Origin of the sequence: Streptomyces sp. NPDC003023 (assembly GCF_042888225.1) — a bacterium.
GTDB lineage: Bacteria > Actinomycetota > Actinomycetes > Streptomycetales > Streptomycetaceae > Streptomyces.
In genome coordinates, this window is sequence record NZ_JBIAPL010000008.1 from 1 (window position 1) to 57,344 (window position 57,344).

Annotated in this window: 51 protein-coding genes, 1 pseudogene and 1 riboswitch (1 of these 53 running past the window's edge); of the genes and pseudogenes, 36 read left to right on the top strand and 16 right to left on the bottom strand. The window is 71.6% G+C overall.

From position 1 onward, the window contains the following. Positions 1-285: 285 nt before the first annotated feature. A complete protein-coding gene (locus ACFYV1_RS24605) occupies positions 286-855 on the bottom strand; it encodes a GNAT family N-acetyltransferase (RefSeq protein ID WP_047181899.1) in 570 nt (189 codons plus the stop codon). A 142-nt stretch (positions 856-997) separates the two neighbouring features. Continuing rightward, complete coding sequence (locus ACFYV1_RS24610) at positions 998-1,576, bottom strand: GNAT family N-acetyltransferase (RefSeq protein ID WP_389397723.1); 579 nt, start codon at positions 1,574-1,576, stop codon at positions 998-1,000. Positions 1,577-1,801: 225 nt separating this feature from the next. Here ACFYV1_RS24610 and ACFYV1_RS24615 point away from each other — a divergent pair, with 225 nt between their 5' ends. The 4 genes from ACFYV1_RS24615 to ACFYV1_RS24630 all read left to right on the top strand — a co-directional run bounded on the left by ACFYV1_RS24615 (position 1,802) and on the right by ACFYV1_RS24630 (position 5,801). Continuing rightward, positions 1,802-2,500 (top strand): ArsR/SmtB family transcription factor, encoded by a 699-nt coding sequence (locus ACFYV1_RS24615; RefSeq protein WP_389397724.1) that lies wholly within the window; start codon positions 1,802-1,804, stop codon positions 2,498-2,500. Positions 2,501-2,807: 307 nt separating this feature from the next. Continuing rightward, on the top strand, positions 2,808-4,079 hold the full coding sequence (locus tag ACFYV1_RS24620) for an MFS transporter (RefSeq protein WP_389397725.1): 1,272 nt from the start codon (positions 2,808-2,810) through the stop codon (positions 4,077-4,079). Continuing rightward, positions 4,076-4,447 carry a sulfurtransferase TusA family protein gene (locus ACFYV1_RS24625; RefSeq protein WP_389397726.1) on the top strand — a complete coding sequence of 124 codons (372 nt, stop codon included), beginning with the start codon at positions 4,076-4,078 and terminating at the stop codon, positions 4,445-4,447. The genes ACFYV1_RS24620 and ACFYV1_RS24625 overlap by 4 nt, the downstream gene beginning before the upstream one ends. A 232-nt stretch (positions 4,448-4,679) precedes the next feature. Beyond that, positions 4,680-5,801, top strand: a complete 1,122-nt coding sequence (locus ACFYV1_RS24630; protein ID WP_389397727.1) for an amidinotransferase — start codon at positions 4,680-4,682, stop codon at positions 5,799-5,801. 214 nt (positions 5,802-6,015) lie between these two features. Here ACFYV1_RS24630 and ACFYV1_RS24635 read toward each other — a convergent pair whose 3' ends face one another. Further along, positions 6,016-6,783: an NPP1 family protein gene (locus ACFYV1_RS24635; protein ID WP_389397728.1), complete on the bottom strand. Its 768-nt coding sequence runs from the start codon at positions 6,781-6,783 to the stop codon at positions 6,016-6,018. 579 nt (positions 6,784-7,362) lie between these two features. Between ACFYV1_RS24635 and ACFYV1_RS24640 the strand changes: the two are divergent. Together ACFYV1_RS24640 and ACFYV1_RS24645 are read left to right on the top strand one after the other, a co-directional pair. Further along, a pseudogene (locus tag ACFYV1_RS24640) lies at positions 7,363-8,229 on the top strand (RICIN domain-containing protein); the annotation flags it as partial. Positions 8,230-8,505: 276 nt separating this feature from the next. Further along, a complete protein-coding gene (locus tag ACFYV1_RS24645; RefSeq protein WP_389397729.1) occupies positions 8,506-10,005 on the top strand; it encodes an alpha/beta hydrolase family protein in 1,500 nt (499 codons plus the stop codon). A 197-nt stretch (positions 10,006-10,202) separates the two neighbouring features. Here ACFYV1_RS24645 and ACFYV1_RS24650 read toward each other — a convergent pair whose 3' ends face one another. From ACFYV1_RS24650 to ACFYV1_RS24675, 6 genes are all read right to left on the bottom strand, one after another. Continuing rightward, on the bottom strand, positions 10,203-11,165 hold the full coding sequence (locus ACFYV1_RS24650) for a hypothetical protein (protein WP_389397731.1): 963 nt from the start codon (positions 11,163-11,165) through the stop codon (positions 10,203-10,205). A gap of 180 nt (positions 11,166-11,345) precedes the next feature. Continuing rightward, positions 11,346-12,794: an MFS transporter gene (locus tag ACFYV1_RS24655; protein WP_389397732.1), complete on the bottom strand. Its 1,449-nt coding sequence runs from the start codon at positions 12,792-12,794 to the stop codon at positions 11,346-11,348. Between the two features lie 361 nt (positions 12,795-13,155). Then, positions 13,156-13,629, bottom strand: a complete 474-nt coding sequence (locus ACFYV1_RS24660; protein WP_389397734.1) for an NUDIX domain-containing protein — start codon at positions 13,627-13,629, stop codon at positions 13,156-13,158. Positions 13,630-13,700: 71 nt separating this feature from the next. Then, positions 13,701-15,362, bottom strand: a complete 1,662-nt coding sequence (locus ACFYV1_RS24665) for a cellulase family glycosylhydrolase (protein WP_389397735.1) — start codon at positions 15,360-15,362, stop codon at positions 13,701-13,703. A gap of 190 nt (positions 15,363-15,552) precedes the next feature. Further along, positions 15,553-16,065, bottom strand: coding sequence for a hypothetical protein (locus ACFYV1_RS24670; RefSeq protein ID WP_389397736.1), 513 nt, complete (start codon positions 16,063-16,065; stop codon positions 15,553-15,555). Positions 16,066-16,070: 5 nt separating this feature from the next. Further along, the gene (locus ACFYV1_RS24675; RefSeq protein WP_389397737.1) at positions 16,071-16,220 is read right to left on the bottom strand and encodes a hypothetical protein; all 150 of its coding nucleotides are present in this window, start codon (positions 16,218-16,220) and stop codon (positions 16,071-16,073) included. A 134-nt stretch (positions 16,221-16,354) separates the two neighbouring features. Here ACFYV1_RS24675 and ACFYV1_RS24680 point away from each other — a divergent pair, with 134 nt between their 5' ends. Then, on the top strand, positions 16,355-16,930 hold the full coding sequence (locus ACFYV1_RS24680; RefSeq protein WP_389397738.1) for a TetR/AcrR family transcriptional regulator: 576 nt from the start codon (positions 16,355-16,357) through the stop codon (positions 16,928-16,930). Positions 16,931-16,934: 4 nt separating this feature from the next. On the opposite strand, the gene ACFYV1_RS24685 is transcribed toward ACFYV1_RS24680, so the two are convergent. From ACFYV1_RS24685 to ACFYV1_RS24700, 4 genes are all read right to left on the bottom strand, one after another. Then, a complete protein-coding gene (locus tag ACFYV1_RS24685; RefSeq protein ID WP_389397739.1) occupies positions 16,935-17,765 on the bottom strand; it encodes an alpha/beta fold hydrolase in 831 nt (276 codons plus the stop codon). Positions 17,766-18,164: 399 nt separating this feature from the next. Then, the gene (locus ACFYV1_RS24690) at positions 18,165-18,803 is read right to left on the bottom strand and encodes a DUF305 domain-containing protein (RefSeq protein ID WP_389397740.1); all 639 of its coding nucleotides are present in this window, start codon (positions 18,801-18,803) and stop codon (positions 18,165-18,167) included. A gap of 88 nt (positions 18,804-18,891) precedes the next feature. After that, complete coding sequence (locus ACFYV1_RS24695; RefSeq protein ID WP_389397741.1) at positions 18,892-19,323, bottom strand: DUF6153 family protein; 432 nt, start codon at positions 19,321-19,323, stop codon at positions 18,892-18,894. Between the two features lie 205 nt (positions 19,324-19,528). Further along, complete coding sequence (locus tag ACFYV1_RS24700) at positions 19,529-20,191, bottom strand: SCO family protein (protein WP_389397742.1); 663 nt, start codon at positions 20,189-20,191, stop codon at positions 19,529-19,531. Positions 20,192-20,815: 624 nt separating this feature from the next. On the opposite strand from ACFYV1_RS24700, the gene dhaK reads away from it, so the two are divergent. The 7 genes from dhaK to ACFYV1_RS24735 all read left to right on the top strand — a co-directional run bounded on the left by dhaK (position 20,816) and on the right by ACFYV1_RS24735 (position 26,129). Continuing rightward, entirely contained in the window at positions 20,816-21,808 is a 993-nt protein-coding gene (gene dhaK / locus ACFYV1_RS24705) for a dihydroxyacetone kinase subunit DhaK (RefSeq protein ID WP_389397743.1), read from the top strand. An 81-nt stretch (positions 21,809-21,889) separates the two neighbouring features. Next, positions 21,890-22,540, top strand: a complete 651-nt coding sequence (dhaL, locus tag ACFYV1_RS24710; RefSeq protein ID WP_389397744.1) for a dihydroxyacetone kinase subunit DhaL — start codon at positions 21,890-21,892, stop codon at positions 22,538-22,540. Next, positions 22,537-22,947 carry a PTS-dependent dihydroxyacetone kinase phosphotransferase subunit DhaM gene (locus tag ACFYV1_RS24715; RefSeq protein ID WP_389397745.1) on the top strand — a complete coding sequence of 137 codons (411 nt, stop codon included), beginning with the start codon at positions 22,537-22,539 and terminating at the stop codon, positions 22,945-22,947. Before dhaL ends, ACFYV1_RS24715 begins: the two co-directional genes overlap by 4 nt. Positions 22,948-23,044: 97 nt before the next feature. Continuing rightward, positions 23,045-23,243, top strand: a riboswitch (cobalamin riboswitch). 29 nt (positions 23,244-23,272) lie between these two features. Next, positions 23,273-23,962, top strand: a complete 690-nt coding sequence (locus ACFYV1_RS24720) for an energy-coupling factor ABC transporter permease (RefSeq protein ID WP_389398002.1) — start codon at positions 23,273-23,275, stop codon at positions 23,960-23,962. Further along, complete coding sequence (locus ACFYV1_RS24725) at positions 23,959-24,474, top strand: energy-coupling factor ABC transporter substrate-binding protein (RefSeq protein ID WP_389397746.1); 516 nt, start codon at positions 23,959-23,961, stop codon at positions 24,472-24,474. The genes ACFYV1_RS24720 and ACFYV1_RS24725 overlap by 4 nt, the downstream gene beginning before the upstream one ends. Before the next feature lie 6 nt (positions 24,475-24,480). Further along, complete coding sequence (gene cbiQ, locus ACFYV1_RS24730; protein WP_389397747.1) at positions 24,481-25,230, top strand: cobalt ECF transporter T component CbiQ; 750 nt, start codon at positions 24,481-24,483, stop codon at positions 25,228-25,230. 2 nt (positions 25,231-25,232) lie between these two features. After that, the gene (locus ACFYV1_RS24735) at positions 25,233-26,129 is read left to right on the top strand and encodes an energy-coupling factor ABC transporter ATP-binding protein (RefSeq protein WP_389397748.1); all 897 of its coding nucleotides are present in this window, start codon (positions 25,233-25,235) and stop codon (positions 26,127-26,129) included. A gap of 193 nt (positions 26,130-26,322) precedes the next feature. On the opposite strand, the gene ACFYV1_RS24740 is transcribed toward ACFYV1_RS24735, so the two are convergent. The 3 genes from ACFYV1_RS24740 to ACFYV1_RS24750 form a co-directional block, all read right to left on the bottom strand. Further along, a complete protein-coding gene (locus ACFYV1_RS24740) occupies positions 26,323-28,302 on the bottom strand; it encodes a heavy metal translocating P-type ATPase (protein ID WP_389397749.1) in 1,980 nt (659 codons plus the stop codon). Positions 28,303-29,013: 711 nt separating this feature from the next. Beyond that, a complete protein-coding gene (locus tag ACFYV1_RS24745) occupies positions 29,014-30,093 on the bottom strand; it encodes a Gfo/Idh/MocA family protein (protein WP_389397750.1) in 1,080 nt (359 codons plus the stop codon). Position 30,094: 1 nt separating this feature from the next. Next, positions 30,095-31,141, bottom strand: coding sequence for a Gfo/Idh/MocA family protein (locus ACFYV1_RS24750; RefSeq protein WP_389397751.1), 1,047 nt, complete (start codon positions 31,139-31,141; stop codon positions 30,095-30,097). Between the two features lie 428 nt (positions 31,142-31,569). Here ACFYV1_RS24750 and ACFYV1_RS24755 point away from each other — a divergent pair, with 428 nt between their 5' ends. The 22 genes from ACFYV1_RS24755 to ACFYV1_RS24860 all read left to right on the top strand — a co-directional run. Beyond that, the gene (locus ACFYV1_RS24755; protein ID WP_389397752.1) at positions 31,570-31,968 is read left to right on the top strand and encodes an ArsR/SmtB family transcription factor; all 399 of its coding nucleotides are present in this window, start codon (positions 31,570-31,572) and stop codon (positions 31,966-31,968) included. Positions 31,969-32,129: 161 nt separating this feature from the next. After that, the gene (locus ACFYV1_RS24760) at positions 32,130-32,717 is read left to right on the top strand and encodes a hypothetical protein (RefSeq protein ID WP_389397753.1); all 588 of its coding nucleotides are present in this window, start codon (positions 32,130-32,132) and stop codon (positions 32,715-32,717) included. A gap of 14 nt (positions 32,718-32,731) precedes the next feature. Next, positions 32,732-33,370: a class F sortase gene (locus tag ACFYV1_RS24765; protein WP_389397754.1), complete on the top strand. Its 639-nt coding sequence runs from the start codon at positions 32,732-32,734 to the stop codon at positions 33,368-33,370. Positions 33,371-33,693: 323 nt separating this feature from the next. Further along, positions 33,694-33,909, top strand: coding sequence for a hypothetical protein (locus ACFYV1_RS24770; protein ID WP_389397755.1), 216 nt, complete (start codon positions 33,694-33,696; stop codon positions 33,907-33,909). A 136-nt stretch (positions 33,910-34,045) separates the two neighbouring features. After that, the gene (nagB, locus tag ACFYV1_RS24775; protein WP_389397756.1) at positions 34,046-34,831 is read left to right on the top strand and encodes a glucosamine-6-phosphate deaminase; all 786 of its coding nucleotides are present in this window, start codon (positions 34,046-34,048) and stop codon (positions 34,829-34,831) included. A 593-nt stretch (positions 34,832-35,424) separates the two neighbouring features. Then, the gene (locus ACFYV1_RS24780) at positions 35,425-37,278 is read left to right on the top strand and encodes a phage tail sheath family protein (RefSeq protein ID WP_389397757.1); all 1,854 of its coding nucleotides are present in this window, start codon (positions 35,425-35,427) and stop codon (positions 37,276-37,278) included. Positions 37,279-37,315: 37 nt separating this feature from the next. Next, positions 37,316-37,840 (top strand): phage tail protein, encoded by a 525-nt coding sequence (locus ACFYV1_RS24785; protein ID WP_215182818.1) that lies wholly within the window; start codon positions 37,316-37,318, stop codon positions 37,838-37,840. A gap of 28 nt (positions 37,841-37,868) precedes the next feature. Continuing rightward, positions 37,869-38,633 (top strand): hypothetical protein, encoded by a 765-nt coding sequence (locus ACFYV1_RS24790; RefSeq protein ID WP_389397758.1) that lies wholly within the window; start codon positions 37,869-37,871, stop codon positions 38,631-38,633. After that, a complete protein-coding gene (locus ACFYV1_RS24795; protein WP_389397759.1) occupies positions 38,626-39,342 on the top strand; it encodes a hypothetical protein in 717 nt (238 codons plus the stop codon). Before ACFYV1_RS24790 ends, ACFYV1_RS24795 begins: the two co-directional genes overlap by 8 nt. A gap of 4 nt (positions 39,343-39,346) precedes the next feature. Beyond that, complete coding sequence (locus ACFYV1_RS24800) at positions 39,347-40,270, top strand: Pvc16 family protein (RefSeq protein WP_389397760.1); 924 nt, start codon at positions 39,347-39,349, stop codon at positions 40,268-40,270. A gap of 32 nt (positions 40,271-40,302) precedes the next feature. Next, positions 40,303-42,579 (top strand): ATP-binding protein, encoded by a 2,277-nt coding sequence (locus ACFYV1_RS24805; protein WP_389398003.1) that lies wholly within the window; start codon positions 40,303-40,305, stop codon positions 42,577-42,579. Then, positions 42,570-42,875 (top strand): hypothetical protein, encoded by a 306-nt coding sequence (locus ACFYV1_RS24810; RefSeq protein ID WP_389397761.1) that lies wholly within the window; start codon positions 42,570-42,572, stop codon positions 42,873-42,875. Before ACFYV1_RS24805 ends, ACFYV1_RS24810 begins: the two co-directional genes overlap by 10 nt. Then, positions 42,872-49,582: a DUF4157 domain-containing protein gene (locus ACFYV1_RS24815; protein WP_389397762.1), complete on the top strand. Its 6,711-nt coding sequence runs from the start codon at positions 42,872-42,874 to the stop codon at positions 49,580-49,582. Before ACFYV1_RS24810 ends, ACFYV1_RS24815 begins: the two co-directional genes overlap by 4 nt. Positions 49,583-49,588: 6 nt before the next feature. Then, the gene (locus tag ACFYV1_RS24820) at positions 49,589-50,278 is read left to right on the top strand and encodes a hypothetical protein (RefSeq protein ID WP_389397763.1); all 690 of its coding nucleotides are present in this window, start codon (positions 49,589-49,591) and stop codon (positions 50,276-50,278) included. After that, positions 50,275-50,967 carry a hypothetical protein gene (locus ACFYV1_RS24825; protein ID WP_389397764.1) on the top strand — a complete coding sequence of 231 codons (693 nt, stop codon included), beginning with the start codon at positions 50,275-50,277 and terminating at the stop codon, positions 50,965-50,967. Before ACFYV1_RS24820 ends, ACFYV1_RS24825 begins: the two co-directional genes overlap by 4 nt. A 5-nt stretch (positions 50,968-50,972) precedes the next feature. Further along, positions 50,973-51,356 (top strand): hypothetical protein, encoded by a 384-nt coding sequence (locus ACFYV1_RS24830; protein WP_389397765.1) that lies wholly within the window; start codon positions 50,973-50,975, stop codon positions 51,354-51,356. Then, on the top strand, positions 51,349-52,488 hold the full coding sequence (locus ACFYV1_RS24835; protein WP_389397766.1) for a hypothetical protein: 1,140 nt from the start codon (positions 51,349-51,351) through the stop codon (positions 52,486-52,488). Before ACFYV1_RS24830 ends, ACFYV1_RS24835 begins: the two co-directional genes overlap by 8 nt. A 23-nt stretch (positions 52,489-52,511) precedes the next feature. Next, the gene (locus ACFYV1_RS24840; RefSeq protein WP_389397767.1) at positions 52,512-53,039 is read left to right on the top strand and encodes a phage baseplate assembly protein V; all 528 of its coding nucleotides are present in this window, start codon (positions 52,512-52,514) and stop codon (positions 53,037-53,039) included. Between the two features lie 21 nt (positions 53,040-53,060). Then, the gene (locus ACFYV1_RS24845) at positions 53,061-53,411 is read left to right on the top strand and encodes a hypothetical protein (protein ID WP_389397768.1); all 351 of its coding nucleotides are present in this window, start codon (positions 53,061-53,063) and stop codon (positions 53,409-53,411) included. Then, on the top strand, positions 53,408-53,788 hold the full coding sequence (locus ACFYV1_RS24850; protein ID WP_389397769.1) for a GPW/gp25 family protein: 381 nt from the start codon (positions 53,408-53,410) through the stop codon (positions 53,786-53,788). The genes ACFYV1_RS24845 and ACFYV1_RS24850 overlap by 4 nt, the downstream gene beginning before the upstream one ends. Next, positions 53,785-56,967 (top strand): putative baseplate assembly protein, encoded by a 3,183-nt coding sequence (locus tag ACFYV1_RS24855; RefSeq protein ID WP_389397770.1) that lies wholly within the window; start codon positions 53,785-53,787, stop codon positions 56,965-56,967. The genes ACFYV1_RS24850 and ACFYV1_RS24855 overlap by 4 nt, the downstream gene beginning before the upstream one ends. Next, positions 56,964-57,344 carry the 5' end (the start) of a putative baseplate assembly protein gene (locus tag ACFYV1_RS24860; protein WP_389397771.1) on the top strand. Its footprint extends 3,423 nt past the window's final position, so the window shows 381 of its 3,804 coding nt (coding positions 1-381); it begins with the start codon at positions 56,964-56,966; its stop codon lies beyond the right edge, outside the window. Before ACFYV1_RS24855 ends, ACFYV1_RS24860 begins: the two co-directional genes overlap by 4 nt.

The following is a 57,344-nucleotide window of genomic DNA, read 5'->3' on the forward strand; positions in this document are numbered from 1 at the left end:
CCCCACCGCCGGGGCGGTGGGGTGTTGTGGGTGTCGCACGGGCGCCTGGGCCCCCACCACGGGGGCGACCACCCCCCGCCGGGGGGGGGGGCCCCCCCGGGCGGGGGGGGGGCGCGCCCCGCCGCGCCGCTCCTCCAGCGCAGACTCCTGCTGCGCCTCCCATGCCGGGGCGAGCTCAGCGACGAGTTCGGCAAGATGCTGTCGGGATATGCCCGATGGGGCACGATGAGACAAGGCCGCGCGGGCTGATGACATAACATCCACGGGTGTCGCGCCTCGCGCCGCCTACGCCTGCCGCCGCTCCCACTGATCCTTCGTGATCTCGTACCGCACACCCCCGTGCTCGGAACCCTCAACCGCCATCATGTCCTCCGGTGTGGGGATGCTCTCCGCGAGCGTCATCCCGAGCTTCTCCATGACGTTGCGCGAAGGGCGGTTCACGGTCATCGTCTCGGCCCAGACCATGCGGATCCCAAGCTCGGCGAACCCCTTCGCCAGCAGCGCCTGCGAGACCTCCGTGGCGTAGCCCCGGCCCCAGGCCGCCCGGCGCAGGCGGTAGCCGAGTTCGGCCTCCTCACGCGGGCCGCTGCGGAGCGGACGCAGGCAGAACCAGCCGACGAACGCGCCGCCGTCCTTCTCGTTGGCGGCGAACAGGCCGAGGTCGTGATCCCAGCGCTCGTAGCCGGCGAGGATGCTGGGGATGGCGAGGTCGCGGACCTCCTCCGGCGGAGTCGGAGCGCCGCCGGTCAGGTAGCGCATCACCGCCGGGTCGCTGTCCAGCTCGATCAGCAGGTCCGCGTCGGCGGCGGCGAAAGGGCGCAGAGTCAGGCGCTCGGACTCGAGGTAGGTGGTCACGTGAGGAGCATGGCCGAGGCGGGTCTGACGGTCCAGGCGTTTTCGGACCGCGTCTATCACCGGGTGGGGTGCTGGAGGAGCAGCATGGGACGGCCGCCTTCACGTCATGGCCGGGGGCCCGCCTCTATCGCTCCCCAAGTCGTTACCGTTCTCTGACGTCCGACGTGCCCGCCTCGCGCCCGGCGGGCCACTCCTCGGAGAGGACCGCCCAGACCTCGCTGTCCTGCCGCGTCCCGCGGTACGGATAGCGCTGCCGGAGCACGCCCTCGCGGGTCATCCCGAGCCGGCGCGCGGCCTCGATGCTGCGGATGTTGCCCGACCCGACCCACCATTCGACGCGGCTCATACCGCGCTCGGCGAACGCCCAGTCGATCAGCACTCGGCATGCCCGGTTGACCAGCCCGCGGCCTGCCGCGTCCTCCTCCAGCCAGCAGCCGATCTCACAGACTCCCGACGCGGCGTCGAAGTTCGTGAACATGACGCCACCGACCAGGGTTCCCTCGAGCCATATCCCGTAGAGGCGGCGGCTGTCCGCGGCCTGCCCGTCCGCGTAGCGCTGGAGCGTCGCGGCGGCCGAGGCGAGGTCGGTGCTGAGAGTCGCCCAGGGAATCCACGGGTTCACGTAGGGCCGGGCACGGTTCATGTGATCGAGGAACTCCTGCGCCTGCCAGGGCTCCAGGGGGCGGAGCTGGGCGTCGTCGGTGAGCGGCAGCGCGAACACGGATTCCTCATTCCCAGGTACATGACGTGCGTTCGACAAGAAAGGTACCGGTCCGCAGGACCGTGGAACGGCGGTCCTGCGGTGGGCACGGTGAGCACGCCATGACCGCCGCCGGCCTCCTGGAACGCGCCGGCTCCGCGACATGGCCGTGTTCCCGGGAACGGGGGCGTGTGGTCACTCCCTCCGGACTCCACTACAGTAATCCATGGATTTATGGAGGAAGCCATGTCGGAGAACCCGAAGAGTGCGACGAAGGCGCGGCTGTACGACGCGTTCGCGGCCAGCGGCAAGGCGCTGGCCAGCGGAAAACGTCTGGAACTGCTGGATCTGCTCGCCCAGGGCGAGCGTACGGTCGACGCGCTGGCGAAGGCGGCCGGGCTGAACCTGACCACTGCCTCTGCGCACCTGCAGACCCTCAAGCAGGCCGGTTTCGTCGCCACCCGCCGCGAAGGCGTGCGCATCCACTACCGGCTCGCCGGCGACGACGTCGCCCAGCTCCTGGCCCTGCTGCGCAAGGTGGCCGACCGCCACCAGGCCGCCGTACCCGCGGCTCGGGACGCCTACCTCGGCGAGGACAGCGCCGTCGAGCTCAACCGTGAGGAGCTGCGGGGCCGGATCACCGCCGGTGACATCGTCGTGCTGGACGTTCGGCCGGTGGAGGAGTACCGGGCCGGGCACATCCCCGGTGCCCTCTGCATCCCGGTCGACGAGCTCGCCGACCGGATCAACGAGCTGCCCGAGGACCTGGAGATCGTCGTCTACTGCCGCGGCGAGTACTGCGTCATGGCCTACGACGCCGTGCGGCTGCTGACCGACCGCGGACGCCGCGCGATCCGCCTCAACGACGGCATGCTCGAGTGGCGCCTGTCGGAGCTGCCCGTCGACGCCTCGGAGCTGCCCGTCGACGCCTCGGACCTGGCGTGACCGCCCCGGAGGGCGGGCTCCCGCCGCATCCGGGACCGGGCCCGCAGCACGCCTCTTCCCCGTGACGGACGGCGCAGGAACCGCGGCATCGCCGACAGCGCGGTCCGTCCGTCCGTCGGACTCGAAGCCGCCTACGACCTCGTCGCCGACCTCGCCCCGGCCCTCCAAGCCGACTGAACCCATCCCGTCGCACCGACCCGCAGCGCCGTCCATCCGGCGCCGGGCCGATGCCGGCCCCCTCCGGTCGTGACCGGCCAGGCACACCCCGCCGGTCCCCTCACCTCCACCGCCGCTCCGGAAAAGAGACATGACCAGCACCGCGCCCACGAGCACGACGGCTTCCATACCCGACCCCACCCAGGCACAGCCCAGGATCCTGCGCGTCCTGGTCGCCTCGCAGGTCCTCAGCGGCGCCGGGCTTGCCGCAGGCGTCACCGTCGGCGCCCTGCTCGCCCAGGACATGCTCGGCTCGACCAGCCTCGCCGGGCTGCCCAGTGCTCTGTTCACCGCCGGATCCGCTCTCGCCGCCGTCGCCGTCGGCCGCATCTCCCAGGCCCGAGGCCGCCGCCCCGGCCTCGCGACCGGCTACCTCGCCGGCGCCGCCGGCTCGGCCGGCGTCATCGTCGCCGCCGTTTTGGACAACCCGGTCCTGCTGTTCATCGCCCTGTTCGTCTACGGCGCGGGCACCGCCACCAACCTCCAGGCCCGGTACGCCGGAGCCGACCTCGCCGCCCCCGGCCACCGGGCCCGGGCGGTCTCCACCGTCCTGGTCGCCACCACCTTCGGCGGCGTCGCCGGCCCCAATCTCGCCGCGCCCACCGGCGCCTTCGCCGAACATCTCGGCATCCCCGAGCTCGCCGGGCCGTTCATCCTCTCCGGCGCCGCCTACGCGCTCGCCGCACTCGTCCTCGCCCTCTGGCTACGGCCCGACCCGCTGCTCGTGGCCCGCGCCGTCGCCCAGGCCGAGGAAGCCGACGCCGCGGCCGGCCCGGCCGCCTCCGACGTCAGCACCGACACGTACGAGGGTCGCGGAAACGTGGTGACCCTCGGCGCCCTGGTCATGGTCCTCACGCAGCTCGTCATGGTCGCGATCATGACGATGACGCCGGTCCACATGCACGACCACGGCCACGGCACCGCCGCCTCCGGCCTCGTCATCGCCATCCACATCGGCGCGATGTACCTGCCGTCCCCGCTCACCGGCTGGCTCGTCGACCGCTACGGCCGCATGAAGATCGCCGGCGCCGCCGGCATCACCCTCCTGGCCTCCGGCGTACTCGCCGCCGCCGCGCCCGGCGACTCCGTCGCCCTCCTCGCGCTCGCGCTCGCCCTGCTCGGTCTGGGCTGGAACTTCGGCCTCGTGTCCGGCACCGCGATCATCACCGACAGCGTGCCGCTGGCCACCCGCGCCAGGACCCAAGGGCTGGTCGACGTCTCCATCGCCATCGCCGGAGCCACTGGCGGCATGGCCTCCGGCATCATGGTCGCCGCCACCAGCTACCCCGCCCTCGCCCTCACCGGCGGCGTTCTCTCCGTCGCCCTCCTGCCCGTCGTCGCCGCCACCGCCTACCGCCGATGAACCCCACGAGCCCCGACACCCCCGCACCGGACACCCCCGCACCGGACATCACCGCGTCGGACACCCACGCGCCGGACACCCACGCGCCGGACCTCACCGTCGACGGCACCGGACTTCTCTGCGTCACTCTCCTCCTCCGTCTCCGAAAGGAGATCGAAGGCGCACCACCGGGCACCGTCGTGCACATCGTCGCCACCGACCCCGCCGCACCGCTCGATCTGCCGGCCTGGTGCCACATGACGGGTCACCACTACCTCGGCGTCGTGCGGGACACCGTGGACGCGTCGGTACACGCCTTGCGGACCGCCGCCGACGCCCGCGCCACCCGGGCCGGCGCCCCCTGGCACGCGGACGAGCCCGGCGGCTGACCGCACGGCTCACCGCGGCAGCCCGGCCGTTCGTCGACCCCGCTGCCCGGCCCGGTCCGGAGACCTGAACCCGCCCGCGCACGCGAACACGCGGCGTGTCGCCGTCCCCGCCACCGCTGGAAACACGAAACTGGACCGCGATGAGCGAGCGCGATACGTGTGGCGGTACGGCAGAGGTCCTTGTTCCCGGGTCTGGCGGCGGGCAACGGCGCCTTTGCGGAAGGTACGTGTGATGGCCGCGCCGACGGCCGAGGCTCCCGGCGTCAAAGAGCACCCCGCCCCGCCGGTCGGGTCACACAACGAGTGGGACCCGCTGGAAGAGATCATCGTCGGGCGCCTCGACGGCGCGACGATCCCCTCCAGCCATCCGGTGGTCACCTGCAACATCCCACCGTGGGCGGCGCGACTGCAGGGGCTCGCCGCGGGATTCAGGTATCCGCGCCCCTTGGTGGAGCGGGCACAGCACGAACTCGACGAGTTCGTCGCGCTCCTGGAGTCCCTCGGCGTCACGGTCAGACGCCCCGACAAGGCCGACCACAGGAAGCGCTTCAGAACCCCCGGTTGGTCGTCGCGCGGCTTCTGCAACACCTGTCCGCGGGACAGCCTGCTCGTGATCGGCGACGAGATCATCGAGACCCCGATGGCATGGCCGTGCCGCTACTTCGAGACACACTCCTACCGCGGCATCCTCAAGGACTACTTCCGGCGCGGGGCGCGCTGGACGGCGGCGCCGAGGCCGGAGCTCACCGACGAACTGTTCGAACCGGGTTTCCGGCCTCCCCGGCCCGGCGAGCCGATGCGCCACATCCTCACCGAGTTCGAGCCGGTCTTCGACGCCGCGGACTTCGTCCGCGCGGGACGCGATCTGTTCGTGACCCGCAGCAACGTGACCAACCGGATGGGCATCGACTGGCTGCGCCGCCACCTCGGGCCCGGCTACCGCATCCACGAGATCACCAGCCGTTGCCGCACACCGATGCACATCGACACGACGTTCATCCCGCTCGCACCGGGCAAGGCGCTGGTCAATCCGGAGTACGTCGACGTCGACCACCTGCCCGACGTGCTGAGTTCGTGGGACATCCTGGTCGCCCCCGAGCCGGACCCGATCGACGACCGCATGCTCAGGATCACCTCGATGTGCGGCAAGTGGCTCAGCATGAACGTCCTCATGCTGGACGAGAAGCGGGTGATCGCGGAGAGGCACCACACCGGCATGCTGCGGGCGCTCGAACAGTGGGGCTTCGAGCCGATCCCGTGCGACCTGCTGCACTACGCACCGTTCGGCGGCTCCTTCCACTGCGCCACGCTCGACACCCGGCGCCGCGGCACCCTCGAGTCCTATTTCTCGTGATCGGGCACGTCCGCCACGCTCTCCGTCAGCGGCACGCGGGAGCCGCGCGTCCCTGACGGAGAACGACGCGGAGAACGACGCGGCACGAGCGCGGAGAACAGCGCGGCACGGAGAACGGCCCGAGCGCGGAGAACGGGTTCCGGGAGGACTCCCGGTCACGCGCCACTGCGCCCTCGCGCCCGCCGGCCTCCGCGGCCTCCGCGGCGTCCGCTCGTCAGGCGTTGGGGTCGAAGGGAATGCCGGAGGGCTTGGCCTTCTCGAGGTGGTAGTCGAAGTTTCCGTCCTTCAGGCCGAAGACGGCGCTGCCGAAGTCGGCCTGGCTCAGCTTGTCACGGAGGCCGGAGGGGTAGCCGTTCCAGCCGACCAGATCGGGGAACTGCCACCCGTGGTAGTGGTTCTCCGGGGGCTCGTCGTTGGAGTTCGCGGGACGGAAGCAGTGCGTGCCCGGGCCGTCCTTGTGGTAGACGACCTTGGGGTGGGTGCCGTCCCACCGGATCCGGTCACGGCTGTAAATGTCGAAGTTGCCGTGCGCGGAGGTGGAGACGTACTTCGCCTCGTTGTTCTGCACCCAGACCACGACGTGCTCCCAGTCGTGCCGGTGCCCGCCGAGCCCGCTGCCGGCCACCGCCTGGTCCTTCTCGAAGTAGAGCCCGTACATGATGGCGCACCAGCCGTTGTTGCACTTGTAGCGCGCGTATCCGTTGGTGTTGTCGAGGTCCCAGGCGTCCCGGCACTGGCCGTTGACGGCCCCACTCGTGTTGAGGCCGGGGGCTGTTGTCCCGTCGGGCCCGATGGCGGGGGTGGGGTAGCAGCCGTCCGTGTCGTAGTCGAAGGCAGGCTGGAAGGTCTGTTCCAGCCCGTCCGCGTTGGCGGGCAGCGCCTGCGGCGGGGCGGCGAAGGCGCTGCCCGGGAGAGCGACGACCAGCGCGACGGCACTGCCGAGGGCGAGTGAGCCCTGACGGAACCGGTTACGGAGTTTCACGGGGTCCTCCTGAACTGCGGTGTGGGGGCAGGCGGGACGGCATCAGCTTGACATGCCCACACCAGTTTTGCGCCGGAACGTCACCGCACAGTCGCACGCCGCGGGACGGCCGGACAGGCCAGGGGCCGACCGGCACGCCGGGCACCCTGACACAACTCCACAGCCTGAGCGCGAAGTTGCCGACCCCTTCAAGAGGTGGAGGCAGGAGATCACACCCGCACCCCGGTGACATCCACCGCTTCTCGCCGAACTCGGCTGCCAAGTGGCCGATTTCAGGGCCACGCCCCCGCGGCGGGCACGGCGCGACCTCGGGCACCGCGGCACGTGCCTTCAGATCTTGCACGCACATCTTGACGCGCCTGGTTCAGACCTTTAGGTTCACCGGTCAACGAGGCGCACTGCGTTCACATCCATGACTCGGGGGGTTCCATGTCGCTCTCGACCGCCAACGGGCAGCCGCGCCGTACCAGTTGTGCCGGCCGTTGCCGACGGCGAACCTCCGCACCGGCGCACCGACCCTCCGCCGGCGGCCGGATCGGACCGTCTTCGTCCAGCGCCCCACGCTGACCCGCAGCAGGAAAGTTCCTCGGCAGCGGCAACTTCCGGTCGAACACCTGGGGTCCGACCACGGCGGTGCTGCGCACGGAGAACGCCGACCATCCGGCGGCGGCCGGACTGCCGACGACATGGACCTCGTCGGTCAGCGAGTGGTACAGCTGGTCGAAGAACCTGCGGAACAACCCGGCGATCCGGGTCCTCGCCTCGGTCGATCCGGTGAGCTTCCCGCTCGGCACCGATCCGAACCAGTCCTGGTACAGCGGCGACCACCCCATCGTGTGGACCAACACCTCCTACCGCATGCTCTACGCCAACTTCGGCCACAACGCCATGGACTACGCGTCGAACACGCGGCTCTCCTCGACCTTCGCGAGCGCGACCCAGAACCGGCTCCTGCTCGACGGCCTGAAGTGGCTGGGCGGCGTGGAAAGCGGCCCCGCTCCGCAGGACCCGGTCTCCGAGACGGCCTGGTACTCGCTGGCGGACGGTGCGAACGGGCTGTGCGTCGACGCCCGGGCCGCCGGCACGGCCAACGGCACCGCCGTGCAGCAGTACGCCTGCAACGACACGGTGGCGCAGCAGTTCCAGTTCCGGGCCACGGACACCGGCCACTACCGGATCGGGGTGCGCAACAGTGCTCAGCAGGTCATCGACGTGACCGGGGTGTCGACGGCGGTGAACGCCCCGCTGCCACTGTGGAGCTGCGCCGGGGGCCACAACCAGCAGTGGAGGGTGGCACGCGAGGCGTCCGGCCTCTACCGCTTCACCGCCCGGCACAGCGGTCACTGCCTCAGCGCCCTGGCCGGAGCTCCGGGCGGGACACAGCTGGAGCAGCGGGCCTGCGACGGCTCTTCGGCACAGAGCTTCCGCCTCACCCAGCGACCGTAGCGCCGGACCGGCCGGCGATCCGGACCGGCCGTCCGGCTGGTTCGGCCGGACGCTCCGACCGCTTCCGACGGCCCGGCCCATCGGGTCCGGGCCGTCGGCCGTTCCACCCGGGAGTCCACGCCGCCGCCCGGTCCCCCATCGGCGAACACTATGAACGCAATGATCGAAGGCATGGTCTCACCGTCGACCGCTTCCTACTATCCCGACTCTCGGCGCGCGTTCGCACAGAACGCACAGCACACACAGCACAGAGATACAGATACAGGGAGCCCGTCCTTGAACACCTTTGACGCACCCGCGGCCGCCGCCCGGCGGCGGCCGCCCCGTGGACGCCGTTCAGCAGTCCTGGCTGCCGTGCTCGCGGCGATCACCCTCGGCACGCTCGGCAACGCGCCCGCCTCCGGCGCCGGCTCCGCGCCTTCCGCCTCTCCCAACTCTCCCAACTCTCCCACGTCTCCCACGGTCGCCGACTGCCCGCCGGCCCTCGCCGGAAAGGCGACCTGCTACACCGGCCAGGACGCCAACGGGGCCCACTACGCGATCGCGGTCCCCACGCGCTGGAACGGTTCCCTCGTCGTGCACGCCCACGGCGGGCCCGATCTCGGTGCCGCCTCGGATCCGTCCCGCAGCACGGACGACCTGGACCGCTGGGCGGTGATGGTCGAGGAGGGCTACGCCTGGGCCGGTTCCTCCTACCGCCGCGGCGGCTACGGAACCAGGATGGCCGCCGCCGACACCGAGAACGTGCGCCGCCTGTTCGTCTCCCGGTTCGGCAAACCGGAACGCACGTATGCGCACGGTCAGTCCTGGGGCGGCAACGTGGCCGCCAAGGTCGCCGAAACCCATGCCGCCGCCACGGACCGTTACGACGGCGTGCTGCTGACCAACGGTGTCCTCGGGGGCGGGTCGCGCGGCTACGACTACCGCGTCGACCTCAGGGTGGTCTACCAGTACTACTGCCGCAATCACCCACGGCCGACCGAACCGCAGTACCCCCTGTGGCAGGGGCTCCGCGCCGGCTCCACCATGACGAGCACCGGTCTTCGCGCGCGTCTGCAGGAGTGCACGGGTTACGCCTCCGCCCCCGCGGACCGGACCTCGCTGCAGCAGCGCAACCTCGACGACATCCTCGCCGTCACCCGTGTCCCCGAGCGCACGCTCGAGTCGCACCTCCGGTTCGCCACCTTCACGTTCCGCGACATCGTCACGAACCGGCTCGGCGGCCGCAACCCGTTCAGCAACATGGGCGTGCGGTACTCGGGGTCGCACGACGACGAGGCGCTCAACGCCGGCGTCGAACGGTTCTCGGCCGACCCCGCCGCGCGCCGCGATCTCTCGTACGACAGCGACCTCACCGGCACCGTCTCCGTGCCGGTCCTGACGCTGCACGCGATCGACGACCCGACCGCCTTCATCGAGCACGAGGCGGCCTACCGCGCCACGCTCCAGGGCGCCGGCCGGGACGAGTACCTCGTTCAGACGTTCACGAGGGAGACGGAGCACAGCGGGCTGAGCCAGGCCGAGTACGCCAACTCCATTGCCGCGCTGGACACATGGGTGCGCTCCGGCCGCAAGCCGACCCCGCACTCCGTGGCGGCCGCCTGCCCCGCTTTCGAACGGATCAACGACAGCGGCTGCTTCTACGACCCCGCCTTCCGACCCGCGCCGTACGCCTCACGGGTCCGGCCCCGGCCGGGCGGGTTCGACTGGCCCGCCATGACCGCCGCGCAGGAGAAGGCGTGGAGCCACGTCGACGGCGTGGGGATCGCTCCCTGACGGTCCGGCGGCTCCCGTCCACCCGTCACAGGCACCGGGAAGCCGCAGGTCCTCGCGCGCGCGAGCCGGGAATCGCCGAAGGGGCGGACCGCTGCGGTCCGCCCCTTCGGCGTCGACACTCCAAGGCCTCCACAGCCGCCGCCCCCTGCGAGGCGGAAGCCGGCCCGGCCGGGGACTTGGGGCTTCGACCACACTCATCAGTGGTCGTGTCCCGAGGACTCGTGCCCCTCGGTCTGCGGCTCCTGCGCCGCGGACCCACCGGTCGTCACGGTGAACGCCGCGGTGCGGACCTTGCCTTCGTGCTGGAAGTCGAGGAAGAGGCGGTACGAGCCCTTGCTGGGGGCGGTCGCGGTGAAGGAGATCTCCGGGCCGGGCTTCGTCCTCCCGTCGCCGGGCTCGCCGTTCGGGTGGACGTGCAGGTAGGCGAGGTCTCCGGAGCGCAGTGCGACGAGGTGTCCGTACGCGCCAAGATAGGGCTGCAGGTCGGTGACGGGCCTGCCGTCCTTGGCGACGCTCAGCTTCAGCTCACTGCCGGCACCGGGCCGCAGGTCGCCGCCCAGGGTCACCTCGTATCCGTCGACGCTCACCTTCCGCTCGGAACGGGGCAGCGGCTCCGGCTTCGACGTGCCGGACACGGCGAGGTCGGCGCCCAGGGTGAGGCCGCCCGTGTTCTTCGCCTCGGGCGCGAAGTCGGCGAAGACGCGGTATCCACCGGCCTTCGGCAGCTCGACCGGGGTCGACCAGGTGCCGTCGGCGGCACGCACCGGGTGCAGATGGCGGTACGTCGTCAGATCGCGCGACGCGACGATCAGATGGAGCTCCTTGCCGTGCTCGCGGCGGAAGTCGGTGACGTTGCGGCCGGCACCCTCGTCGACGACCGCGAAGCGGAGTTCGGCCGTCCTGCCCGCCTCGACGCGGGGGGTCTTGAGATCGAGGGCGAAGCCCTGGTCCGCGATCTGGAGACCGCCGGGTGGTGGTGTCTCACCGACTCCCGTCCCGTCGTGGCCCGCATCAGTGCCGGCACCGGCCTCGTGCCCACCGTGCCCGGCAGTGTCCTTCTTCGCGACGACCGGGTCCACGGCGCTCCCCACTCCGTACGCCGTACCGAACGTCGCCGCGAGCGCCGCCGCGAATGCCGTGATCCTGAGACCTGTGTTCATGACCTGCCCCTTCATCGAAGACCGCTGGAGGTTCTTCCACTGCCAAACATACCCCCGGGGGGTATAAACCTCAAGCCCTGCCGCCCGAGAGGGTCGTACACCCGGGGGGTATGTGCGAAGTGGCCCCGCCATACCCCCCGCTGGTACACAAATCGTCCGGCCGCAGGGCATCCATTCCCGCTACGCGCCGACCTGCTCGCCGCGCGCGGCCGGAGCGGCCTCGGCCTGCGCGGCAGCCGCCGCGGCGGCCTTCTCGCCGCGCATGACCAGCAGCGTGACGACGCCACCGATCGCGGCGATCACAGCGGCACCCACGAACGCGGAGGAGAAGCCGTCGGTGAGAGCGGGCAGGTTGCCGAGCTCACCGGCTCCCTGGGACATGGCGAGTGCGGTCAGCGCGGCCAGACCGAGGGCCGAACCGGCGTTGTAGGTGGTGTTGACGATGCCGGACGCGAGACCCGCCTGCTCCTGCGGTGCCCCGGACATGGCGGCCATCATGGCCGGGATGTAGGCGAGCGACATGCCGAGCGCGGCGACGAGCGACGCGGGCAGGACGTCGACCAGGAACGTGCCGGTCGGCTCCACGGCCGAGAGCCACAGCAGACCGGCGGCCAGGACCAGCAAACCACCCGCGATCAGCGGCTTGGCCCCGAACCTGCCCATCAGCCTGGCCGTGACGGCCGTCATGAAGATCATGAGGAGCACCGTCATGGGCAGCAGCGCCGCGCCCGAGGCGAAGGCGCCGTAACCGAGGACCTGCTGGAGGTAGAGGTTGAGGAAGTACCACATCGGAATCCACGCGGCGCCCAGCAGGGTCATGGCCAGGTTGGCCGAACCGAGACGCGGCACACGCCAGATGGCGAGCGGCATGAGCGGCTGACGCACCGACCTCTGGATCACGAAGAACAGCATCAGCAGCGCGGCGGCGGCGGCCAGTTGCAGGACGGTGCCGGTCGAGCCCCAGCCCGCCTCCGGCGCCCGGACGACCGCGAAGACCGTGAGCGCCAGACCTGCGGTGACCGCCACAGCGCCCAGGACGTCGACCGAGCCACGACGGCCCGCGACGGACGGCAGCAGCCCGGTGGCGGCAAGGGTGGCCAGGCCGATCGGGACGTAGATGATGAACACCCACGGCCAGCTCAGCCACTCGGTGAAGACGCCGCCGAGGAACACACCCGCCGTACCGCCCGCGGGAGCGGCGGCACCGTACAGGGCCATCGCCTTGCCGAGCTCCTTCGGGTTGTGACCGAAGAGCATCATCAGCAGTGTCATCGCGGCGGGCGCGATGAGCGCCCCGCCGACACCCTGGACCGCGCGGCCGACGACCTCGACCCACGCGGTCTGCGCGGCCGCGGCGACGACCGATCCGGCGATCATGACGACCCAGCCGGCGTTGAACACCTTGCGGGCGCCGAGCAGGTCGGAAAGCCGTCCGCCGAGCAGCAGCAGTCCGCCGAAGGCGATGACGTAGGCGTTGAAGACCCACTGCAGCTCGCCCTGCGAGAAGCCGAGGTCCTTCTGCATCTCGGGGAGCGCGACCCCGATGATCGAGGTGTCCATGATCACCATGAACTGGGCGGCCGCGAGCACGACGAGCGCCCACCACCGCCGGGGGTTGACCGTTGACATGATCGTTTCTCCCTTGGGCTCGATACCCCTAGGGGGTACCCCTGGGGTGTGAGACTCAACATACCCCCAGGGGGTAAGCTAGGCAACATGTGGCCCCGCGGCCGTACGGCTCGTGCGAGGCGGGAAGAGCCGCTCCTCGGGAGAGCGCGAAACCGCTCGGGCCCATCAGGACCGAGATGGCCGGAGACGAAACACGGACCGGCGAACTGCGTGACGACGTCGCGGCCGGCCGAGCCGGCCGGCCGCTGCCTGCACGCGCTCACCGCCGCCAGGACGCCGCGCTCCAAGGCCGCGGTCCGCCGCCTCGTGGCCGTGACCCTGTCGGGGCCGCACCCGGCGCGCGGACGGCTGCGGCCACACCTCAGTGCCGGATCAGGCCGCCCACAGGGACCGCGGCCACATGACCGGTCGCCGGAACGGATCGGGCCAGGGCCAGGCCGATGTCGACCAGCGACGACCGGTGCAGGCGTGCGACCTCGGGGATCGGGGTCCAGAGAGATTCGGCGGTCTCGCCGTTCGGTTCCGGACGCAGGCGGCCTCCGGTGACGCGAACCCGGTAGAAGATGCCGACGTTGTGCAGTTCGGGCCGGCCGGGCACGCGGCGCTCGGCAGCAGGGACCACCCTCGAGTCCACGCCCAGGAGGCGTTCGACCACCGCGTCCAGACCGGTCTCCTCCGCGACTTCCCGGATCACCGCGTCGAACGGATCCTCCGTGTGCTCGACTCCGCCTCCCGGAAGAGTCCAGGTCATCTCACCGCCCGGCTTCACGGCATGTGCGAGCAGCACCCGGTCTCCCTCGATGCACACGGCGTACGCCGCCAGTCGCGAATCCATGCCCGGAGGCTATCTCAGGCAGCCGTGACCGGCGGGTACGCGTCCCCGCCGGTCACCCGGAGCGGGGCCCGTCAACCAGCCGCGCAAGCGATGCCGTTGAGGGTGAACGCCGTCGGAGCGGGGTTGGCCGTGGCCGTGGTTCCGGTGAAGCCGACCGTGACCGAGCCGCCCGCGGGGATCGTCGAGGTGTACGACGCGGCGGCGACCGTCACAGAGGCACCGCTTTGAGTCGGGGTGCCGCCCCACATGTTGCTGATGGTCTGGCCGGCCGGGAACGCGAAGCCCAGGGTCCAGCCGCTGACGGCTGCGCCACCGGTGTTGCGGATGGTGATCTCACCCTGGAAACCGCCCGGCCACTCGTTGGTGCCGCGGTAGGCGACGGAGCAGCCGGCACCTGGAACGCCGGTGCCCTCTTCGGTCGTGACGGTGATCGTGGCGGACCGGGGAGAGCGATTGCCGGCCGCGTCCCTCGCGTACACGGCGAAGGTGTACGTCGTGTCCGCGCTCAGGGAGGGAACGGTGACCGCGGCGGCCGTGGCGGAGGCGGCCACGGTCTCGGTGGCGGCGTCGACGCGGACCACCTCGTAGCCGGTGACGCCGACGGCGTCCGTGGAGGCCGGCCAGGTCAGGGTGACCGAGGTGGAGGAGAGGTCCGAGGCGGTCGGGGTGCCCGGTGCGGTCGGGGCCACGGTGTCGGGCGCGGCGCCGCCGAACACCGTGGCCTCACGGGAGGTCCGGGCGATCCCGTCGTCACCGTGGAAGATGCGCTGCCCCCAGGAGCTGAGCCGCGCCGGGTCGAAGCCGATCGCGAGGTCGAGGACCGGGTCGGTGTTGCCGCTCCAGGACCAGGCCAGATAGCCGAGGTCGAGCCGCTCGGCGGTGGCCATCACGGTGTCCTCGTCCGGGTCGCCCCACTGGTCGGCAGGGCCGCCGAACTCACCGATGAGAACCGGGAGTTTCGCGGCGGCGAAGCCTTCGAGGTAGTCGGTGATCTCCTGGGCCGTGTCGTAGACGCTGTACATGTGGATCGAGAAGATCAGGTTGCCGGTGACGTCGGCCTCGTACACCGTCCGGGCGTTGGCCCGCATGACGCCCTGCCAGTCCTGGCCCCAGTTGGGCGCGTCCACCATGATCGTGTGCTCGAAGCCGGCCCCGCGCAGCTTCTGGACCGCGGCGATCGTGGGTTGTGTCCAGCCGGCCGGGTCGGTGTTGCCCCAGGGCTCGTTGCCGATGTTGACGACGACGTAGTCCTCTTCGCCGGCCAGGACGTCCTTGAGGCTGATCCAGTAGTCGACCGCGTGGTCGAGCGTGCCGGCAGCGGCTTCTTCTCCGTAGCCGGTGGTGTCGTGCACCTCCAGCACGCAGATCAGGCGGTTGGTCCTGCAGTCGTCGATCACTGCCGCCACGTCGTCCGCGCTGTTGCGGGTCCAGCGGTGGCCGTCGGAGAGGACGACACGCACGCTGTTGGCCCCGAGTGCCTTGATGTCGGCCAGCGACCGGGTCTCGCCCGGGTACCAGGCGTGGGCGTGGTTGACGCCGCGCATCACGAAGTCGTTGCCGTTGCCTTCGAGGAGACGGCCGTTGCTGATGTGCAGGCCGGCCGCGGCGGGGGTGGGCCGCGAGTCGGCATGGGCGGTGACCGGGGACAGCGCGAGCAGGCCGAGGACGGTGGCCACGACCGTCAGCAGGACGGCGGTCGGTTTCTTCGGCACCGTGCGGGGTGTTGTTCTCACTGCGACTCCAGAGGCGTTGAGGAGAGGTGCACCGGAAGAGAGCATGGGAGCGCTCCCATGGAGCCAGTCGGGCCAGGTGCACGTCAAGAGGGTGGCGGGAAACGGGGCGCCTCCGTGCACCGCTCCCAGGCCGCCCCCGCTCGGACCGTCCTCCATGAACGCGGCGGCTGAACGTGCTCGGGCACAGGGCTCACGAAGGTGTGCCGTCCCGCAGACGACGCCGTCCGTAGCGGGTCATGCCGCGCGGTTTGAACACCGACAGCGCCACCGCCACCAGAAGCACCACCAGGGCGGCACCCGCGTCTGCGACGAGCTGGACCCGCATGCCGCCGAGCTCGCCGTCCGCGAGCGTCGCCTGCCTCACCGCGTCTGCCATATGGCCGATGGGCCGCATGTGGACAAGCAGCACCAGCGTTGCCAGGGCGGTCATCAGAAGTTTGATCAGGACCCAGTAGTGGCGCGCCAGCCCCCACACCGTGCCGAGCGACTGCACGAGACCGGTGAGGAGGGAAGCGAGACCGAGCGGGACGATCACGAACCAACCTGTCAGTTCCATCGAGAGGTACGCCGCCTGCACCGTCCCGGAGTCCTGGCTGTTCAATCCCGCGAGAGCGAGCGCGAGGAAGGCGGCGACCGCCCCGATCCAGCCGACGGAGAACGTGACATGGGCCGTCAGCGCGACCTTACGTACGCGAGGGGGCATGGTCCTCACGGCGTGTGTCCCACCATGCCGCCACCGGCGAGGTGGATCGCGACGAACAGCACGACCACGGCGAGGACGAACCCGCCGAACACCTTGACCCAGCGGGGCGCACCGCCCTCGTCAGGCGGCTCGGGTGACGGGTGCGGTTCAGTCACGGCGTGGCCTCGTCTCTGTCTGTCCCGCTCTGTCCGTCCCGCGTGCGGCGGCTGCCCCTACTCAAGCATTTTACGAGACACACTGTCCACACCCGAGCCACATCGTCTGCAGCGACAGCACGCATACTGGGGCAGTGCCCAAGCTTTGGAACGAGACGGTCGACGAGCACCGCCGTGCGGTGCGGGACGCGATCCTGGACGCGACGGCGAAGCTGGTGTCAGGACACGGCCTCCGGTCGGTGACGATGTCTCAGATCGCCACCGAGACGGGAATCGGCCGGGCGACCCTCTACAAGTACTTCTCCGACGTGGAAGCCGTTCTCCTGGCATGGCACGAACGCCAGGTGACCGCGCACGCGAACCGGTTGACCGAGGTGCGCGACCGGGCCGGCACGCCAGTGGAACGACTCGAAGCGGTCCTGGAGGCCTACGCGCTGATCGCGTACGAGCGTCACGGCCACGGCGACGACCTGGTCGGCATGCTCCACCGCGGCGAGCACGTGGCCAGGGCGCACCAGCATCTCCGCGGCATCATCCGCGACCTGCTGACGGACGGTGTCGCCGCCGGTGAACTCCGTGCCGACGTCGCGGTCGACGAACTGGCCGACTACTGCCTGCATGCGCTCACCGCCGCCGGAACACTCCGCTCCAAGGCGGCGGTCCGCCGCCTCGTGGGCGTGACCCTGGCCGGCCTGCACCCCGGACGCTGATCGCTCAGGCGCCGCCCGGTGCAGAGTTGCCGCCGTGGATGGTGAGGTGCTTCGTGAGGAAGTCCCGGACCGCCGGTGCCACGGCTCGCCCCAGGTCGTCAGCGGTCCGCATCCGCGAGGTCAGAGCGACCGAGGCCAGGTGGCCGTGCGGCAGGGCCTCGGCCGCCTCCCGGGCCAGGGCGGCCGGATGTCTGGCATCGGCACCGGGAATGATCAAAGTCGGGACAGCGATCGAGCGGAGGTCTTCCACGCCGTGGAAGGCCCGGTCACGTCCGATGGCGCAAGCCGCGGCGATGCTCGCCGGATCCGAACGCGGAATCGCGTCCCTGACGAGCGCTCCGATCAGGGGCACGAGATCAGGCAGGATCGGGGCCCACGCCGCTTCGATACCCTCGTCGATCACTCGAGCGGCGAAGCTCTCCATCATGGCGGCCTCGGCCGCCTTCGCGGAGTCGTCCTCGATGTCCTCGACGCTGATCACGACTGCGGCCCGAATGCGTCCGGGACAGGCGGCAGCCGCACGCAGGGTGACCGTTCCGCCGAGACCGGTCCCGCCGACTGCCGCCCGCCGCAGATCAAGGTGATCGAGGAGCGCCCTCACGTCCTCGACGTACTGCGCCCAGGTGTGGCGGGCGGGGTCGGTGCAAAGGGAGCGCCCGTAACCTCGCACGTCCGGCAGGACGACGGTGTACGCGCCGGCGAGCCGGCCGGCCAGCGGGTGGAGGCTCCGGTGGTCCGGACCTCCTCCGTGCAGGAGGACGAGGACCGGCCCACTGCCCGTGGCCACCGCGTAAAGGGGGCACCCGTCACTGCCGTGATAGACGAACTCGTGCATGCGGACTCCTCGTCAGTGGTTGTGCGCGTTCGAGTTCGGGCGGTACGGCACCGCCCGACTTCGGCCGCTGCCCATTGACTCGTGAACCACATCATCGGTATCCGCGGCAAGGAGACGGTCAGCGCTGACGGCGCTCAGAAGTGCGGCCCCGGCGTCCTTCGGAAGGCGGCCGCTCGTGGTCCAGCTTCGGCCGTCGGCGCTCCGTCGTCGCTGACCCGCAAGCCCTCCGGCGTGCTCGCCGGCGACGGTGTGCGGGCAGCCCGAAGGGCCCTCTGATCGACGTGATCACTCAAGTGGTCCTGATCCTCTGAGAGGTGGTGGTCCAGGCACACATGCGTCCTCGGCCAGGGGTGATGCGGGGGCGGCGCCTGCCGCCCCCGCTCGGGGTGCCGTGGGCCGTCAGTTCTTGCCGAGCAGGTCGTTCATGCGGGTGATCTCGGCGCTCTGCGAGGTGATGATGGCGTCGGCCATGTCCTTGGCGGGCTGGTAGGAGCCATCGGCCTTTTCGGTCTTGGCCATCTCGACGGCGCCCTCGTGGTGCTTGACCATCATTTCGAGGAAGGCCGTGTCGAAGGCCTTGCCGGATGCCTTCTCGAGCTCGGTCATTTCCTCCGCCGTCATCATCCCGGACATGGAGTGACCGGCGTGGTCGCCGCCCTCGCCGTCCTTCGGGACGTCCTCGCCCCAGGACGCAAGCCATCCGGAGAGCGTCTTGATCTCCGGGTCCTGGGCCTTCTTGATCTCCGCGGCGAGCTTCTTCACGTCCGCGGAGCCCGCTCGGGTTTCCGCCAGGTCGGCCATCTCGACCGCCTGCCGGTGGTGGGGAATCATCCCCTGCGCGAAGGCCACATCGGCGGCGTTGTGCGCGCCTTCCTCTGCCGGGGCCGACGAGGGGGCACTGGACGAAGCCGGGGTGTGGCCATTGTGCCCGGACGCGCTGTTGTCGCCTCCCCCGCCACACGCGGCGAGTACGACGGCGGCGGCGGACGCGGCCGCCACGGCGGCGGCACGGCGGATCATGGAACGGTGTGCGGTCATGGTGATGCTGCTCCTGTGCTGTGCGGGGATGATGGGAACGGCTCGCAGGGTGGAACCGGCTTCGTGAGCCGGGCACACCGGGGCTTCCCTATATGCGCAGGAGCTGCAGCTCACTCAATGTCGGTGGAGCCCGGCCGCCCGAGTCCGCGGCGAAGACCGCTGCCGGCGCATTCGTCGCGGGGGGCGCGAGGGCCCCCGACGGGGCGAGGGACGGCAGCACGGGCGCGGCACTCGTACCGCCGGCCGCACACGTCTCGTCGGCGTGCTCCGCGTGACCGCCGGCACCACGACTGTGATCATCGGCGTGAGCGCAGTCGCAGTTGGCCGCCTCGTCACCATGTGCAGGGGCTTCCACGGCGACGGCCGCACGGTGGTGCGCACCGGCAGACACCGCGCCGGGCGCGGCGGGCACGGGGCCGAGGCCGTGCATGGCCACGATCCCGGCAAGGACGGCCAGCACGAGCAGCACGTGAACCCGAAGCCCACGGAGCCCGGTCACGCGACGCGTCTGCTGACTCATGCGACGCATCCTAAACGGGCTGCTCCCCCGCGCGCGCAACCACGCCGCTTCCGCCCGCCGGAGCACACGGGGAACACGCTCTGCGGGCGCGGCCGAGACGGATGCGTGCGGCTGTCACACCGGGCTGCGACTGCTGCCGACCACCCCGGGCCGCATTTCGGAAGCCTCGGTTTCCGACCGACGCGGGGCCAGGGCCTCTTGCCTGTCAGCGGGTGTTCTTGGCCAACAGCGGCAGGTCGTGGGCGAAGTCGTCAGTGGTGGTGCCGCTTGTGTAGACGACGTGGGCCTTGTCGTCGCCGGGCAGGAAGGCGGCGACCTGGGCGCCGTGGTCGGAGGTGACGGTGCCGTCGTGGTGCTCCTTGGGGTCCTCGACGGAGATCCCGAGACCTAGGGCCGCCTTCTTGACCTTCTCCAGGTCGCCGGACATACCGGTGAAATTCTCCCCGAACGAGGACAGCCACTTGGCCAGGCTCTCGGGGGTGTCACGTTCGGGGTCGGTGGTGACGAAGACGACGCGGACGCTCTCGCGCACGGCCGCAGGCTGCTGCTTGAGGGCCAGGGAGATGTCGCCCATGGTGGTGGGGCATACGTCGGGGCAGTTGGTGTAACCGAAGAACACCAGCGTCGTCTTGCCGGCGGTCCGCTCGCGCAGGTCGAACGGCTTGCCGTCGGTGCCGGTCAGGACCAGGTCGGGCTTGCTGAACGGAGGGTCCAGTTCGGTGCCCCGATAGGGGCCGGCATCCGCTTGCGCGACGACGGCGGGCTTGTCGGCCTCGTGGTGGGGCGTGGAGGTGCCGCAGCCGACCAGGAGCGCCGCGCCGGCGAGGGCGGCAGCGGCGGACAGGCGGACCGTACGGATGCGGTGCATGAGGTCAATTCCGATCGAGATCACGGGGTGCGGTCAGGGCATCGGACGGGACGGCCCGCCACGGGCACACCCCGCATGAAACAACGTAACGGACGCTGATACGAGCACCGGAACCGCCCCGACACCGCCGGCACCCACTCCATGTACCACCTCGCGGTGAGGCGATCAGCGCGACGTCCACCGCCGGCCCACCCTCGCCCTCGCTGTGCACGGCTCCAGGGCGCGCGGCGTCGTGCGGTCGGGCACCGGCCAAGCATGGCGGTGCGGATCTGCACGGTCTGCGACACCGGCCGGCGATCTTCCGCTACCCCCGCCGTGTCCACAGCAGACACGCCCGGCTGACCAAGATCGTTCCCGCCGGTTCGTACCGCATCGCCCACCACGCCCGGTTCCCCGGCCACGCATGCCCCTTCGATACTGGGTACGGTCACCCAACAGCATCGAGACAACAGTCCAGACAGTCCTGACGACCAGTCAGCAGCCTGCGGATCCAGTCGGCGTCCACCCCGCCGGAGACCGCCCGACGCCGCCGTCGACCGCCACAACTGAACGCCCCATACACACCTGCCGACCAGGCTGGACCTTGTCCAGGAACCTGGCCGGCAACCTTCCCGGGAGGAACCGTTGAGGATGCTCATCAATGTGCCGGAGACCGCGGTCGCTGACGCGCTTCGGGGAATGGCGGCAGCGCACCCCGAGCTGGCCGTGGACGTGGACAACCGGGTGATGGTGCGGCGTGACGCGCCGGTGGCCGGCAAGGTGGCGCTGGTGTCCGGCGGAGGGTCGGGGCACGAGCCGCTGCACGGCGGGTTCGTCGGGCACGGGATGCTCGACGGTGCCTGCCCCGGCGAGGTGTTCACCAGTCCGGTGCCCGACCAGATGGTGCGGGCCGCCGCCGCTGTCGACAGCGGCGAGGGCGTGCTGTTCGTGGTGAAGAACTACACCGGTGACGTGCTGAACTTCGACATGGCGGCCGAACTCGCGGAGGACGAGGGAGTCCGGCTCGCGAGGGTCCTGGTCGACGACGACGTCGCGGTGCGGGACAGTCTCTACACGGCCGGGCGGCGCGGCACCGGGGCGACCCTCTTCGTGGAGAAGATCGCCGGGGCGGCCGCCGAGGAACGGGCCCCGCTGGAGCGGGTGGAGGCGATCGGCCGGCAGGTGAACGAGTCGTCGCGCAGCTTCGGAGTGGCACTGAGCGCCTGCAGCACCCCCGCGAAGGGCGGCCCCACCTTCGACCTGCCGCCCGGCGAGTTGGAGCTGGGCGTCGGCATCCACGGCGAGCCGGGGCGGGAGCGGCGGCCGATGATGACGTCACGCGAGATCGCGGACTTCGCCGTCGATGCCGTGCTGGAGGATCTGCGGCCCTCCGGCCCGGTGCTGGCGCTCGTCAACGGCATGGGCGCGACGCCGCTGCTGGAGCTGTACGGGTTCAACGCCGAGGTCCAGCGGGTGCTGGCCGAGCGGGACGTGGCCGTGGCCAGGACCCTTGTCGGCAACTACGTGACCTCGCTCGACATGGCCGGCGCCTCTGTGACGCTGTGCCAGGTCGACGAGGAACTGCTGCGGCTGTGGGACGCGCCTGTGCAGACGCCCGCTCTGCGGTGGGGCCGGTGACGGGCACCACGCCGCGTACCGCTTCCGCTGCCCATCGCTTTCACTTTCGCTCGGACGGATCGACTCACCCAGGGAGTTCTTGTGCTCGACGCCGATTTCTTCCGCCGCTGGCTGGCAGCGGTCGCCGCCGCGGTGGACCGGGAGGCGGACCGACTGACCGAGCTGGACTCGGCGATCGGTGACGCGGACCACGGCAGCAACCTCCGACGTGGCTTCGCTGCCGTCCGCGCCGCTCTGGAGAAGGAGCCGCCGACGACGCCCGGTGCCGTCCTGATGCTGGCGGGACGGCAGCTGGTGTCGACGGTCGGCGGCGCGTCGGGTCCTTTGTACGGGACGCTGCTCCGGCGCACCGGCAAGGCCCTCGGCGAGGACCCGGAGGTGACGCCGACGCAGCTCGCCGAGGCGTTGCGGGCGGGCGTGGCGGCGCTGGCGCAGTTGGGGGGTGCGAAGGCGGGTGACAAGACCATGCTGGACGCACTCGAGCCGGCGGTGGCGGCGCTGGGCGACAGTACGCGGTCGTTCGCCGCGGCCCGCGAGGCGGCGGAGCAGGGGGCCCTGGCCACCGTGCCGATGCAGGCACGCAAGGGCAGGGCCAGCTATCTCGGGGAACGCAGCATCGGTCATCAGGACCCCGGCGCCACGTCGTCGGCCCTTCTGGTGGCCGCCCTCGCCGAGACGTCGGAGACGTCGGAGACGGCAGAGGAGTCGGCGACGGCAGAGGGGTCGGCGTGAGCAGCGGCAAGCAGGTGGGCATCGTGCTGGTCTCGCACAGCAAGGAGGTCGCCGCCTCGGTGGCCGAGCTCGCCAAGGGGCTCTTTGGGGGCGGTGCGACGGCGCCGGTGGCCCCGGCCGGCGGCACACCGGACGGCGGTCTCGGCACCAGCGCGGACCTGATCACCGCGGCGGCGGAGCAGGTCGACGGCGGCGCGGGGGTCGCGGTCCTCGTGGACCTGGGCAGTGCCGTGCTGACGGTCAAGGCGCTGCTCGCCGAGGGCGACGAACTGCCCGAAGGGACCCGGCTGGTGGACGCGCCTTTCGTGGAGGGCGCCGTGGCGGCCTTGGTGACGGCCTCCGCGGGCGGCGATCTGGACGCGGTCGAGGCCGCGGCCTCGGAGGCGTACGACTACCGCAAGCAGTGACGCGAGGGGCGGCCCGCGGCCGGGGGTGTGGCGAACGGCTCACCCGGCAGCGGGCCGGTGCACCCGTGCGCGGCTTGTGATGTCGCTGGTCGGCGCACTACTGTCACGGGGCCTTGGTGTTCGGGAAACCGGTGCGGTACCGGTGCGGCCCTCGCCACTGTGATCGGGAAGTCCGGCTCCACCCCCTCACGGGGAGCCACTGGGACACCTCGCGCCTGCGCGTGGTGCCCGGGAAGGCGGAGTCCGGGCGGCATGACCCGTCAGCCAGGAGACCGGCCAGGGTGCGTTGTCCATCCACGAGGTGCTGGAGAGGGTCTCCCACATCATGCATATAGCCGAGGGGTATCTGCCCCCGCTGCACGCCGCCGCCTGGGGCGTCGCGTCCGCCCCGTTCGTCGTCCACGGCGTGCGCGCCCTGACACGCGAGGTCAGGGCCAATCCCGAATCGACTCTGCTGCTCGGTGCGTCGGGCGCGTTCACGTTCGTCCTGTCCGCGCTGAAGATTCCGTCGGTGACGGGCAGCTGCTCCCACCCGACGGGTACGGGCCTCGGAGCGATCCTGTTCAGGCCGCCGGTGATGGCGGTGCTCGGCACCATCACACTGCTCTTCCAGGCGCTGCTGCTCGCGCACGGCGGACTGACCACGCTCGGTGCCAACGCCTTCTCCATGGCGGTCGTCGGGCCCTGGGCGGGGTACGGGATCTACCGGCTGCTTCGCGGGTTCGGGGTGCCGCTGATGGTGAGCGTGTTCTTCGGCGCGTTCTTCGCCGACCTGTCCACGTACTGCGTCACCAGCGTGCAGCTGGCCCTGGCGTTCCCGGACCCCGGCAGCGGCGTTTCCGGCGCGCTCGCGAAGTTCGGCGGCATCTTCGCCGTCACGCAGCTGCCGCTGGCGGTCAGCGAGGGTCTGCTCACCGTGCTGGTGATGCGACTGCTCAGCCGGTCCAGCAAGGGCGAACTGACCAGGCTGGGTGTGCTGGTGACGGGGACGAAGAAGGAGGCGGCGGTCCGATGAGCCGTAACGCGAGGATCAACACGCTGCTGCTGCTGGCCGTGGCGGCCCTGGCCGTACTGCCGCTCGCTCTCGGGCTCGGGGACCACAAGCAGGAGCCTTTCACGGGGGCCGACGGGGAGGCCGAGGCGGCGATCACCGAGCTGGAGCCGGACTACGAGCCGTGGTTCACCCCCCTGTACGAACCGCCGTCCGGGGAGATCGAGTCGGCGCTCTTCTCGCTGCAGGCGGCACTGGGCGCGGGCGTGCTCGCGTACTACTTCGGGCTGCGCAGGGGCCGGCGGCAGGGTGAGGAGCGGGCCGCCGCCGCTTTCGCCGAAAAGGCCGCGGCGCCGGCGGGCGCGAGCTCCGACGCGGCAGACGCCGACGCCGGCCCGGCAGGCACTTCCGCCGCGGCAGACACCGGCTCCGACCCGGCAGGCACTTCCACCGCGGCAGACACCGGCTCCGACCCGGAGGACGCGGCGTACCCCTCTTCCGGTACCGGCGCCGACGCCGGTACCCGGGCGCCGTAGCCGCCGATGCTGCCCATCGACGTGGCGGCGCACAGCAGTCGCTGGCGCCGCCGCCATCCGTGCGAAAAAGCCGCCCTCGGGTTCGGCCTGACCTTGGCGGCCGTCTGCCTTCCGCCCTGGCCGGGCGCAGTCCTGGTCGCAGCGGCGACGCTCACGGTGCTGCTCGGCCCCGCCGGTGTGGCTCCGCGCCGGCTGTGGCGGGCGTTCCGCGTACCGCTGGGTTTCTGTGTCACCGGTGCCGTACCGCTGCTGTTCGCGGTCGGTGGCCCGGACGGGCCGGTCGCGTTCGCGCCGGACGGGCCGGCGGACGCCGTGCGGCTGCTGCTGCGCACGTCCGCCGCGTCCCTCGGTGTGCTGCTGTTCGCGTTCACGACGCCCGTGTCCGACGTGCTGCCGCGCCTGGTGAGAGCGGGCGTGCCGCCACCCGTGGTGGACGTGGCGCTCGTGATGTACCGGATCAGCTTTCTGCTGCTCGACGCCGTGAGCAACATCCGCCAGGCGCAGGCCGCCCGTCTCGGCCACACGAGCAGGGCCGCCGCGTGGCGGTCGCTCGCGGGACTCGGCGCGACGGCCTTCGTACGCGCCTTCGACCGGGCGAGCCGTCTCCAGGCCGGACTCGCGGGCCGCGGCTACGACGGCACCCTGCGGGTGCTGGTGCCGAGGGCGACGGTGTCACGGCCGTTCCTCGCCTCGGTCGCCGCGCTGCTGTCCGCCATCGTCGTCCTGACTCTCGTGCTCGAAAGGTACGTCCTTTGATCGTGGAACTCGTCGATGCCGGTTACGCCTACGAGGACGGCCCAGACGTTCTCAGCGGCATCGGCCTCGGCCTCGTCGAGGGCCGCTCGACGGCGCTGCTGGGACGCAACGGGAGCGGCAAGACGACACTGCTGCGGCTGCTGAGCGGTGGTCTGCGGCCTCGCTCCGGCCAACTGCGCCTGGGTGGTGAGGCGGTGGCCTACGATCGGGCAGGGCTCACCCGTCTGCGTACGACGGTGCAGCTGGTCGTGCAGGATCCGGACGACCAGCTGTTCGCGGCCTCGGTCGAACAGGACGTCTCGTTCGGCCCGATGAACCTCGGGCTGGACGAGGACGAGGTGCGGCTCCGGGTGGACGAGGCCCTGGCGGCGATGGACATCGTCGCCCTGCGGGACCGGCCGACCCATCTGCTCTCGTACGGGCAGCGCAAGCGGGCCGCGATCGCGGGCGCGGTGGCGATGCGGCCCCGGGTACTGATCCTCGACGAGCCCACCGCGGGTCTCGATCCGCACGGGCAGGAGCGACTGCTCGACGTCCTCGGCGCACTGCGCGCGTCGGGGACGACGGTCGTCATGGCGACGCACGACGTCGATCTGGCGCTGCGCTGGGCCGACGACGCCGCGGTGCTCTCACCGGACGGGCTGCGCACGGGGCCCGTCGCCCAACTCCTCGCGGACCAGGCGTTGCTGGACGCGGCACGACTGCGCAGGCCGTGGGGCACCGCGGTCGCCGAGCTGCTGCGGACCCAGGGGCTGTTGGGAGCCTCCGGGAGGGGGCCGCGTACGCCGGAGGAGTTGGCCCAGTGGACGCGGGGTGCGGGTGGCCCGGCAGGTACTTCCCAGGCCGCGTCTGCGGGGCAGCACCGTGGCCCGGCCCCGGACGCGGCGGGAGGGCAGTGAAGGCGTCGGTGCCCTGAGCGGCGAGCCGACTCCGGTCGGCGGGGTGCGGCTGATCGGAGGCGCGCGGCCGGCGCGGCTCGTGCCGCCCCGGCCGCGCACCGGCCGCGCACCGGCTGCGCACCGTCCTCGCACCGGCTGCGCACCGCGGCCGCACCCGTCCGGTGGCCCGCCGGAGCGTGCCGGAGCACCCGCGTCACGCCCCCGCCGCCTCCCGCCAAGCCGACTCCCTCAGCAGACGCAGCCCGTTGAGACCGACCAGCACCGTGGAGCCCTCGTGGCCGGCGACGCCGAGGGGCAGCGGCAGGTGCCAGGCCAGGTCCCAGACCACCAGTACACCGATGCACACGGACGCGATCACCAGGTTCTGGGCGACCAGGCGGCGGGCGCGGCGTGAGAGGGCCACGACTGCCGGGACCGCGGCCGCCTCGTCGCGTACGACGACGGCGTCCGCGCTCTCGAGTGCCAGGTCGGAGCCGGCCCTGCCCATGGCGACACCGGCGCTCGCGGCGGCCAGCGCGGGCGCGTCGTTGACACCGTCGCCGACGACGAGCACCTTGTCGCCGGCCCGCTCCCACTCCCGTACCGCCTCGACCTTGTCCTGCGGGAGCAGCGCGGCCCGTACGTCGGTGATGCCGACCTCGCCCGCCACACGCGCCGCCGCCCGCGGGTTGTCGCCGGTGAGCAGCGCGGGACCGGTCCCGGTGAGCCGGGCGAGGGCCGCGACGGCGTCGGCGGCGCCGGCCCTCAGCCGGTCCTCTACGGCCAGCACGGCGACGGGCTCGCCGTCGGCCTCCACGACGACCGCCGTGCGGCCACCGTTCTCCGCCTCCGTGACCGCCGCGCACTCGCCGGTCAGCAGCGTGCCGGGGCTGCCGACCCGCACCTTGCGGCCTTCGACGACGGCCGATACGCCCTGACCTGGTGCCGAGTCGAATTCCTGCGCCTTTGGCAGCCGCAGGCCGCGTTCGTGTGCCGCCGCGACCACGGCGCGGCCCAGGGGGTGTTCGCTGTGGAGCTCCGCCGCCGCCGCGAGGGTGAGCACCCGGTCCCGGTCGGGGCCGTCCGCCGACAGCAGGTGCACTTCCGCGACACGGGGCGCGCCTTCGGTGAGCGTGCCGGTCTTGTCGAGCGCGACCCGGGTCACGGAGCCCAGACGTTCCATGGCCACGGCGGACTTGACGAGCACTCCGTGGCGGCCGGCGTTGGCGATGGCCGACAGCAGTGGTGGCATGGTGGCGAGCACGACGGCGCACGGCGATGCGACGATCATGAAGGTCATGGCGCGCAGCAGGGTGGTGGTGAAGTCGGCGCCGAAGGCGAGCGGGACGGCCATGAGCCCGACCGTGACGGCCACCACGCCTGCCGAGTACCGCTGTTCGATCTTCTCGATGAACAACTGGGTGGGGGCCTTGGTCGCGCTCGCCTCCTCGACCATGGCGACGATCCTCGCGATCACGGACGTGGCGGCGTCCGCCTCGACCCGGACACGCAGGGACCCGGTGCCGTTCAGGGTGCCGGCGAAGACGGTGTCGCCCGCCGTGCGGTCGACGGGCAGCGGCTCGCCGGTGATGGTCGCCTGGTCGACCTCGCTCGCGCCCTCCAGCACGGTGCCGTCCGCGGGCAGCCGTTCGCCGGGCCGTACGAGAACGGTGTCCCCGACCCTCAGTTCGGCTACGGGCACCACCGCCTGCTCACCCCCCGTCAGGCGCAGGGCCTGTGCCGGGGCGAGGTCGAGCAGCCCGCTGACGGAGTCGGCCGTGCGGCGGGTGGCGAGCGCCTCCAACGCGCCCGACACGGCGAAGATGACGATCAGGAGTCCGCCGTCGAGGTACTGACCGATCGCCGCGGCGCCGACGGCGGCCACGACCATCAACAGGTCCACGTCGAGGGTCTTCTCGCGCAGCGCCCGGATCCCGGCCAAGCCCGGCTCCCAGCCGCCGGCCGCGTAGCACAGGGCGTAGAGCGGGCCCCAGGACCAGGCGGGGGCGCCCCCGAGGTGGAGCGGCAGGGCGCACAGGAACGCCACGGCGGACACTGCCGCCCAGCGGACCTCGGGGAGCGCGAACAGGCGGGTGCGCCGGCTGCCGACGACTGTCGCGGACCGGCCGCCGGCGTCGGCGGGGTCGTGTACCGCCACATCGGTCGAGGACGTCGGCGACGTCGGGGAAACCATCGGGTGGCCACCTCTTCCATGGGATCCGGACACCGGGTGTGGACGGAGCAGGACCACCATAGCGGAACACATGAAGAGGTCTTCATTCATACGCCGGTCGGCGAGGCGCGCTTCGAGCCCGCCGTGTGCCACCCGGAGGCAGACGTCCGGCTTCCGCCGGACAGCGCGGCCTGGACCAGTGACCGGTCGGCCGCGCAGGAGCGCCCTGGTGCCTGCGGCGCCATCGGCGCGGTGACGGCGGCCGGCCGGCGTTCGGGTTCCCGACCCGCGCGCCGCGCACGCAGGGCGCCCACCGACGGGCGCGGCCCTCGCCCTGCCACACCCGCCGATCGACCGGGTGAACACCCGCGGACCCTGCGGTGGCCGGCGGCGGGGCGCGGCAAATCCCCGTACGCGAGAGTTGCGAGTGGTCGCGGGGGCCGACCGGTCTCACCCCGCGCTTTGCCGGGGACCGTTGGGGAGCAGCGTCCGCGGCACACTCGGGTACGGCGGTGTCGCCGAACAGGTCGCCGGTCTGGTGACCGCGCCGGTGCGCCGTCCGCGTCCGCACGTGCAGGTGGGTGCTGCGCTCGAACCGGCCGGCCTCGCGGCCACGCGAACGGCAAAGGCCCGCGAGGCCGTTACGCCCGCGTGGCGTACGGCGGCGGTCCGCCTCCGGTGAAGCCGCCGCCCTGACCGCGTGGCGCCGACCGCGCACGGCGTGCCGTGCGGTCAGTCGCGGATCACGGACGCGCCCCCCGCGCCGCTGCGGACCGCGGGGGCGACGGGGGCGCCGCCCTGGCGCGCGGAGGTGACGGCGGCCTCGACCACGGCGACCGCCGCGTGGATGTCGGCCGCCGTCACCAGGGGGGTGCGCCCGTGGTGGACGTCGTCGCGGAAACCGGTGAACAGCCGGCGCAGGGCCGTCGATCCGGCAGGGCCTCCGACCTGCCGCGAGACGCCGCGGCCGTCCGTGCCACGTACGGAGACCGCGGGCGCGTCCTCGTCTGCGAGCACATGGCCGTGCGAGCCGAGTACACGGATGCTGGACGAGACGGGGCCGGGGCTCGTACCGGCGGGGGTGCGGGCCACGGTGACCGTCGCCACCACGCCGTTGGCCAGACGGAGGGAGAGGATCGCCGCGTCCTCGACGCCGTAGGCACCGTGCGGGCCGTCGAAGAGCGGTGCGTGGGGCGCGGCGCTGCTGAAGGCGACGACCTCCTCCACCTCCAGGCCGGTCAGATGCCGGATGGTGAGCGCCGGGTACCAGCCGAAGTTCATCAGCTCTCCGCCGCCCGACAGAGCCGGGTCGCAGACGAGTTCGGGACGCTCGACGGTGGTTCCGTCGAGGCCGCCCGCCGCGAGCCACTCCACGTCCAGGGCGAGCGGCAGGCCGATCGCGCCGGAGTCGACGACGCGCCGGGCGCGCTCGATCTGCGGAGAGTGCAGGCGGTGCACGGCGGTGAGCAGTCCGCGGGAACGGTCGGCCGCGTCCCACAGTCGTCGCGCATCGAGGCTGCTGGTGGCGGCGGGCTTGTCGACGAGCACATGACGGTCCGCTTCGAGGGCGCGTACCGCGAGGTCGACGTGGCGCGCAGGTTCGCTGCACACCAGCGCGACGTCGCAGGCGGCCAGCCCCTCGTCCAGGCCGAGCAGCGGCAGGCCCACCGCCTCGGCCAAGGCGGCGGTGTCCCCGGCGAAGGGGCTGTCATCGGTCTCGGCGCAGCCGACGACCTCGAAGCCGGGCAGTGACCGCAGCAGCGGCACGTAGTCACGGGCGTGCCGGACACCGGAAGCGATGAGCACCTTCATGTCAGCAGACCTCCTTGACGTCGACGGGGCGGCCTTCGTCCGCGCTGAGCTGTGCCGCGAGGGCGGCGGCGAGGGCCGCGCGCACCTGTCGGGGGGTGGTCAGCGGCGGCGCGACGCCGTCGAGCACGTCGCGCAGGTGCCTGGTCTGCGCGGTCATCGCCCCGTCGACGGAGGCCGGGGCGATCGGCGTCGCGCCGTGCGCCGCCGGTTCGTCCTCGCTGCTGTGGTGGAGGGTGCCGGCGGTCCCGGCGATCACGAGGCGGCGGACGAACGTGCCCCGCGCGACGAGGGCGTAGCACAGCTCGACGGTCGCGAGGGCGCCGCGCGCGAAGCGTACGAGGATCTGGAAACTGTCCGGGGTCGGCATTCCGCCCGCCCAGGTCCGGCACGGGCGGGCGAAGACCCGGACCGGTTCGTCGTCCATGAGCCAGGTGAGCAGGTCGAGTGCGTGCACGCCGTTGTGGGCGACATGGCCGCCGGACCGGGACGGGTCCAGCTGCCAGCCACGCCAACCGCCGGGCCAGACGTGGCCCGTGTACCAGGTGAGGTGCGCGAGACGGGGGGTGCCGACGACGCCTTCCGCGACGGCCTCGGCGATCTCGAGGTGGACGGGCTGGAAGCGGGCCGTCTGGGCGACCAACAGGGGCCGGGCAGCGGCGGAGGCTGCGGCGAGGACCCGGTCGACGTCGGCCACCTTGAGGGCGGCGGGCTTCTCCAGCAGCACGGTTCTGCCCGCTTCGAGCGCGGCGACGGAGAGGTCGGCGTGCGAGTCGGGCGAGGTGCACACCGCGGTCGCGTCGATGCCGTCGGCCCATGCGGTCGCCGGGTCGGTGGACCAGGTGGCACCCGGCGCGAGTGCGGCGAGTGCGGCGGCGCGCTCGGGATGCCGGTCCACAACGTGTGCCAGCCGCAGCCCGGGGACCCCCGCGATCGCGGCGACGTGCTCGCGGGCGATGGCGCCGGCACCGATGACAGCGACGCGGTGGTCGCTTCCCCGGCTGACGGCTGCGGGCTGGGGCCCCTCTTCTCGCACAGGGTCAGGGCTCACCGCGGCTCCTCACTCTCGACTCCCGAATTGCGCAACCTAAGACGTCAGACATCTTATCTCTGAATTCCAGGTATGGACATCCCATGACCCTCCAGCCATGGCTCCTCCAGCAGCCGGCCGTCGGCGACCAGGCCCGCGCGGAAGGGGTGCCGACCGACGGCGACGTCCGTGCATCGCGACGGAACGGCAGATCGGCGTCCGGTGGGGCCCGGATGCTCCTGCCGGCGCACCCCAGGAGCGCAGCAGCTCGATGACGGGCCCCAGGCCGCGAGGGACTGATCCTCAAATGCCCATGCCCGCGACCTGGTTCGCACAGAAGAATGCCCCCGCGCCGCCCGTGGTCCCGCTGCGGCGCAGGCCCCGCCTCGCATGTCCACACACGGGTGCGAGTGGCCGGTGCCTCTCGGTGCGCCGCTACGATGTGCGGCATGGGACACGGAGTCAGCGGCGGGACCACCCCGGCGGCGCACTTGGACGCGGACTCCGCAGCGACCATCGCCGCCACCCTCCAGGCGCTGGCGACTCCCTCCCGCCTGATGATCCTCACCCGTCTGCGGCAGGGACCGTGCGGTGTGACCGAGCTGGCCGAGGCCGTCGACATGGAGCAGTCGGCCGTCTCGCACCAGTTGCGGCTGCTGCGCGCGCTGAGTCTGGTGTCCGGTACCCGTCAGGGCCGCCGGATCGAGTACAGCCTCTACGACAGCCACGTCGCCCAGCTCCTCGACGAGGCGGTCTACCACATCGAGCACCTCCGGCTGGGCAGCGCGCGGGACCTTCCGGGACCGGCCGACGGCGTTGACGACGAGGACCCGGCAGTGCACGACTGACCGACCGGCACCGCACCGGTGCGGGCGCGCACCGGTCCGGCCATCGGCCCCCTTGAAGTGGCAGGGCCCGAGGGCCGCTCCTAGCGTCGTTCCCGTCGAGGTGCACGCCGACATCCGCGGAGCCTCCGCGTGGCTGCCCTCGGGAACCCGGAGATCCGACGATGCGTGCGACACGGCCCGCCCTCATGTCCCTCGCCGGCGCCGCCGCGCTCCTGGCACCCGCAGCGGCCGCCCACGCGGAAGAGCCCGGCACCCTCACCTCCTTCTCGTTCTCGGTCTCCCCCTCGACCGTCGCACCGGGCGGGACGGTGACCCTCACCGCGACCGGCTGCCCGGCGAAGAAGGCGACCGTCTCCTCTGACGTCTTCGACACCGTGACGGTCCACGACGGGCGCCCCACCGAGGCGCGGGTGGACAAGGCCGCCGAACCCGGGGCCGAGTACGAGGTCACCTTCGACTGCAAGGGCGAGAAGGGCCGGGCCGCGCTCACCGTCACCCCCGGCTCAGGCACCGGCACCGGCACCGGGACGAGCACGAGCCCGAGCACCGGGCCCGGAACCGACAGCGGCACCGGCGGTGACCACCACCAGGCGCCCGTGAAGCCCGGCGGAGGCGCGCACGCGGGCACCGGCGGCAGTTACTCCGGGTTCGGCCCCGTACAGGCGGGTGCCGGCTGGGCGCTCGTCGCCGGCGCGCTCGGCGGTGGTGTGTATCTGCTGCTGCGGCGCCGCCCGGGCGAGCGCGCCTGACGGCGAGCGCTCCCGTGTATCCGCCGCCCTCGAGCCGAGGCTCCTGGTTCACGCTCCTGTGCGTCCTGCTGCTCGGCGTGTTCCTCGTGCGGGGCGGGACAGGCGGCCCGCCCCAGCCCGCCACGACCGCCGCCGCCTCAACGGTCTCCGGCGTGCGCCACGGCCCGGCCGCGCTGCCTCCGGCTCCGGCCCCGCTGCCTCGTTCCGCGCCGCTCCGGGTCACCGTCTCCGCCGCCGACATCGACGCGCCGCTGGTCCCCGTCGGCATCGCCACGGACGGCGGACTGGACACGCCGCCCCTGGAACACGCCGACGTGGCCGGCTGGTACTCGGACGGTGCCGTGCCCGGCGAACGCGGCACCGCCGTCGTCGTCGGCCACGTCGACAACGACGACGGGCCGGCCGTGTTCCACCCGCTCGGCTCGCTCCGGCCCGGCGCTCGGGTGGAGGTCGTGCGCGAGGACGGGCGTACGGCGGTGTTCGCGCTCTACGCGATCGAGGTGCTCCCCCTGCGCGACTTCCCGGCCGAGAAGGTCTACGCGGACGGAGCGGACGCCGAGATCCGCCTGATCACCTGCGGCGGCGCGTACTCGAGGAGTGGTGGTTACGAGGGGAACGTGGTCGCGTTCGGGCGGCTGGTCGCCGTTCGCTGACCGCCAGATCCCGGACAGCGGCCCGCCGGGCGGCCGTTGTCGTGCCGTTCAAACGCGGCCCGGCACACCGGTGATCCGCGTGGACGATGCCGACGACGACGAACGTGCGGAGCGCGTCCGGGTCGGGGCGACACTCCGGGCGGGGCCCGTGGGCACTTCGGCCTGGGACGGATCCAGTCGCCGCCCCGGCTTCGAGGTGACCCGTCCCGCACCCGCCGGAGGTGTGGTGGCCATGGTCGCGAACAACCGTCCGACAGCGGCCTGTTGAGCGATGCGAGCAGCGGCTCCGGGGACGGTGGGCGGTGGCCTGGCAGACTGGGGGCATGTCCGCTCCCCGTCGCCTGTGCCCGGTCTGCCGCCGCGAGATCGCCGTCGTGGCGGGCCGGGTCGCCCGCCACGACCCCGCCGGATCGCGCACGGGGGCCGAGTTGGTCTCCTGTCCGGGGTCGAGGCGGCAGGCGCCGCTCGATCCGGCGCTTCAGCCCTCGCTCGACGGCAGTTTCGCGCCCGTCCTCCCGGGGCAGCTGCCCCTCTTCTGAACCGTGGGCACACCCGGCGCACCGTCCACCCCGGGCGGACCCTTGTCCACATGGTGTCCGAACAGGACAGGACCGCCCACCACCGGGTAGATTGGTCTACACCACTGACCAGGTGTTTCCAGAGACAGGGATCTTCGTGGAAGTTGTCATCGTTCCGGATTCCGCCGCGGGCGGCGAGCTCATCGCCGAAGCCATGGCCGACCTGCTACGACGCAAGCCCGACGCTCTTCTCGGCGTCGCCACCGGGTCGACCCCGCTCCCGATCTACGACGCCCTGGCGGCGAAGGTCCGGGCCGAGGAGGTGGACGCCTCCCGCGCCCGCATCTGCCAGCTCGACGAGTACGTGGGCCTGCCGGCGGGACACCCCGAGTCGTACCGCTCCGTGGTGCTGCGCGAGGTCGTCGAGCCGCTCGGTCTCGACAAGGACGCCTTCATGGGTCCCGACGGGGCGGCGGAGGACGTCGCCGCGGCCTGCACCGCCTACGACCGCGCGCTGGCAGAGGCCGGAGGCGTGGACCTCCAGCTCCTGGGCATCGGCACGGACGGGCACATCGGCTTCAACGAGCCCTGCTCGTCGCTCGCCTCCCGGACCCGGATCAAGACACTCACCGATCAGACCCGTGTCGACAACGCCCGGTTCTTTGACGGCGACATCGAGCTGGTCCCCCGGCATGTCATCACCCAGGGCATCGGCACCATCCTGGAGGCCCGCCACCTGGTGCTGCTCGCCACCGGGAAGGCCAAGGCGGACGCCGTGGCGCTCGCCGTCGAGGGACCGCTCTCGGCACTCGTGCCGGCGTCGGCGCTGCAACTGCACCCGCACGCCACCGTGGTCGTCGACGAGGCGGCGGCGGCCGGCCTGAAGCTCGCCGACTACTTCCGCGCGACGTACGCGGCGAAGCCCTCCTGGCAGGGCATCTAGAGCCACGCACGGTACGGGGCGGCAGCCATCCCGGCTGCCGCCCCGTTCCTGTTCACCGCGCCCCCTGCCCGGTGGCCGGCCCGGTCCGCTCCCGCCACCGCACCGCCCCACCCCGCCACCGCCCCGCCCCGTCCCGCCCCGAACAACGGATTCGAACGGCTCCACGGCGGAGTGAAGCGACCGACCCTTCCGCGCCATCCGTGCGCAAGGCGGCGCGCCGACGGGGTTCGTGGACGGCTGGAATCGTTCCTCGCACAACCATCCCTTGTGAAGCGCTCGTGAAATTCACCTCCATATTCGACGGCGGCACGCCGTTGACCACGCCTTCACCGCTCCGAGCCATTCACATGTGCAATCCGAGCCGGTGACTGAATCGGTCTCTTGACCGGCACTCGAGCCGCGACCAGACTCGCAGTGGCACTCATGCATCAGGAGCCACAGGCGCACGCGCCTGTAAATGGCCCTGCGAGACCGATATCGCACGGGGTGTGCGCGGGGGAAAACAGCGAAGATCACGCATGCGCAGGCGCATGCGCGCCATTCCTGCATCTCCTGCACCCATCTCTTGGTGCGCGGAAGGGAATGGAGGGGGAATGCCGACGCACATGGGCTATCCCGGCGTATACATCGAGGAACTTCCCAGCAGCGTCCGTACCATCGCCTCGGTCACCACATCGGTGACCGCGTTCGTGGGCCACACCCGCCGGGGGCCGCTCAACCAGCCGGTCCGCATCACCAGCTTCGCCGACTTCGAACGCCGCTTCGGCGGCCTCACCTCGCAGAGCGCGGTCGGCTACGCGGTGCATCAGTTCTTCGGCAACGGCGGCGCGGTCGCGGTCGTCGTCCGTGTCGCCAAGGCCGGCACCGGCGAGGAGGCGTGCGTCACGCTGGGCTCCACGGAGGGGCGCAGCGAGTGCCCCGTGCTCGAGGTGCACGCGAAGGAACCGGGTGTCTGGGGATCGGGCCTGCGGGTGGCCGTCGACCACGACACCCCCACGCCGGACCGGACGTTCAACCTGCACGTCCTCGACGCGCGCGGCGGCGACGCCCGCGAGAGCTTCACTGGTCTGTCGATGCACGCCGACCACGGCCGCTTCGTCGAGACGGTGGTCAACGCGGGCTCGTCCCTGATCCGGGTGAAGGCGCTCGAGACGGACCGGCCCGATCCGTCGGGCACCGTGTCCAAGCCGTTCGCCGGCGACCTGCCGAACCTGAACGTGGAGCTGAAGGTCAAGATCGGTGACGTGGAGCGCGAGTTCACTCTCCACGAGCCGGACCGCGACGGCGAACCGCCCACCGACGTGACCGAGCTCGCCCTGCTCCTGGAGCGCAAGCTGCGCGCCCTGCCGGACGCTCCCGGCAAGCACGCCTACGCCGGGGCCGAGGTCACCTCCTTCGGCAGGCGCCTGCAGGTCGTCGCGGGCTCCGTGGACCCCGACGACGTCGTGCGCTTCGTCGGCGAATGCGCCAACGACCTGGGCCTGGAGTCCTCGGTCAACCCGCCGGTCTTCGCCCTCGAGGGCGGCAAGGACGGCGACGCGCCGGGGCCGCGGGACCTGATCGGCAGCGCGGCGGACAAGACGGGCGTCCAGGCGCTGCGCGACGTCGACGACGTCAATCTGCTGGCGCTTCCGGAGCTGTCGGCGTACGAGTCCACCGAGGACATGGTCACCGTGATCTCGGCGGCGGAACAGCTGTGCCGCGAGCGGCGGATCTTCCTGCTGGTCGACTCGCCCTCCGCGTGGGGCAGCGTGGACTCGGCGCGGGCGGGAATCGGCTCCTTCGACTCCGTGCGCAGCGACCACGCCGGACTGTACTTCCCGCATCTGCAGCTCACCGACCCGCTCACGGGCCGGCTGCGGGCCTTCCCGCCCTCGGGTGCCGTCGCGGGTGTCATCGCACGCACGGACGGCGAACGCGGCGTGTGGAAGGCGCCGGCCGGTACCGAGGCACGGCTGGCCGGTGTGCGTTCACTGGCCGTGAAGCTGACCGACCGCGAGAACGGTCTGCTGAACCCGCTGGGCATCAACTGCCTGCGTACGTTCCCCCTGGTGGGCCCGCTGGTGTGGGGCGCCCGGACGCTCAGCGGCGCGGACGCGCTGGACAGCGAGTGGAAGTACGTGCCGGTGCGCCGCCTGGCGCTCCACGTCGAGGAGAGCCTGTACCGCGGGCTGCAGTGGGTCGTGTTCGAGCCGAACGACGAGCAGCTGTGGCAGCAGATCCGGCTGAAGGCGTCGGCCTATCTGAACGACCTGTTCCGCCAGGGCGCGTTCAAGGGCACCACGCCCCGCGAGGCGTACTTCGTGAAATGTGACAAGGACACGACCACGGATGCCGACATCGAGCGCGGCGTGGTGAATGTCGTGATCGGAATCGCTCCGGTCAAGCCCGCGGAGTTCGTCATCGTCAGGATTCAGCAGATGGCCGGCCAGTTCGACCTCTCATAGTCTCCAGGCCCGAGGAAAAGGAACACGAAGGAAACCGATGGCTGAGTTCCAGGTAAACGCCCATCGTTTTGACCCCTACAAGAATTTCAAGTTCCTGGTCCTGTGGGACGGTCGAACGGTCGCGGGCATCAGCAAGATCAGCCCGCTCAAGCGCACCACTGAGGTGGTCAAGCACCGGCACGGCGGCGACCCCAGCTCGCCGCGCAAATCCCCCGGCCGCTCCGAGTTCGAGGGAGTGACCCTGGAACGCGGTGTCACCCACGACCCCGAGTTCGACCGCTGGGCCAACAAGGTCTGGCAGGTCGGCGCCGGTCTGGGCGCCGAGGTGTCGCTGCGCGACTTCCGCAAGGACATCATCATCCAGGTCCTCAACGAGGCCGGGCAGGTCGCCGTCTCGCACAAGCTCTACCGGGCCTGGGTCAGCGAGTACCAGGTCCTCGGCGAACTCGACGCGAACGCGAACGCCGTCGCCATCCAGAGCGTGAAGCTCGAGTGCGAGGGCTGGGAGCGGGACTACGAGGTGCCGGAGCCGGTCGAGCCGTCCTTCACGCACCCGGCCTGACCGCCGGCCACACGCGGAAGGACGACGGATGAACGGCCCCAGGGGGGCGTCGGCGGCGGGGCCGGCCGAGCTGCTGGCCGTCTGGGAGACCGGTCTGGCTCAGCACGCGGCGGGCCGTGCACTGCTGCTGCACCGGGCCGCCAGGCCCGGGGCCGGTACCGACGAGCTGCTGTCGGTACCGGTCGGACAGCGGGAGGCGGACCTGCTCACGCTGCGCCGGGCGCTGTTCGGCGAGCGCATGCAGGTGCGCGTCGAGTGCGGCGCGTGCGCGGAGGCGATGGAGTTCGACCTCGACGCCGGTTCGCTGGGCGCCGGGGCGGCGCTGCCCGAGGGGCCGTTGCGGGTCACGGAGGACGAGTGGGCCGTCGAGTTCCGGCTGCCCACAGTCGCCGACCTCGCGGCGGCCGCGACGGCGTCCGACCCGGCGGACGCAAGGAGACGACTGGTGGCGGCCTGCGTCGTAGCGGCACGGCGCGACGGTGAACCGGTCGACGCCGAGGCCCTGTCGGGGCTGCTGCCCGAACGGGTGGAACGCCGGATCGCCGAGGCGGCGGCCGAGGCCGACCCGACCGCTGACGTGACGCTCACCATCGCCTGCCCCGAATGCGGCGAGGCCACCAGGGCCGAGCTGGACATCACCTCCTACCTCTGGACCGAACTCGACACCTGGGCGCGGGACCTGATGCTCGACGTCCACCTGCTCGCCACCGCCTACGGGTGGAGCGAGCCGGAGATCCTGGCGCTCAGCCCGCTGCGGCGTCGCTACTACCTGGAGCTGTGCGCAGATGCCTGACCACTTCGACCGGCTGCTCGCCCGGTACACGCCGCTTGCGGCGGCGGACCGGGCGCCGGCCAGGGTGCGTCCGCGGCTGCCCGGTCCGTTCGAACGGGTCGAGGCGCTGCGGTACGGGCCGCCGGAGCCGGACGAGCCCGCCGCGCTGATCCCGTCCGCGCCCGCGGCGCCGCCCGCGCCGTCCACCACGACGGTGCGCCACGAGCACGAGGTGCGCACCGACCGTCACACGGTCGTCCGTACGCAGCAGAGCCGGCCGGACGAGGGTGCGCAGCCGGACCGTCCGGCGCCGGAGGCCCTGCTGCGGCCGGCGGCCGCGGTCCCGCCGCCGCCGCGGCCCGTTCCCGAACAGACGCCGCGCGGCGGGAACCGGAGCCGGGCAGCCGGGTCGGCGCCCGATCCGCGGGCCGCGCCGGCTCCCGCCGCGGTGCCGCCGTCCACTGCCGCGACCGTGCCCGCCGTCGCCTCGCCCGTGCCACGCGGTTCGGACACGGCCGCGGTACGCGGCGCGGCCCGCGGCGCGGTGGGCCGCCGTGCTCCGAAGCCGGCCGAACGCGTGGTGCATGTGCAGATCGGGCGGCTGGAGGTCAGCGCGGCGCCGCCGCCCGGCCGGGAACGGCGGACCGAGGCGCGCTCCGGCCGGGCCGCGCCCGCACTGACGTTGGACGACTATCTGTCACGCGCCGCACGCGACGGGAAGAGGGACTGACGACATGAGCAACGCACTCGCCGTCGCAACGGTCACCCAGGCGCTGAGACTGCTCATCGCCGACAATCTGACCCCCGAGATGGACATCGCGGTCAACGTCGAGACACGCAAGCCGCCGAACGAGCCGCCCACCGATCCGACCATCACGGTGTTCCTGTACCAGGTCACGCCCAACGTCTCGATGCGCCACGTCGACCTGCCCACCCGAGGTCCGGACGGCACCCTGCGCAAACGGCCGGCCGCCGCGCTGGATCTGCACTACCTGATCAGCGCTTACGGGGAAGAGGCCGAGCTCGTCGGGCAGCGGCTGATCGGCTGTGTGATCCGCACCCTGCACGAGATCCCCGTACTGCCGAGGGACGTGATCGAGCTGGCGGCGCAGAGCCCGTATCTCGCCGGGTCCGACCTCGCCGAGTCGGCGCAGAAGGTGCGCTTCACGCCGACGGTCATGGACATCGACGAGACGTCGAAGCTGTGGGGAATGCTGCACCAGACGCCGTACGCGCTGTCCGTCGCGTACCAGGCGTCGCTGGTGCTGATCGAGGGCCGCGAACAGCCCGTTCCGGCGAAGCCCGTGAAGGAACGGACCGTACGGGTACTGCCGTTCGGCGCACCGAGCGCGCCCGTGCCGCCGGGAGCGGAACGGCCCGCCGGCACTCCTGCGCCGGTGGGGTCCCCCGCGCCCGACGAGCCGGAGAACACCCGGCCCGCGACCGGCACGACCGGCACGAAGGCGGTGGCGAAGCGCACCGTGCCCGGTGCGCGCACCCGCAAGGAACCCCCGAGTGAAGACGCCGGGGCGGCGAAGCCTCCTGCGAAGCGGAGCTCCTCGCAGGCCCGCGGCCGCACCCGCAGGGCAGGCGGGCAGGACGGCCCGAAGCAGAGCGAGGCACAGCAGGACGAGCCGCAGCAGGACGGGAAGAACTGAGCCGCGTGGGGCAGACGGGGGCGGGTGAGGACATGGGCACGTACGAGGGGGCCGACGATCCGGCGCAGGCCGCGGCCGAGGGCCGGGCGCTGACGTCGTCGGTCCAGGCCGTGCTCGCCCGGATCGACGCCCACGCCACCAGGGCGGCGGCGCACCGCAAGGCCGACGCCACAGCCGGGAACGAGTGCGGGAGTTCGGACCGCGCACGCGGCAGGGGCGATGACACGGGACCCGCCGTGCCGTCGGCGCCCGAGGCGTCCGCAGCGGCAAACGGACCTCTGGTCACCGCTCTTGACGACACGCCGGCCGGTGCGGGCGCCGGTACGACGGCCGCAGGCATGTCGCCGGGCTCACCCGACGAACCCACCGGTGCCGGCGCTGCGAACGCCACCGACGGCACGGCCCGCTCGCGCGGCGCCCGCGGTCTCACCGGCAGTCCGCGGGAGTCTGCCCGCGACCAACGCGGAGACAGCGGCCGTCCCGGACGGGGACTCGCGGCGGCCCCCGCCACCCCGGCGGCACTCGACGCCCTGGTGAACTGCTTCGGGCTCAGCACCTTCGAACGCGACATCGTGCTGCTGACCGCCGCGGCCGAGCTCGACCCGACCACCGGCGCCCGGTGCGCCGCCGCCTGCGGGGACCCCGAACGGGCGCACCCCACCTTCTCCCTGGCCCTCGCCGCACTCGACGACCCGCACTGGAGCGCCCTCACGCCGGTCGCGCCACTGCGGCGCTGGCGGCTCGTCGAACTCGACGACGAGACCCGGCTCACCACCTCGCGGCTCCGCCTCGACGAGCGCATTCTGCACTTCCTCGCGGGCTCCCCCTATCTGGACTCCCGACTGCACGGCCTGCTGCGCCGCACCTCCGTGCCGGACGCCCTCCCCGCCTCGTACGACCTGGCCGCGAGCCGGGTCGCGGCCGGATGGGCGGGCGCGGCCCCCGGTGCGCCGCTTCGCGTGGAGCTGGTCGGCGGTGATCCGCGCAGCCGCGCGGACATCGCGGCGGCTGCGGCCCGCCGTTCCGGGCTCGGTATGTACGAGATGTCGGCCGCCGACATCCCGACCGGCCCGGCCGAGCGGGACCTGCTGGCCCGGCTGTGGCAGCGTGAGGCGATCCTGCTGCCCGCCGCCCTGCTGGTGGACTTCGGCGACATGGACCGTGAACAGGCCGCGGCCGCCGAGGTGTTCATCGAGAGCGCGGCCGTACCGCTCGTCGTCTCCAGCCTCGAACCGCGGGCGACGGACCGCCCGAGGGGTGAACGCGTCCAGGTCCCCCCGCTCGACGCGGACGAGCAGCTCGGCGTGTGGACCGACGCGTTCGCGGCGGTGCCCGAGGTGCCGGAGGCCGCGCTGCGGGACCTCGTGGCCCAGTTCTCGCTGCCACCGCACCTCGTTCGCTCGGCGGGTGCGGCCGTGGCCCGCGACCTGCCCGGTGAGGACGAGCTGGACGCGACGGGACTCGCCTGGCGGGCCGGCCTGACCGAGGCCCGGATGGGCATGGACGAGCTGGGTCGGCGGATCGAACCGCAGGCCGACTGGGGCGATCTCGTACTGTCCGAGCGCCAGTTGCGGATCCTGCGCGAGATCGTGGCGCATGTCCGCCGCCGCCCCACCGTGTACCAGGAGTGGGGTTTCGCCCACACACTGCGCCGAGGTCTCGGCGTCACCGCCCTGTTCGCCGGAGGTTCCGGCACCGGGAAGACCCTGGCCGCCGAGGTGATGGCGCGGGAGCTGGGTCTGGACCTGTTCGTCATCGATCTGTCCCAGGTGGTCAGCAAGTACATCGGTGAGACGGAGAAGAACCTGCGGAGGGTCTTCGACGCGGCCGAACGCGGCGGCGCGCTGCTGCTGTTCGACGAGGCAGACGCACTGTTCGGCAAGCGCAGCGAGGTCAAGGACAGCCACGACCGGTACGCCAATCTCGAGGTGAGCTATCTGCTGATGCGGATGGAGGCCTACCGGGGTCTCGCCGTCCTGACCACGAACATGAAGCAGGCGCTGGACACGGCGTTCATGCGCCGTATCCGATTCGTGGTCGACTTCCCCTTCCCCGCGGAGAGCGAACGGGCCGAGATCTGGCGGCGGGTGCTGCCCGCGCAGGCGCCCACCAAGGACATCGACCCCGAGCTGCTGGCCAGGCTGACCGTGGCGGGCGGGTCCATCCGCAACATCGCCCTGTCCGGCGCGTTCCTCGCGGCCGAGGAGGGCGACCGGCTCCGGATGCGCCACATGCTCGAGGCCGCCCGCACCGAATATCTCAAGCTGGACCGCTCCTTGACGCCTTCGGAGGTCCACGGATGGGTCTGAACGAGGCACCGCGCCGCGACGACGCGGGCACAGTACGGGTCGACATCGGCGAGCTGGTACTCGACGGATTCGGCCGCGAAGTCGACCCGGAGCGCGTATCGGCGGCGTTCCAGGCGGAGTTGGGCAGGCTCGTAAGGGAGCGGGGGGTGCCGCTGGCCGCCGAGGGCGGCAGGGCGCTGGACGGCCTCGCAGGCCTGCCGCCGATGCCGGCGACGGCGTCGGCCCGGCGCCTGGGCCAGGAACTGGCGCGCGCGGTGCACGCCGGTCTGTCCGGCCGGGGCGAGGTGACGTCATGAGCACCGCCCACTCGCAGGAGTCGCGGCCCGACCAGTCCGCCAAGCGGCGCAAGCGCAAGGACCGCGCCAAGTCCGGGACGGTGGAACCGAAGAACATCGTCAGCGGCGCGGGCCAGCCGCTCGACCTGAGCGTGCGCAGGGAGCTGGAGGAACAGCTCGGTCACGACTTCGGCCGGGTACGGCTGCACACCGACCGGGACGCGGGCGCGCTCACCGACATGCTGGGCGCGGACGCGGTCGCCGTCGGCCAGGACATCTTCTTCCGCGAGGGCGCGTACGCACCGGGCACGGTGGACGGGCGGCGCCTGCTGGCCCACGAACTGCTGCACACGGTGCAGAACCCGCACGGCCTGGGCGTGCTGCAGGCGGGACGCGACCTCGGCGCGGTGAGCCTGCCGCAGCAGGCCATGGAGCGCGAGGCGGAGTCGGCGGCGCAGGATCTCGTACGGGAGGAGCAGGCCTCCGCTCCCGAGGTGGAACCCGGCCGGGCGACACCCGGCTGGCTGCGCTACGCGACCGTGGACGCCGATCGGCGCAGGATGGAGGAACTGGATCCCGCGACCCTCGTCGACCGCGTCGCGAACGGCGTCCTGCGATCCCTGCGCGGCGACCCCGAGGACCGATCGGGGCGGGTTCGGCTCCAACTGGCGCGGCTGGCACCCCAGGTGCAGGACCTCGTCCTCGACCGACTCGAGATACGGCTGCCGGCACCCGTGCTCGACCGCATGATGGAGCTCGTCGAGGAGACCGAGGCGGCGGGACCGCTGCCACTGGATGCGGCGGTGGCGCCGGTTGCTCTGCCCGGGGCGGGTGAGGAGATCGCGCAGGAGCGTCGGCGCGACGAGTCCACCGACGAGCGGCCGGACGCCCGGGAACGTCAGGAGGTCGCCGGAGGTGGGCCCGAGGGCGAACAGGAGCCCGGCGGGGACGGCGGCCGGCTGCCCGGTACCGAGAGCGGTGAGGGAGCGGCCGGGGACGGCAGTACGACCCCGGTTGAGGCCGCGTCACAGGACGCGGAGGAGGCCGGGGCGCGACAGCAGGACCGGTCGCAGTCCCAGCAGGCGGACAGGGAAGCTTCCGCCCGCGAGGACAAGAACGCCTCCGCCGAGGAGCAGCAGCAGAAGTCCCAGGACGCGGGCGCGCAGAAGGACGAGGCGAAGCAGGACGACCAGGCCGCCGAGGAGGAGCGGGAGGAGGCCGGAGGCCAGGAGGAGGCACCGCAGGAGGCGGAGGAGCAGGCGGAGGAGGAGCGGGCAGGTGAGGACGCGGGGCCGGCGGCCGGCGGGAACATCGCTGCCGCCCCGTCGCCGGTGGACAGAAGTGGCGCAGAGCCCGGCGAGAGGTCCCGTACCGGTGACGCACGGCCGGTCCGCGCCACGGGCGATCCGGAGAACGAAGAGGACGTCGATGACGAGCCCTTGGGGCTGGAACCCGAATCCGAGCAGGACGCGGCTCCGGAGCCGGACGCCGGGACGGCGGAGGGTTCTGGTGCGGCGGACGCCGGCGCCGATCTGAAGGGCCCGGACACCGCCGACGACCCGCGGCTGTTCCAGCGGCGCAAGAGGGGCGCGCCCCGGGCACCCGGGATCTCGTCCACCGAGGGCGATTCGGAACCGGACACCGTAGAGGAAGCGGTGGAGCCCGAGGGGTCCGGGGGCGCCCCCGATCGCACGGACGAGGCTGACTCCGAGAACCGGACCGCCAAGGAGCTGTCGGACGTCACATCCGCCGAGCAGGACCTCGGTGCCCAGGAATCCGGCGGGCCGGGCGACACAGGGCCCCTGTCCGGTCTCACGTCGGCGCAAACCGTGGAAGGGGACGCCGAGAAGGAGCAGTCGGAGCAGCGCGCGGAGGACGCCGAGGCCCGGCGGCGGGACGAGGAGGCCCGCACCGCCGACGGTGCGGAGGCGGGCGCGCCCCCGCCGGCCGGCGAACCGGCCGGTCCCGAGCGCTTGTCCAAGGCGGACGAGGACGCCCGTACCCAGGACGCTGGTTCGTCCCAGGCGTCCGGTAAGAACGCGGACAGCGGCGGCCGGGCCGAAGGCACCGCGAAGCAGGCATCGCAGGCCGCCGGCGCCCCGGCGAAGAACGAGGCGGAGCCGAGCACCGGATCGGACAAGGGGGCCGCCAAGCAGGCCGACAAGGGCGAGGACGCGGCGGGCGCCGACCCTGGCGGAAGCAACACCACCGCCGACACCGACACGCGTCAGGGCGTCACCGAGGGCAACGGCAACGCAACGTCGCCGGCACCCTCGACCGGCCCGGACAAGGTCTCCGCACCGGGGTCCGGCTCCGGGGCGGGCCCTGCTCCGCAACTGGCCTCGGGCAACGGCCCCTCCCCCATGTCCGTCACGGAAGCCAGGACCAACCCGCCCAAGAAGGAGGGGGGTTCGGCCCCTGGCGCGACGGGCGCAGCCGCCCGTTCCAAGCCGTCGGGCAGGAAACGGCAGGCCGCACGGCAGGTCGCACGGAACGCGCGCCGTGGCGGAGCCGGTGGTGGCGGCGGAGGTCGCTCGTCCTCCGCTCCCGCACCGGCACGGGGCCGCGGCTCCAAGGGCGCATCCGCACCGGCGAAACCCGGGAAGCAGGCCGCCGCACCGGATGTCTCGAAGGCCACGCCCGAGGCGGGGCTCTCGACAGCGGCGGGACTGAAACCACATCAGATGCTGGACACGCTCAAGGGAGTGAACGGCGCGGTCGGCCGTTCGGTCGACAAGGAGCGCACTGCTCTGCGCAAGGCACCGCCGAAGGAGCAGCGCCCGTCCGGCTCCCCGCGGACGGTACCCGGTGGCCCGACGGCGTCGGCCCCCGGGACGTACACCAACGCCAAGGTGGCCAGGACGGAGGCCGCTCCGGGCAAGACGCCCGAGATCGCCGGCGAGCAGAAGCCGGAGGGAGAAGTTCCGGGCGCGAACGTGCCTGAGCCGAGCTGGTGGGACATCGCGCTGACGATCGGCGCACAGCTCTTCGGCAAGCTTCTCAAGGAGATCCTGCCGCTCGACGATCTGATCGACTCGATCCTCGGGCTCCCGACGAAGGACGAGGGCCTGCAGAACGCCAAGGTGGGCGACGCGCCCAGGCTCCCGCTGGAGAACGACTCGGACCCCCGGCGCACCGACGAGCAGGGCCAGAAGCTCGACGAGCGGAAGACGGAGCTGCACCGCTCCGGCCGGGCGGACGCGGCTCGCCCGATGGGCGAGGACCAGATCTATCCGGACGTTCCCTCGGAGACGCTGACCGGCAAGGTGGCCGGCGGCAACGGCAAGAACGCCAAGGGCGCCGGTCGCACGATGCCCGGCGGCGGGGTGCCGATCGAGTCCGCGTCCGCCGTGGCCGAGCACGACCGCGGTCCGCAGATCCAGGCCGGCTTCGGCGAGGGCCGGCAGAAGATGTCGCAGGAGCGCAAGAACAAAAACGACAAGGCGCAGGACGACCGGCAGAAGCACGACCGGGACCTGAAGCGCGAGGTCGAAGCCAGCAGCAGGAAGCAGGCCGACGCCCGTGACAAGGGCCGCTCCGACATCTCCGAGTCCCGCGACGCCTGGCGCAAGGAGCAGGACGACAAGACCTCGGAGATCGACGGCAAGAAGGGCAAGAAGTACGACGAGGTCCGCAAGGACATCAAGGGCAAGGAAGAGGAGACCGACAAGGACGTCGACAAGCGCACCGAGGACGACAACAAGAAGATCACGGACGAGCAGACCAACGCCGAGAAAGAGGCGGAGAAGAAGCAGGACGAGGGCAAGGACGACGCCGACAACTGGCTCGAAGACGCCCTCGAGAAGCTGAAGCAGTTCTTCGAGGACCTCAAGAACGCCATCAAGAGCGTCTTCGAGAAGGCCCGACAGATCGTCACCGACCTCATCGACAAGTTCAAGCAGCAGGTCTTCAAACTCATCGACGACGCGCGCAATTGGGTCATCGACAAGATCAACAAATTCGCCGACGCCTTGATCGCACTCGGCGACGAACTCCTCGCCGACTACCCGGCGATGCGCGACAAGTGGCGCAACACCATCGATGGTGCGCGCGACTGGGCGGTCGAGAAGGTCAATCAGTTCGCCGACGCGCTCAAGGAGGTCGCGGGGAAGCTGCTCGACGGCCTGTGCGGGGCGCTGCTCGCCGGGCTCGACGCCCTGGAGACCGGCATGCTGGCGGCCGTCGAGGTCGCGGAGACCGCTGCCGTCGGGGCACTGGAGTTCGGTGCCGCCGTGGTGGAGGGCCTCGGCGAGTGGGCGGCCATCTTCAACGACATCGTCTCCGACCCCGGCGACTGGATCAGCAAGGCCGGTGCCGCCGCGGAGACCGGCGCCAGGGACCACCTCTTCAACGAGGTCACGAGCGCGGTCAAGGCCTGGTTCAACCAGAAGGTCCAGGAGATCATCGGGATCCCGATGGACCAGTTCCAGGAGCTGATCTCCGGCGGGGTGACCGTCGAGCAGATGGCTCAGATGGCGTGGGACGAGGCACTGCCCCAGCTTCCGGTCATCATCGGCGTGCTCGTGGTGGAGAAGGTCGTCGCGAAGCTGATTCCCGGTGCCGGCTGGGTCATGGCGATCATCGACGCCCTGAAGACGGCATGGGGTGCGCTCAGCGAAATCCTCGCCGCCTTCGGCGCGTTCATGGACTTCCTCAAGTCGGTCAAGAGCGGCAACGGCGCCCAGCCCTTCGCCAAGGCGGTGGCCGCGGGTGTGGTCGCACTGCTGGAGTTGATCTACGAGTTCCTCATCGAAGGCGTCGGGAAGTTCATGGGCAAGGTCGCCGAGAAGCTCGGTGACATGCTGAAGAACCTCCGCAAGAAGAAGGACAAGCCGGACGGTTCCGACACCCCGCCGCCGGACGCGCCAGGCAAGCCGAAGGACGACGACCGCACCACACCGGACAAGTCCTCCGACAAGCCCGGCGACAAGGACACGGACACCCCGACGACGCGCAAGCCGCCGGCGGACAGGACGTCCCGCCCGCCGGCCCGACCGCGCCCCGGCAAGCGTTCCTCACCGGAGAAGAAGCCCTCGCACACGACCCGGCCGAAGAAGCGTCGGGAGGACGACGAGCGACGGGAAGAGGGGCGCGAGGTCAACGCGGCTCGGAAGAGGATGCGGGACGGGGAGCGGCGCGCCACCCGCGACGACAAGGACGACAGCCCTTCCCGCCGCGGCCCGGCCCGCGACACCCTCCGCCCCGACCGCCGCAAGGACGACGACCGCCACCGTGACCCGGACAGGGACCGCGACAGGGACAGGGATCGCGACCGCGACAAGGAGAGGGACAAGGACCGCGACAAGGAGAGGGACAAGGACCGCGACAGGGACAGGAAGCGGGACAAGGACCGCCGCCGCACCCGGCGCGCCCGCCAGACCGTCAAGTCGGCCCGCAACAGGGCCCGCCGCGCGGCCCGCAAGCTCACCGGCAAGGCCAGGCGCAAACTCGGCAGCCGCCTGAACGACCGACTGCGCCGCCTCAAGGACCTGTGGCGACGCCGGCGGGACCGGACGCGCGACGACGACCGCTCGCGCCGCCCGGGCAGGAACCGCCGAGACAAGCGGGACGACGGGACCGAGTCGGTCGACCTGCCGGATGTACCGTTCGCCGACGCGGACGACGGGGAGCGGCACGTCCTGAGGTTCCACGGCCGCGGCATGGACGCAGGTCTTTACGTTCACAGCATGCCGATAGAGGTCACCAAGTTCATTGCCGAGTGGCGAGAGGACATCGCGAACCAGGAGCCGTCGACCGAGCGGGACAATCAAGAGCTGTATTTCAAGGCCGCCGTGAGCAAGTACAACCGCGCGAAGCGAATTCAGAAGGGAATTCCGGCGAGGGTGGACAAGGCGGACCGGGACAAGTACAAGCCACGCCGTCGGGCCCTGCGGAGGCAGATGGTGAAGTTGGCCAACGCGGCGAGGCTGCGGGAGTACAACGACATCCCCGATCCCAAGTGGCCGGACTTCGATGACGTCAAGCCTGGCCGCGGAAGTGCGGGACACTTCTCCGAGTACCTCGGGACCTCCGCAAAGACGGTGTTCGGTGGACCTGGCCAGGATGCCTACAAGGCGAAGAAAGGGCAGCCGCCGGGTTGGGCCTACATCACGAAGAACGGCCTGAGTGAGAACTCCGCCTGGGTGAGGATGCACCTCCTGCCGGAGCGGCTCGGTGGCAAGGCCACCGGCAACAACCTCGTGCCCGCACGCGGTCCACGGACCAATATCCCGTTCCGGGAGAACATCGAGGACCAGGCCTACGGCGCCATCCCCGAGCGACAGAAGATCATCTGGTACAAGACCGAGGTCCGGTTCGGGTACTCGCGCACCAAGGACTTCGCCGACTTCCCGAGTTATATCCACGCCGCGTACGGCGGATACGAGAAAGTTCGCGGTACCGGGAAGAAGCGGAGCGATTGGGCCCGGAAGGGCTTGGAAAAGCAGTATGCCCAGCAAGTTGAGCCGCCAGGCAAGGACGAGGGGGGAACCCTGTTCATCAACACGGCCGGCGCCACGACCATCGCCGGCATGCTCGAATGCTCCGAGAGACTCGCGGGGCACATCATTGACGCACGTGAAGACACAGGGAAGTTCAAGACGCTGCTTGGAATTGAGCCGACTCTTCGCACCTGGAAGGCAGGGCGGGGGCACGGCTTCATGCCCGGCTTGCAGGACGCGCTCGACAAGCTTGACGAGCTCATCTCAAAGCAAAAGGTGAAGGTGTGAGGAATCATGAAGCCCGACAACAAGAATCAGTCTTTTCCGTTCGAAGGGCTCTGCGCAGAGGTTTTCGAGGAGATTCAAATCTCCTCCGGGCTGACAGTATGGGAGGCCAAATTCGGCGCGGTTCCGGAGTATTTGGACGACCCTGAATACGTCTTCGGAAGTCTTGCTGAGGACTACGATTTGCCGTTCGGCCCAGAGGTTCGGCGAAATTTCTTCCGATTCGAGAACATTGCAGCGTATTGGCAGTCGACAGACCAGGGCTCCGGGCTGGTCGGCGAATTCCAGCTAAATCATGTGTACAGCAGAAGACTCATGTCGCACACCTGGGAAGGAACCGACGACCGGGAGCGCGCTCTCTACAAAGAGCTGCGGATCTTCGACAGCACGCCGCAGACGGGAAGTGGACGCATGGCTGGGCTGCGTGCCACACCCGGCACCACGAACCCCGAGATCTGGTTCTTCGACATGCGACAGGGCGCCATGGAGATGGAACTCGACTACGGAACGTACCTGGACACGCTGATGGTGACCAAGGGAACCATCGGTTGGCAGTATCTGTTCTGTGACGCGGGTTTCGGTGATGAGGGTTTCACGCCCGTCGCCGAAGGCCTCAGGGAAATGCTCGAGGTGTTTCCGCGGCTCTTTCCCGATCACGACTACGCGGACCTCGAGGCCCGCCTCCGGGAGCGCATGTGACCCGCTACGCAGACATACCCAAGCCCATCCGCTCCGGCATCGTCGTCGTCGACCCCGAGCGCGGCACACCCCAGCGCATCATCGTGCTCCAGTTCAACCCGGACACGCTCGAGCGCAGTCTCTCGCCGCAGGCCGCCGGCGGCTCCGGTGATGCCGGCGGCGGAGGGAGCGGAGGGGACAGAAACGAGGCACTCCGCCTCAAGGGACCCGCGCAGGAGACGTGGAAGTTCACCGCCGAGATCGACGCCACCGATCAGTTCGAGGTCGCCGCTCCCGACGGGATCCACCCGGAGCTCGCGACCCTCGAAATGCTCGTGCATCCGACCACCGCGCAATTGCGGGAGGCCTCGCGGCTGACGAAGAAGGGGACGATCGAGATCAGCCCGATCGAGATGCCGCTGACCCTCTTCACCTGGGGTGCCAAGCGCGTCATGCCCGTGCGGCTCACCGAGCTGTCCATCAACGAGTCCGCGTTCGACGTGAACCTCAATCCGATCCGGGCGAGCCTCAGCATCGGCATGAAGGTGCTCAGCGTCAGTGATCTGCCGGCCGGTCACCGCGGGGCCGACCTGTACATGGCGCATCTCGCGCAGAAGGAGCAGCTCGCCAGGGCCGCCCGTGGTGGCGGGCTCGCCACGCTGGGGCTGGCCGGGCGCAACGGCGTCAGCGGCATCGTGGGGAGGGCCTGAAGAACATGACGGACATCGAGCCGTACGAGAGCGCCATGGACGCGATACCCGGCGCCCACCCCTACCCCCGATCCAGCCGCTACCACGACGCGGAGATCGGGGTGCACCGTGCCGCCGACGGCACCGAAGTGCGTTACACCAAACGCCGTCTGCTCCCCCCGCTGAGCGACGAGCACACCACTGACGACGAGTCCGCGCCGCACACCGTCAGCAGCGGCGAGCGCCCCGACCTGCTGGCCCAGCGGTACTTCGGAGACCCCGGCCAGTGGTGGCAGACAGCCGACGCCAATCCGGTGCTGGACCCTCATGAGCTGACCGACGAGGCGGGCCGCGACATCCGGATCCCGCACGCCGGCGGTTTCCCCTCCCCCGGAGACCGGTATGTCTGAGCAGCCCGTCGGGCGCGGGCCCGTGCACATCACGCTGCAGACGGGCCCGCGGCTGACCCGGCCCGTGCCGCCGGAGGTCGTCGAGGCGCTGCTGTCCGCGCAGATCACGGCGACCGCCGGCGAACGCAGCGGCTTCCAGCTCGCGTTCGACCTCACCAAGACGGGCGCCCTGTCCCGGCGGTTGCTGCCCGAGGGGTTCTTCGACCCCAAAACGCGGGTGATCCTCTCGGTGAGCGTGAAGGGCACGCCGCAGGTGCTGCTCGACGGGCTGATCGTGCGTCAGGAAGTGGGGGCCAGCAACCAGCCGGGGCACTCGACGCTCACCGTGACCGGCGAGGACCTGTCGATCCTGATGGACCTCGAGGAGCACACGGACAGGTATCCGAACATGCGGCCGTCGCAGCGGGTCGGCCGGATCCTGGCCAAGTACTCCGACTACGGGATCGAGCCGCGGGTCTACCAGGAGAAGATCGAGCAGCCGCCCCGCGAGCGGCTGCGCGTCGAGTACCAGACGGGGACCGACCTGGGGTACGTCACCGATCTGGCGAAGGCCAACGGCTACATCTTCTATCTGGAGCCGGGGCCGCGTCCGGGTGTGTCCACGGCGGTGTGGGGACCGGAGCGCCGGATCGGGGACCGTCAGCACGCCCTCAACGTGAACATGGACGCCAACTCGACGGTGGACCAGCTGACGTTCGCGTACGACGGGACGGCGCGCGAGGAGCCCCAGGCCCGTGTGCAGAACCCGGCCACCCGGGACAGCCTGCTGCTCCCGCAGCCGGACATCGGGCCGCTGCGTCCGCCGCTGGGCCGCCGGGCGACGCCCGCGCTCAGGCGCCGGCGGCTGTCCGGCACGGCCAAGATGGAGTCGGAGCAGGCGCAGGCGGAGCTGCTGGCGAGGGCGGCGCTGTCCGCCGACGCGATCTCGGGTTCCGGGTCGCTGGACGTCAACCGGCACGGGTACATCCTGCGGCCGCGCGAGCTGGTCGGGGTGCGCGGCGCAGGGGTCACGTACGACGGCGACTACTACGTGAAGTCCGTGACGCACAACATCAGGCCCGGCTCCTACCAGCAGAACTTCACGCTGTCGCGCGAGGGCCTCATCGCCCGCGGCGACACCGTACGGCCTTAGGCAAGGACCAGGGAGAACTTCGCATGGCTGCAGGACCGAACAACCGGTTTCCCGGGAAGTTCCGGGGGCGGGTGGTGAGCAACGACGATCCGCTGAAGATCGGCCGGGTCACGGTCAAGGTGCCTGACGTGCTCGGTGACGAGACGTCGACCTGGGCCATGCCCTGTCTGCCCTTCACCGGGCCGGGATCGGGGCAGTACGTGGTGCCCGCAGAAGGGGCGGGCGTGTGGGTCGAGTTCGAGCAGTCCGATCCCAGTTTCCCGATCTGGACGGGGTGCTGGTACGGCGACAGTTCGGAGCTTCCGCCGGATGCGCTGACGGGCGGTCCGGCGCACCAGAACGTGGTGATTCAGACGTCCGACAACCACAAGTTCGTGATGGGCGACGTCCCGGGCGGCAACGGCATCCGGCTCCAGGCGGCGAGCGGCGCGTACATCCAGGTGGACGAGAAGGGCGTGACGATCGCCAACGGCCAGGGCGCCTCGATCGTGCTCAGCGGCGCCGAGGTCAATGTCAACGACGGCCGGCTGATCGTGCCGGGCAAGCAGTAACCGACAACGGGGAGAGAAGTCTTGTCCGGACAATCCGGGAACTCCGGGACCTGCATCAGCGCGGACTCCGCGCTGTACTGCCCGCACGGCGGCCGGGCGTTCGCCGCGGCCGCGCACAGTGCCGTGCTCATCGACGGGCAGCCCGTCCGTACCGCCTCCGACGTCTTCGCGGTGACCGGCTGCACGCACACCGTGAACGGCATCCCGCGCCCGTGCACCGGCGTCCGCTTCACTCCGGCCGGCCGCGGCGTGCTGGTCGACGGAGTGGCCGTGCTGCTGGACACCACGGCGGCGCAGTGCTTCGACGCCGCGCTCGTGCCGCAGGGGCCGGCCGTCGTCACCGCGGCCCGCCGGGGGGTGATGTGCCGATGACGGTCCGCCGACGCAGTGACATCGCGTTCCCGTTCCGCGGCGACCGGCGCGGGCGCACCGCGCATGCCGCGTACGACGAGCATGTGCGGGACCTCATCGAGCAGTTGCTGTTCACCAGCCCGGGCGAGCGGGTGATGCGTCCCGACTTCGGCTGCGGGCTGCTGGATCTGGTCTTCACCCCGAACAGCCCCGAGCTGGCGTCCGCCCTTGAGCTGTCGGTGCAGGCGTCGCTGCAGCGCGTACTGGGCGAGGTGATCGAGGTGAAGGCTCTGGACGTGGTCAGCGAGGAGAACGTGGTGCGGGTCCATCTGTCCTACACGGTGCGCTCCACGGGGAGCCGGCGTGACGACGTGTTCGAGGGGAGCGGGCCCGCATGAGCGGCGTGAGCGAGGAGTTGGTCTGCCGCGGCGACGGCAGGCGGGGCAAGGTGCGCGCGGCGCGGCTCGGCGGTGTGGACGCCGTGGAGGTCGGCGACGACGGGCTCACCCTCACGGTGACGTTCCTCGGGAAGGCTCCGCACGGGTTGTGCCCGGAGAACATCCGCATCGACGGCGGGCGCAGGATCACCGGGATCGAGGCGGTCGACGTCTCGGTGGAGCGGGAGGACGACCCGGAGCTGGACGACCGGCTGCTGGTGACGCTCGACCGCACCGGGGACACGAGCCGCTACCGGTTGTCCGTGGTGGACACGGACCCGTACGGGCGGCCGGGGACCGAGCCGTTCCCGGGATTCGACCAGCGGTACTTCTCGGCCGGGTTCGCCTTCTCCGCCGACTGCCCCACCCCGTTCGACTGCAAGGACGAGCCGGGTGACTGCCCGCCCGACTTCCCGGACACGCCGGTCGTCAACTACACGGCCCGTGACTACGACTCGATCCGGCAGCTGATCCTGGACCGCCTGGCGCTGACCACCCCCGACTGGGTGGAACGCAACCCGGCGGACCTGGGGATGACACTGGTGGAGCTGCTGGCGCACACCGGCGACCGGATCAGCTACCAGCAGGACGCGGTGGCGACGGAGGCGTACCTCGACACGGCCAGGCGGCGGGTGTCGGTGCGCCGGCATGTGCGGCTCATCGACTATCCGATGCACGACGGCTGCAACGCGCGCGCGTTCGTGACGGTGGAGGTGGCGCGGGAACTGACGCTGCTGCCGGGCACGTTCCGGTTCGCGGCCGTCGATGTGCGCGGGCTCGGCCCGCGGGACCGGCCGGAGATCGGCACGGTGATCGACGACCGGGAGCTGGCGGTCCTCGGCGAACGCGGCTCTGTCGAGGTGTTCGAGCCCGTCGTGGCCGCCGAGCCGCTGGTGCTGCACCCGGCGCACAACACGGTCCGGTTCTGGACGTGGGGCGAGGAGGTGTGCTCGCTGCCGAAGGGGGCGACGTCCGCCACGCTGCGCGACGAGTGGGCCGACGAGGAGTGTTCACGGCGCCGGTTGCGGCTGGCACCGGGTGATCTGCTGCTGATCGAGGAGGTGCGCGGGCCGCGTTCGGGTACGCCGGGCGACGCCGATCCGGCGCACCGGCAGGCGGTCCGCCTCACCTCCGTCACCCCGGCCGTGGACACCCTGTGCGACCAGCCGGTGCTGGAGGTGACCTGGGCCGCACAGGACGCGCTCACGTTCCCCGTGTGCCTGTCCACGCGCGGCGGCAGGGACTGCGAACCGGTCTCCGACGTGAGCGTGGCGCGCGGCAATGTGACGCTGGTCGACCACGGCCGTCTCCTCACCTTCTGCGGCGGCACACCGGAGACGGTGACGGTACCGGCCGAACCGGCCGTGCTCGGTTCGTGCGACCCGTCGGGCTTCGGCTGCCGGGACGAGGACGCGGGCAACGCGGTGGCGGATCTGATCGGCGCCCGGCTGGACCAGACCCGCCACGGGCGGCTGCTGACCGCCGGCCAGATACGTGAGCTGTTCGAGGTGGCGGGCGAGGACGAGACGGGCCGGGCGGGGCTCGGACTCGAACTCGCGGGCCGCCGACGGGAGAAGGTGGTCCCGGGCACGGCGTACGAGCAGGCCGAGGCGCTGGAGACGCTGCTGGCGCAATTGGTGTACCCGGGCATCCGGCGCCGGTTCCGTCCGGTGCTGCACCGCTCCCCCGTTGTCCAGGCCGTGCCGTTCCCGCTGTCGGCGCATGTGTCCGCCGGGCAGGCGGACCGGCTCGCCGCCGTGCCCGGACGGGTGCGGCAACGGCTGGTCGAGCTGTGGCGCAGCGCCCGTGACTGCGACGGTCTGACGGAGGAGGAGATCGCCGAGCTGACGGTGCTGTTCGGTCCGAAGGTGCTCGAGCGTTTCGAGCTGCGGCGTCATCCGGTGGGCGCGCTGCGGGAGTTGCTGCACCGCGGCGAGCGGCTGCTGGCGGCGAAGCTGCGGCGGCTGGAGGTGCTGACGGCGCGTGCCCGCGCGGGAGCGGTGCTGGAGGCCGGCATCGCCTGGGAGATCGCGCACACCTGGGGCCCGGCGTACGCGGCGGGTCTGCATCCGGACGAGCCCCAGCTGCGCGGCCCGGCCGCCGCGTTGCGGCAGGATCCGCGGGAGGCTCTGCCGGCGGTCCGGGTCACCGACGGCGACGATGTCTTCTCGCCGCGGCGGGATCTGCTGGGCAGTGGCCCGCGGGAGCGGCACTTCGTCGGTGAGCTGGAGGACGACGGCCGGGTCGCTCTGCGGTTCGGCGACGGCCGGCACGGGGCTCGGCCGCGGCCGGGTGCCCGGCTGGAGCTGCACTACCGTCTCGGCGGCGGAACGGCCGGAAATGTGGGCGCGGAGGCAGTCAACCACCTGGTGCTGTGCCGTGATCCGGACGAGGTGGACGCGGGTGGGGCGATGCCCGTCGCCGGTGTGCGCAACCCGCTGCCGGCGGTGGGCGGCACGGAGCCGGAGCCGCTGGAGCAGGTGCGGCAGCTGGCGCCGCTCGGCCTGAAGCGTTCGCGGCTGCGGGCGGTGACCGCCGAGGACTACGCGGCGCTGGCGTCGGCCGTGCCGGGTGTGCAGCGGGCGGCGGCGGAGATCCGCTGGACCGGCAGTGTGCAGGAGGCGCATGTGGCGGTCGACGCGCGAGCCTCCGGCGACCCGGCGCCGGAGCTGCTGGACGCGGTCGCGTACGCCCTGGAGGGCTGCCGTCGTATCGGGCACGACCTGGTGGTGGGGCCGGCCCGCGGTGTGCCGCTGGACGTCGCCATCGAGGTGTGCGCGGCGCCCGGCCATCAGCACGGGCAGATCCTCGCCGAGCTGTACCGGCTGCTGGGCAGCCGGCGCCTGTACGACGGGCGTCTCGGCTTCTTCCACCCGGATGCGCTGACGTTCGGCGAACCGGTGCGCCTCAGCCGTCTGGTGGCCGCGGCGGCCGGCGTCCGCGGCGTGGAGAGCGTCCGTGTGACGCGACTGCAGAAGCTCTTCGAAGGGCCCGCGTCCCTCGCGGACCCCACTGACGACACCGCACTGGAGGCAGGCGTGCTGCGGCTCGGCCCGCTGGAGATCGCGCGTTGCGACAACGACCCCGACCGGCCCGAGAACGGGCGGCTGTCCATCGAGCTCGGCGGAGGTGCGCGATGACCGGCGCATGCGGCTGTGGCTGCGGCGGCCACGACGAGCGTCACGCGCCGAGGGCTCTGTACAACCCTCCGGGCCGGGGCGCGCTGGACTACAGGGTGGGCGAGTACGGCTCGTTCCTGGCGGCCATGCTGGACCGGCTGGCCTCGCCCGCCTATCCGGCGCTGCGCGGCCTGACGGCCCGCACACCCGACGATCCGGCCGTCGGCCTGCTCGATTCGTGGGCCGTGGTCGGTGATCTGCTCACGTTCCACTCGGAGCGCATCGCGGACGAGGCGTATCTGCGAACGGCGAACGAGCACCGGTCACTGGCTCTGCTGGGAAGGCTGGTGGGGCACCGGCCGCGGCCGGGCATCGCCGCCGACACCCATCTCGCGTAC

Excerpts from the sequence above, each read along its gene's own strand:
- ACFYV1_RS24615 (WP_389397724.1), top strand. The coding sequence starts at position 1,802 with ATGTCGGAGAACCCGAAGAGTGCGACGAAGGCGCGGCTGTACGACGCG.
- ACFYV1_RS24620 (WP_389397725.1), top strand. The coding sequence starts at position 2,808 with ATGACCAGCACCGCGCCCACGAGCACGACGGCTTCCATACCCGACCCC.
- ACFYV1_RS24625 (WP_389397726.1), top strand. The coding sequence starts at position 4,076 with ATGAACCCCACGAGCCCCGACACCCCCGCACCGGACACCCCCGCACCG.
- ACFYV1_RS24630 (WP_389397727.1), top strand. The coding sequence starts at position 4,680 with ATGGCCGCGCCGACGGCCGAGGCTCCCGGCGTCAAAGAGCACCCCGCC.
- ACFYV1_RS24650 (WP_389397731.1), bottom strand. The coding sequence starts at position 11,165 with ATGAACACAGGTCTCAGGATCACGGCATTCGCGGCGGCGCTCGCGGCG.
- ACFYV1_RS24655 (WP_389397732.1), bottom strand. The coding sequence starts at position 12,794 with ATGTCAACGGTCAACCCCCGGCGGTGGTGGGCGCTCGTCGTGCTCGCG.
- ACFYV1_RS24660 (WP_389397734.1), bottom strand. The coding sequence starts at position 13,629 with ATGGATTCGCGACTGGCGGCGTACGCCGTGTGCATCGAGGGAGACCGG.
- ACFYV1_RS24670 (WP_389397736.1), bottom strand. The coding sequence starts at position 16,065 with ATGCCCCCTCGCGTACGTAAGGTCGCGCTGACGGCCCATGTCACGTTC.
- ACFYV1_RS24685 (WP_389397739.1), bottom strand. The coding sequence starts at position 17,765 with ATGCACGAGTTCGTCTATCACGGCAGTGACGGGTGCCCCCTTTACGCG.
- ACFYV1_RS24690 (WP_389397740.1), bottom strand. The coding sequence starts at position 18,803 with ATGACCGCACACCGTTCCATGATCCGCCGTGCCGCCGCCGTGGCGGCC.
- ACFYV1_RS24695 (WP_389397741.1), bottom strand. The coding sequence starts at position 19,323 with ATGAGTCAGCAGACGCGTCGCGTGACCGGGCTCCGTGGGCTTCGGGTT.
- ACFYV1_RS24700 (WP_389397742.1), bottom strand. The coding sequence starts at position 20,191 with ATGCACCGCATCCGTACGGTCCGCCTGTCCGCCGCTGCCGCCCTCGCC.
- ACFYV1_RS24720 (WP_389398002.1), top strand. The coding sequence starts at position 23,273 with ATGCATATAGCCGAGGGGTATCTGCCCCCGCTGCACGCCGCCGCCTGG.
- ACFYV1_RS24725 (WP_389397746.1), top strand. The coding sequence starts at position 23,959 with ATGAGCCGTAACGCGAGGATCAACACGCTGCTGCTGCTGGCCGTGGCG.
- cbiQ (WP_389397747.1), top strand. The coding sequence starts at position 24,481 with ATGCTGCCCATCGACGTGGCGGCGCACAGCAGTCGCTGGCGCCGCCGC.
- ACFYV1_RS24740 (WP_389397749.1), bottom strand. The coding sequence starts at position 28,302 with ATGGTTTCCCCGACGTCGCCGACGTCCTCGACCGATGTGGCGGTACAC.
- ACFYV1_RS24745 (WP_389397750.1), bottom strand. The coding sequence starts at position 30,093 with ATGAAGGTGCTCATCGCTTCCGGTGTCCGGCACGCCCGTGACTACGTG.
- ACFYV1_RS24755 (WP_389397752.1), top strand. The coding sequence starts at position 31,570 with ATGGGACACGGAGTCAGCGGCGGGACCACCCCGGCGGCGCACTTGGAC.
- ACFYV1_RS24760 (WP_389397753.1), top strand. The coding sequence starts at position 32,130 with ATGCGTGCGACACGGCCCGCCCTCATGTCCCTCGCCGGCGCCGCCGCG.
- ACFYV1_RS24770 (WP_389397755.1), top strand. The coding sequence starts at position 33,694 with ATGTCCGCTCCCCGTCGCCTGTGCCCGGTCTGCCGCCGCGAGATCGCC.
- ACFYV1_RS24780 (WP_389397757.1), top strand. The coding sequence starts at position 35,425 with ATGCCGACGCACATGGGCTATCCCGGCGTATACATCGAGGAACTTCCC.
- ACFYV1_RS24785 (WP_215182818.1), top strand. The coding sequence starts at position 37,316 with ATGGCTGAGTTCCAGGTAAACGCCCATCGTTTTGACCCCTACAAGAAT.
- ACFYV1_RS24790 (WP_389397758.1), top strand. The coding sequence starts at position 37,869 with ATGAACGGCCCCAGGGGGGCGTCGGCGGCGGGGCCGGCCGAGCTGCTG.
- ACFYV1_RS24795 (WP_389397759.1), top strand. The coding sequence starts at position 38,626 with ATGCCTGACCACTTCGACCGGCTGCTCGCCCGGTACACGCCGCTTGCG.
- ACFYV1_RS24800 (WP_389397760.1), top strand. The coding sequence starts at position 39,347 with ATGAGCAACGCACTCGCCGTCGCAACGGTCACCCAGGCGCTGAGACTG.
- ACFYV1_RS24805 (WP_389398003.1), top strand. The coding sequence starts at position 40,303 with ATGGGCACGTACGAGGGGGCCGACGATCCGGCGCAGGCCGCGGCCGAG.
- ACFYV1_RS24810 (WP_389397761.1), top strand. The coding sequence starts at position 42,570 with ATGGGTCTGAACGAGGCACCGCGCCGCGACGACGCGGGCACAGTACGG.
- ACFYV1_RS24815 (WP_389397762.1), top strand. The coding sequence starts at position 42,872 with ATGAGCACCGCCCACTCGCAGGAGTCGCGGCCCGACCAGTCCGCCAAG.
- ACFYV1_RS24820 (WP_389397763.1), top strand. The coding sequence starts at position 49,589 with ATGAAGCCCGACAACAAGAATCAGTCTTTTCCGTTCGAAGGGCTCTGC.
- ACFYV1_RS24830 (WP_389397765.1), top strand. The coding sequence starts at position 50,973 with ATGACGGACATCGAGCCGTACGAGAGCGCCATGGACGCGATACCCGGC.
- ACFYV1_RS24835 (WP_389397766.1), top strand. The coding sequence starts at position 51,349 with ATGTCTGAGCAGCCCGTCGGGCGCGGGCCCGTGCACATCACGCTGCAG.
- ACFYV1_RS24840 (WP_389397767.1), top strand. The coding sequence starts at position 52,512 with ATGGCTGCAGGACCGAACAACCGGTTTCCCGGGAAGTTCCGGGGGCGG.
- ACFYV1_RS24850 (WP_389397769.1), top strand. The coding sequence starts at position 53,408 with ATGACGGTCCGCCGACGCAGTGACATCGCGTTCCCGTTCCGCGGCGAC.
- ACFYV1_RS24855 (WP_389397770.1), top strand. The coding sequence starts at position 53,785 with ATGAGCGGCGTGAGCGAGGAGTTGGTCTGCCGCGGCGACGGCAGGCGG.